Origin of the sequence: Streptomyces sp. JW3, assembly GCF_052216785.1 — a bacterium.
Classification (GTDB): Bacteria; Actinomycetota; Actinomycetes; order Streptomycetales; family Streptomycetaceae; genus Streptomyces.
The window spans coordinates 1-57,671 of record NZ_JBQOUX010000006.1 but is presented as its reverse complement, the minus strand read 5'-3'; the positions used below and the strand labels follow the sequence as shown (position 1 = coordinate 57,671).

Genomic DNA, 57,671 nt, shown 5'->3' with positions numbered 1-57,671 from the left:
GACGCCGCCCGCGGCCTCGACGGCATCGAGGCGATACGGCTCACCTGCCGGGGCGGCCTCGGCCTGGAGCGGTTCTACGCCTCCTGCGGCTACAAGGAGGTCGGCCGGGTCCCCGGCGCCATCCGGGTGGCCCCCGGCGACGACCGCGACGACGTCGTCATGCTGCTGTCGCTGGACTGATGCCCGTACCCCCGTTGCCGCGCGGGCGCCCCGGCGTGCTTCACTGGACGATGCCTCTTTGTGCCGGAAACGGAAGTGTGGATTGAGATGCTCCGCTACACGCTGATGCGCCTCGGGATCTTCGTGGGCTGCCTCGTGGTCGTCTGGGGCCTCGTCTACGCCGGGGTCTTCCCGAGCGGCCTCGGTGACTCCAACGGCATGTGGATCGTGCTGCTCTCGCTGCTGATCTCCGCCCCGATCAGTTTCGTGGTGCTGCGCGGCGAGCGGGACCGGGCCTCCGTGCAGGTGGTGAACAAGGTGGACCGCATGAAGGCCAACCTGGAGGCCAACCGCAGCCAGGAGGACACCCCCGACGACGCCACCCGCGCGCAGGGACAGACCTCCTGACCCCTCCCGCGTATCGCGTACCGCGTCCAGCGCCCCGGTGATCGCCGGGGCGCTTTGCGTTGTGGGGGAAAAGGTCGCCGATGACCTCCCAAAGAGAGGCTATGGGCGTCCCAAAGTATTGGTGTTAAAGTCGTGTGCATGAAGTCAGCAGTCGCGCCCCATCTCCCCGCGAGCGTTCCGCTCGTGGCGCGCCTGCATGTGGACCTCTGCCGGTGCGCGTCCTCCCACTGTCGCCCCTGACGTCCCCTTCCGCTATTCCCCTTCCGTGACGTCGGTTCAGCGCGTCCCGTCCCCCTTCAACGGAGCATGTCCGTGTCCTCACGCACGCAGTCCTTCAAGGTGCCCTTCTGGGCGCAGATAATCGCCGGTCTCGTCCTGGGCGTGCTGCTCGGCTGGCTCGCCCGCAGCCAGGACGTGTCCTGGCTGGTCACGACCCTGGAGAAGGTCGGCAGCATCTTCATCGGCCTGCTGAAGCTGGCCGTCGCCCCGCTGGTCTTCTTCGCGATCCTGGTCTCGATCACCAACCTGAGGAAGGTCAACAACGCGGCCCGGCTGGCGTCCCGCACCCTCCTCTGGTTCATGATCACGTCGCTGATCGCGGTGGCCATCGGCCTCGTCATCGGCCTGGTCACCAACCCCGGCGCCGGCACCGGTCTCACGCCGAAGGACGGCGCGGCCCCCGACCACACCGGCTCCTGGCTGGACTTCCTCACCGGCATCGTGCCCACCGACGTCATCACGCCGTTCACCGAGCTGAACGTGCTCCAGATCGTCTTCATGGCCGCCGTGGCCGGCATCGCCGCCCTCCAGCTCGGCGACAAGGCCAAGCCGATCCTCACCCTGAGCGAGTCCGTCCTCGAGCTCCTCCAGAAGGCCCTGTGGTGGGTCATCCGGCTCGCCCCGCTGGGCACCGTCGGCCTGATCGGCAACGCCATCGCCACCTACGGCTGGGACCTGATCGGCAAGTACGCGACCTTCACCGCCGACATCTACGTCGGTTGCGCGCTGGTCCTCTTCGTGGTCTACCCGACGCTGCTGGCGACCGTCGCCAAGGCCAGCCCGCTCCAGTTCTTCAAGGGCGCCTGGCCCGCGATCCAGCTCGCCTTCGTCTCCCGCTCCTCGGTCGGCACCATGCCGCTGACCCAGAAGGTCACCGAGCGGCTCGGCGTGCCGAAGGAGTACGCGTCCTTCGCGGTGCCGTTCGGCGCGACGACGAAGATGGACGGGTGCGCGGCCGTCTACCCGGCGATCGCCGCGATCTTCGTCGCGCAGATCTTCGACATCCAGCTGAACGTCGGCGACTACCTGCTGATCGCGTTCGTCTCGGTGGTCGGCTCGGCCGCCACGGCCGGCCTGACCGGCGCGACGGTCATGCTGACCCTCACCCTCTCCACACTGGGCCTGCCCATGGAGGGCGTCGGCCTGCTCCTCGCCATCGACCCGATCCTGGACATGATGCGAACGGCCACCAACGTGGCCGGACAGGCTCTGATCCCGGTCATCGTCTCGGCCCGGGAGGGGCTGCTCGACCGTACGGCGTACGACACGGCGCACAGCTCGCCGATCGACGAGCCGGAGCCGGTGCGCGACCGCGAGCCGGTGACGGCGGCGGCCGCGTAGGCGCGGGCGCGTACGGTCCGTCCGGATCAGTCCGGGCGGGCCGTACGCTGATGTGCATGGGTGTGGGTGCAGGCGTGGGTGCGGGTGCGGGTGTCGGCAGGGCCAAGCGGATGCCGCGGGCGGTTCGGGAGCGGCAGATGCTGGACGCCGCCGTGCGCACCTTCGGGCGGCGCGGTTACCGGGCCGCGTCGATGGACGAGATCGCCGAACTCGCGGGCGTTTCCAAGCCGCTGGTGTACCTGTACCTCAACTCCAAGGAAGATCTGTTCACCGCCTGCATCCGGCGCGAGGCGCGGGCGCTGACCGCGGCGGTGCGGGCCGGGGTGCGGTCCGGGCTGCCCGCCGACGGCCAGCTCTGGTCCGGGCTGCGGGCGTTCTTCGAGCACACCGCCCGGCATCCGGACGGCTGGGCGGTGCTGCATCTCCAGGCCCGCACGCACGGCGCCCCGTTCGCCGCCGAGGTGGCCGCGATGCGCGAGGAGATCGTCGCGTTCGTCACCGAGCTGATCGCGGCGGCGGCCCGTGAGGCGCACCGCGACCCGGATCTGCCCGGACACGAGGTCGCCGGGCTGGCCGAGGCGCTGGTCGGCGCCGCCGAGTCGCTCGCCGACTGGGCGAACGCCACCGAGGGCGTCACCGCCAAGCAGGCGGCGGCGACCCTGATGAACTTCGCCTGGGCGGGGCTGGGCAACCTGATGGCGGACCGGCCGTGGACCGCGCCGGAGGACCTCGACGAGGAGCGGCGGCCGGTCGCTCAGGCGGGGTAGCCGCCGCCCGGCAGGCGGAGCCGGTTCGTCAGGCGGTGGCCGGGGTGACGCTGCCCGACAGATGCAGCCGCCCGTCCGGACCCCGCAACTCGAACCGCTCGCCCCGTGCCCCGTACGCCACCGTCCCCGGCAGCAGCACCGGTGCCCGGAATGACGCCCGTACCGTGACCGCCTCCGGGGTGCCGTGTTCCGCGAGGCACCTGGCCACCGTCCACATGCCGTGCGCGATGGCCCGGGGGAAGCCGAACAGGCGGGCGGTGAGCGGGTGGAGGTGGATCGGGTTGCGGTCCCCGGACGCGGCGGCGTACCGCCGGCCGGTGTCCCCGGCCGGGCGCCACTCGGCGCGCACGGGGAGCGGTTCCGGCGGCTCGGCGCGGGGGGCGGTGGCGGGTTGGCCGGCCCGGGGGGCGGCGGCGGGCTGGTCGGTCGTCCGGTGGCGGGCCAAGTACGTACTGGACGACTCCCATACGACGTTCCCGCCGGCCCGTACCTCCGTCACCACCGTCGCCTCGGTGCCCCGCCGGTGCGGGGTCAGTCCGGCGACGTGCACGGCGACCTCGTGGGCCGCGTCGGCGGGCAGTGCGGCCCGGCGGGTGACGGTGAGGGACGTGTGGACCAGGCCGAGCAGCGGGAGCGGGAAGTCCCGCGCGCTCATCAGCCGCATGGCCAGCGGGAACCCCATGAGGTGCGGGTAGGTGACCGGGAGCGCCGGCGCCCCGGAGGGGAAGCCGCAGACCCGTTCGTAGGCCGCCAGCCGGGCCAGGTCGGCGCGCACGGCCGGCAGGACCAGGCGGGTGCGCGGGAACTCCGCGTCCGGGCGGGGGCGTTTGAAGGGGGAGAGCAGGGCGCCCCGGGCCAGCAGCGGCGGCAGCGCGGGGGCGCTGGTCAGCGTGCCGGTGCGCGCGGTGGTGGTCACTACGCCCCCAGCAGACTCTGGCCGCAGACCCGGACGACCTGGCCGTTGACCGCGCCGGAGGCCGGGTGGGCGAGCCAGGCGGTGGTCTCCGCGACGTCGACCGGCAGGCCGCCCTGGCCGAGGGAGGTCATCCGGCGGCCCGCCTCGCGGATGAGGAGTGGCACGGCCGCCGTCATCCTGGTCTCGATGAAGCCCGGCGCGACCGCGTTCACCGTCACCCCGTGCTCGGCCGGCGCGCGCGGCGCCAGCGACCGGACCAGGCCGGCGATCCCGGCCTTGCTGGCGCCGTAGTTGGTCTGGCCGGCGTTCCCGGCGAGGCCCGCGATGGACGCCGTGGCCACGATCCGGCCGCCGGAGCGCAGGGTGCCGGCGGCGAGCAGGGCGTCCGTGGTGCGCAGGACGGCCGCCAGGTTGACGTCGAGGACGGCACTCCAGCGGTCGGCCGGCATGTTGACCAGCCGGCGGTCCCGGGTGATGCCCGCGTTGTGGATCAGGACGTCCAGACCGTCCGGCAGCGCGGCGGCGATCCGGGCGCCCGCGTCGGCGGCGGTGATGTCGAGCGACAGGGCAGTGCCGCCGAGCCGGTCGGCGAGGCGCCGGGCGTCCGGCTCGGCCCCCGGCACGTCCAGTACGACGACCCGGGCGCCGTCCCGGGCGAGGGTCTCGGCGACCGCCGCGCCGATGCCGCGCGCGCCGCCGGTGACCAGGGCGGTGCGCCCGGCGAGCGGCCGGGCCGGGTCGTCCGGCGCGGTGACCGGGCCGCCGGTGGGACCGACGCCGATGACCTGGCCGCTGACGTAGGCCGACTTGGCGGAGAGCAGGAAACGGAGCGTGGACTCGGCGGCGCGGGCGTCGGTGAGCCGGACCAGGTTGACGGTCCGGCCCCGGCCGATCTCCTTGCCGAGCGAGCGGGTGAAGCCCTCCAGCGCCTGCTGGGCGGCGGCCTGGTGGTGGTCGTCGGCGGCGGGCGGGGCGCCGAGCACGACGACCCGGCCGCTCGCGGCGACCGACCGGACGACCGGGTGCAGGGCCGCGTGCACCTCGGCGAGATCCGGCACGTTCCGCACCCCGGTGGCGTCCAGGACGACGGCGGCGGGCCGGTCCGAGGCGTCCTTCACCGGCAGGAACGACAGCGGGGACGACAGCGGGGATGACGGGTCGAGGCCGGACCGGCCGGCCGTCAGCAGCAGGATCTCGCCGTCGAGTTCCGGCTGCCCGGGGGACCAGCGGCGCAGCGGCGCCGGCTGCGGCAGACCGAGCCGCCGGGTGAGGAAGCGGCCCGGCGCGGTGCCGGTGAAGCTCAGATAACGGTCGGCCATGCGGGACTCCCAGCGCTCCGGATCTGCTCTGCTCTGTTCTGCTCTGCTCTGCTCTGCTCTACTCTGCGACGCTCTGCTTACTCTAGAGTAAGGTTACCGATGGTAAGTCTAGTGGAGGAGCAGGTCGAGATGAGTCCCCTTGAGCCCCCCAGGGCCCGCCGGGTCGCGATCGTCGGCGGTACCCGCATCCCGTTCGCCCGCTCCGACGGCCCGTACGCCACCGCCGCCAACCAGGAGATGCTGACCGCCGCCCTGAACGGGCTGGTGGAGCGGTACGGGCTCCAGGCACCCGGCGCGGTAGGCGAGTTCGTGGCCGGCGCGGTCCTCAAGCACAGCCGCGACTTCAACCTGGCCCGCGAGACCGTCCTCGGCTCGGCACTGGACGCCCGTACCCCCGCCTACGACGTCCAGCAGGCGTGCGGCACCGGTCTCCAGGCGGTGATCGCCGCCGCCAACAAGATCGCCCTCGGTCAGACCGAGTCGGCGGTCGCGGGCGGCGCGGACACCGCGAGCGACGCGCCGCTCGGCGTCAACGACCGGCTGCGGCGCATCCTGCTGGAGGCCCGGCGAGCGAAGTCGACGGGCGCTCGCGTCAAGGCGCTCTCCCGCATCCGCCCCGGTCATCTCGTCCCCGACATCCCGCGCAACGCCGAGCCGCGCACCGGTCTGTCGATGGGGGAGCACGCCGCGATCACCGCGCGCGCGTGGGGCGTGAGCCGCCAGGCCCAGGACGAACTGGCGGCCACCAGTCACCAGCGGCTGGCGGCGGCGTACGAACGCGGCTTCTTCCAGGACCTGGTGGTCCCCTTCCGGGGCCTGGCGCGGGACCAGAACCTGCGGCCGGGCTCCACCCCGGAGAAACTGGCCGCGCTGAAGCCGGTGTTCGGCACCGACGGGCCCGAGCCGACCATGACGGCGGGCAACTCCACGCCGCTGACCGACGGCGCGGCGACCGTGCTGCTGGCCAGTGAGGAGTGGGCCGAGACGCGCGGGCTGGCACCGCTCGCGTACCTGACGGCGTACGAGACGGCCGCCGTGGACTTCCCGCACGGGGACGTGGCGGGCGGTGAGGACGGGCTGCTGATGGCCCCGGCGTACGCGGTGCCGCGGATGCTGGAGCGGGCGGGGCTGGGCATCGAGGACTTCGACCTGGTCGAGATCCACGAGGCGTTCGCCTCCCAGGTGCTGGCCACGCTGGCGGCCTGGGAGAAGCGCGGGCTGGCCCCGGTGGACCGGGCCCGGCTGAACGTGGCCGGCTCCTCGCTCGCCACCGGTCACCCGTTCGCGGCGACCGGCGCCCGGATCGTGGCGACCCTGGCCAAACTGCTGGCCGAACGGGACGGTCCGGGCCGCGGCCTGATCTCCGTCTGCGCGGCGGGCGGCCAGGGCGTGACGGCGGTACTGGAACGGGCCTGAGCCGCTGCCTGCCGACATGCTGCTACTTACCGGTAACTCGGGAGGTTGCACAACCCCGTCCCCGGACCGTCCCGGAACCCGCACCAACTCCCCACGAGGGCCCCGTACGATCCCCAAGCCGACCGCGGGCCGCCACCCGCGGTCCCACCGGCGCACCAACTGAAACACCGGCGCACCAACTGAAGCACCGGCGCAGCACTGCTGTACCGGTGCAAGCACCGGTACAGCACTGAAACACCGGTGCAGCCGGCACGTACGTCATGCAGCCGAGCCGAGCCGCCGCTGCACGTCCCAGGAGCCGCCCGTGTCCACTCCGCTTCCTTCCTTCGCCGCGTCCGCCGCCTACGGCGACGCGCCCGGACCCGTGCTCGTGGCGCCCGAGACGCGGCGGCTGGACGGTGCCGTACGGGAGGTGTACGTACCGCCGTTCGCCCCGTCGGTGCGGCACGGGTCGCTCGCCGACCTGCCGTTCGACAACGCGGCGGCGGCGCCGGACGCGGTGGTGCTCGGCCGCCGGACGGCGGACGGGCGGTGGGCCGATGTGACCGCCGCCGAGTTCGCCGCGCAGGTGCTGGCGCTGGCCAGGGGGCTCATAGCCGAGGGTCTGGCGCCGGGCGACCGGATCGCCGTCATGTCCCGCACGGTCTACGAGTGGACCCTCCTCGACTTCGCCGCCTGGGCCGCCGGCCTGGTGACCGTGCCGGTCTACCCGACCTCCTCGCTCTTCCAGACCCGCTGGATCCTGCACGACTCCGGCGCGGTCGCCCTGGTCACCGAGACCTCCGCGCAGGCCGCCGCGCTCGGTCCGGAGCTGGACCGGCTGCCCGACCTCAAGCACCTGTGGGTGGTCGAGAAGGACCATGTGGCGCGGGTCGCGGAGCTGGGCGACCGGGTGCCCGAGGCCGAGGTCGGCGTCCGGCGCGGCATGCTCGGCCCCAGCACGCTGGCCACCCTCATCTACACCTCCGGCACCACCGGCCGCCCCAAGGGCTGCGCGCTCACCCACGGCAACTTCTTCGCCGAGGTGGACAACGCCATCGAGCTGCTCTACCCGGTCTTCAAGGCCAAGGGCGAGGAACCATCCATCCTCCTCTTCCTGCCCATGTCGCACGTCTTCGGCCGGATGGTCGCCGTCGCCTGCGTCCGGGCCCGGGTCCGCCTCGGCCACGCCCCCAGCCTGAAACCGGCCGAGCTGCTCCCCGACCTGGCGGCCTTCCGGCCGACCTGCCTGCTCACCATCCCGTACATGCTGGAGAAGGTCTTCAACACCGCCCGCGCCAAGGCCGAGTCCGGCGGCCGGGCCACCGTCTTCGACCGCGCGACCAATGTGGCGGTGCGCTACGGGGAGGCGCTGGAGGGCCGCCAGACCGGTACCGGCGGCGGCCCCGGCCGCGGTCTGAAGACGTCCCGCGCTTTCTACGACCCGCTGGTCTACCGCAAGATCCGGGCCGCGATGGGCGGCCGGGTCAAGTACGCCATCTGCGGCGGCTCCCCGCTCGGCCGCCGCCTCGCCGCCTTCTACGCCGGCGCCGGCATCGAGATCTTCGAGGGGTACGGCCTCACCGAGACGACCGCGGCGGCGACCGTGACCCCGCCGCTCAAACCGCGCCTGGGCACGGTGGGCTGGCCGCTGCCCGGCACCCGGCTGCGGATCGCCGCCGACGGCGAGATCCTCGTCGCCGGCGAACAGGTCCTGCACGGCTACTGGGACCCGGCGGCCGGCGGGGTGGTGCCCGCCGCGCCGGACGGCTGGTTCGCCACCGGCGACCTCGGCAGCCTGGACGACGAGGGCTACCTGACCATCACCGGCCGCAAGAAGGAACTCCTCATCACGGCCGGCGGCAAGAGCGTGGCCCCGGCCCCGCTGGAGAACTGGCTGCGCTCGCACCCGCTGATCTCCCAGTGCCTGGTGCTCGGCGACCGCCGCCCCTACGTCTCCGCCCTGTTCACCCTCGACCCCGACGGCATCACCCACTGGCGCCGGATGAACGGCAAGCACCCGGTGCCGCCGGAACTGCTCGTCGACGACGAGGAACTGCGGACCGTCCTCCAGCGGGCGGTCGACGAGGCGAACAAGCTCGTCTCCCGCCCCGAGTCCATCCGCCGTTTCGCCGTCCTGCCGCACGACTTCACCGAGTACGCGGGCCATCTGACCCCCTCCATGAAGCTCCGCCGGGACGTGATCATGCGGGACTTCGCGGAGGTGGTGGAGTCCTTGTACGGGGGCTGAGGGCGCCGGGTACGGGGGCTGAGGGCGCCGGTCAGCGGCGGGCGATCAGATAGGCGTGCGCAGTCGGCTCGCCGAGTGCCTCGTCCGGCTCGCTGACCAACCGGTGCCGGACGTCGAAGCCGGCCCCCTGGAGCAGCTCCGCCATCAGCTCCGGGCGCCGGCGCTCGAAGTCCAGGGTGACGCGGTGCCCGAAGGGCCGGTCGTGCCGCCGGGGCACGTCACCGGCCTGGAAGGCGGTCAGCAGCGGGGCGCCGGGGGCCAGCACGCGCCGGATCTCGGCGAAGAGCGCCGGCAGCCGGTCCAGCGGCGTGTGGATGGTGGAGTACCAGGACACGGCGCCGCCCAGAGCCTCGTCGGCGACGGGCAGCTCCAGCATCGAGCCCTGCTCGAACGGCAGCTCGGGGTAGTGCCGCCGGGCGACCGCCAGCATCCCCTCCGACAGGTCCAGGCCGAAGACCGGCAGCCCGAGGGAGGCGAGGTGGGCGGTGATCCACCCGGGCCCGCAGCCCAGGTCGGCCACCGGTCCCCGGTCCTGCTCCACCAGCTCGGCGAACGCCGCCAGCACGGCCCGGTCCAGCGGCTTGGTGAGATGGACGCCGCGGAAGTGGTCGGCGTAGTCCTCGGCGATCGTGTCGTAGAAGGCGCGGGTGTCCTCTGTGGTGGTCATGGCGCCGGAGAGTAGTGGCCCCCACTGACATCCCCGTCCGTACCGACGCCGGGCGCCGGCGGCAAAGGCAGGAGCCCCACGCCGAGGCGCGGGGCTCCTTGGGTACTGCGCTCGATCCGGATCAGAGGATCAGATCAGACCGGGGTGACGTTCTCAGCCTGCGGACCCTTCGGGCCCTGCGTGACGTCGAAGGACACCTGCTGGTTCTCCTCAAGGGACCGGAAACCGGTCGCGTTGATCGCGGAGTAGTGGACGAAGACGTCGGGGCCGCCGCCTTCCTGGGCGATGAATCCAAAGCCCTTTTCGGCGTTGAACCACTTCACGGTTCCGGTAGCCATAAGCCCTCCTTGGGCCCAAAGGGTTGCCCTGCTCCAGAACCAGCAAGTGTGAAGATTTAATTCTGCACAACTGCATATGTCTGAGAACGACGAGAGCCCGCGGTCACATGCTCCGCAGGCTCTGTACTGCAAGGGAAACCAAACTGCAACTTGCGGCGAGCCTAGCATGCAGGCGCCGGAAAGCAACAGAGCTCAAGATCACTTCACCCGAATGTTTGAACGCGCGCGGCGTCCGGCTGACGCGGGGCACCGCCCGGGGGCGGCCGGGGGTCGGCGCCCGCCGGTCCGGGGGTGCGGGCTAGCCTCACGATGTGGACAATTCTCGCACCCGGCCGCGTGTCGGCCACATCCAGTTCCTGAACTGCCTGCCCCTCTACTGGGGGCTCGCGAGAACGGGCACGCTCCTCGACTTCGAGCTGACCAAGGACACCCCGGAGAAGCTCAGCGAGCAGCTGGTGCGGGGCGACCTCGACATCGGGCCCATCACCCTGGTCGAGTTCCTCAAGCACGCCGACCAACTGGTCGCCTTCCCCGACATCGCCGTCGGCTGCGACGGCCCGGTGATGAGCTGCGTGATCGTCTCGCAGAAGCCGCTGGAGCAGCTCGACGGGGCCCGGGTCGCCCTCGGCTCGACCTCCCGCACCTCCGTGCGGCTCGCCCAGTTGCTGCTCGCCGAGCGGTTCGGCGTCCAGCCGGACTACTACACCTGCCCGCCCGACCTGAGCCTGATGATGCAGGAGGCCGACGCGGCCGTCCTGATCGGCGACGCGGCGCTGCGCGCCAACATGCTCGACGGGCCCCGCTTCGGCCTGGCCGTGCACGACCTGGGCGCGCTGTGGAAGGAGTGGACCGGCCTGCCGTTCGTCTTCGCGGTCTGGGCCGCCCGGCGCGACTACGCCGAGCGCGAGCCGGTGATCACCCGCAAGGTGCACGAGGCGTTCCTCGCCTCCCGCAACCTCTCCCTGGAGGAGGTCGACAAGGTCGCCGAGCAGGCCGCCCGCTGGGAGGACTTCGACGAGGAGACCCTCGCCAAGTACTTCACCACCCTCGACTTCCGGTTCGGGGCCCCGCAGCTCGCGGCGGTCGCCGAGTTCGCCCGCCGGGTCGGACCGACCACCGGGTTCCCGGCGGACGTGACGGTGGATCTGCTCCAGCCCTGAGCGGAGCACTACCCTGCCTGGAGGTCACGTACCGGGGGAGGGGTGGACGCCATGCGCCCGCTGGAGGCCGACGAACCCACCGCCGTGGGGCCCTACCGGCTGCTCGGCCGACTGGGTTCCGGCGGGATGGGCCGCGTCTACCTGGGCCGCAGCGCCGGCGGCCGCACGGTCGCGGTGAAGATCGTGCACCCGCACTTCGCGCTGGACGAGGAGTTCCGCGCCCGGTTCCGGCGCGAGGTGGACGCCGCGCGCCGGGTGGGCGGCGCCTGGACCGCGCCGGTGCTGGACGCCGACCCGGCCGCCCGGGTGCCCTGGGTGGCCACGGCGTACGCGGCCGGACCGTCCCTGACGGCGGCGGTCGCGGACGGCGGCGGCCCGCTGCCCGCGCACACGGTACGGGCGCTGGGCGCGGGCCTGGCCGAGGCGCTCACGGCGGTGCACGCGCTCGGCCTCGTGCACCGGGACGTCAAGCCGTCCAACGTGCTGCTCACCCTTGACGGCCCGCTTCTCATCGACTTCGGGATCGCCCGCGCCACGGACAGCACCGCCTCCCTGACCTCGACCGGTGTGTCGGTCGGCTCGCCCGGCTACATGGCGCCCGAGCAGATCCTCGGCAAGGGCGTCACCGGCGCCGCCGACGTCTTCTCGCTCGGCGCCGTCCTGGTCGTCGCGGCGACCGGCCTGCCGCCCTTTCCCGGGGACTCCTCGGCCGCGCTGCTCTACCAGGTCGTCCACGAGGAACCCGAGCTGGACGGCCTCGCCGGTGACCTGCGCGAGCTGGCCGCGGCCTGCCTGGCGAAGGACCCCGCCGCCCGCCCGGCCCCCGCGGAACTCGCCCGGCGGCTGGCCCCCGAGGGCGCGGCCCGGCTGGTCACGGCCGGCTGGCTGCCGGGACCGCTGGTGGAGCGGGTCAGCCGGAGCGCCGTACAGCTGCTGAATCTGGAGGCGGGGGCGGCGAGGGGGGCACCTTCCGGGCCGGTCGGGTTCAGCAGTCCGGCGGTGGGGGCGGGGGAGACGGGTTCCGGTGGGTTCGGACCGCCGCCGCCGATGCCGCCGCCGGTCGGGCCGCTGCCCGGGGCAGCGTCGGTGCCCGTGCCCGCCCCCAGGGACGCCCCGCCGCATCCGCCGACCGCGCTGGCCGGGGGCGGCCCCGGCCGGGTCTCCGTCTCGGTGACGGCGGCGTCGGAGGGGGCGGGTCCCGGACGGGCGCGCAAGGTGAGCTGCACGGTGGCCCTGGCGGTCGCCGGGGCGCTGGCGGCGGTGACGGTCGGGTCGGTGTTCGTACTCGACCTGCTGCCGGGCGGCGGAAGCGGCGGCGGGGACGCCGGGAACGACACCGCGCGGCCACCCGCCGCCACCTCACCCACCTCACCCACCTCACCCACCTCACCCACTTCGCCGTCCGCGTCCGCGTCCGCGTCCGCCGGAGGTTCCGTCCCCGCCGCCTACCTGGGCACCTGGGAGGGCCAGGCCACCGCCCGGGACGGTGACCTGCCGCTGGGCACCTTCCGGCTGACCGTCGCCGAGGTGCGGGTCGGCCAGGAACTGGGCACCATGCGGCACACCGACATCCTCGGCGGCACCTGCGACGACGTACTGACCCTGACCGAGGTCACGGACGAGCGGATCGTCGCGGCGGCCGTGGGCGACCCGGCGAACCGGGGGGTGTGCGGTCAGGCCCGGCACACCGTCCGCCTCACCCCCGTCGGCGACGACCTGCGCTACGAGTCGGACAGCGCGGAGTCGGGCCGGCCCGAGGCCCGGCTGTCGAAGACCGGAGCCACCGGATGAGCGCCGAGTCGCTGGTCGTCGTCGTGGCGGCGCTGTGGGGCGCGGCGGCGGGCGCGCTGCTGCCCCGCGCGGCCTACCGCCTCTCCGTGCCGCCCGGGGAGAACTGGCGGGGCACCTGCCCGGCCGGGCACCCGGTCGGCGGCTGGCTCGGCCGGGCCCGGTGCGGGCGGGACGGGCAGCCGTACGCCCCCGGCGCCGCCGTCCCCGCCACCGTGACCGCGCTCGCCTGCACCGCCCTGGCCGCCGCCACCGGCACCCGGCCCGAACTGGCCGTCTGGCTGCTGCTCGCGCCGGTCGCCGTCCTGCTGACCGTGGTCGACGTCCGGGTACGGCGGCTGCCCGACCTGCTCACCCTGCCGCTGGCCGGTGCCGCCCTGGTCCTGCTCGGCCTGGCCGCCCTGGTGCCGGAGCACGTCGGCTCGTGGCCCACCGCGCTGCTCGGCACCCTCGCGCTCGGCGCCGGTTACTACGCCCTGTTCTTCCTCAACCCCTCCGGCATGGCCTTCGGCGACGTGAAACTGGCCCTCGGGGCGGGCGCCGTACTCGGCTGGTACGGCTGGCCGACGCTCCTGCTGGGCGCCTTCGCCGGCTTCCTGCTCGGCGCGCTGTACGGGCTCGGCCTCCTCGTCACCCGCCGGGCCGGCCGCGGCACACAGATCGCGTTCGGGCCGTTCCTGATCGGCGGGGCGTTCCTCGGTCTGCTGGTGGGGGCGTTCACCGCCTGACGTCCGGGGCGCGAAAGTGCTGGCGTACGCTGGACCGGTCCGTCCACAACCCTTGACGAAAGGGACGCCCGGTGACCGAGAAGGCCGACCTCCAGCCCGTCCTCGACCGCGCCGCCGCCGGTGGTCGGATCACCCCGGAAGAAGCCCTCGTCCTCTACCGTGACGCCCCGCTGCACGCGCTGGGCTCCGCCGCCGACGCGATCCGCCGGCGCCGGTACGCCGGGACCGAGCACATCGCGACGTACATCATCGAGCGGAACATCAACTACACCAACGTGTGCGTCACGGCGTGCAAGTTCTGCGCCTTCTACGCGGCCCCCAAGGACACGAAGAAGGGCTGGAGCCGCGACCTCGACGACATCCTGCGGCGCTGCGCGGAGACCGTCGAACTGGGCGGCACCCAGATCATGTTCCAGGGCGGGCACCACCCGGACTACGGTGTCGAGTACTACGAGCACCACTTCGCCGCCATCAAGAAGGAGTTCCCGCAGCTCGTCATCCACAGCCTGGGGGCGAGCGAGGTCGAGCACATGGCGCGGATCTCGGGCGTGAGCGCCGAGGAGGCGATCCGGCGGATCCACGCGGCCGGGCTCGACTCGTTCGCCGGAGCCGGCGCCGAGCTGCTGCCGGAGCGGCCGCGCAAGGCCATCGCGCCGCTGAAGGAGTCCGGCGAGCGCTGGCTGGAGATCATGGAGATCGCGCACGGGCTGGGCGTGGAGTCCACCACCACGATGCTGATGGGCACCGGCGAGACCAACGCCGAGCGCATCGAGCACCTGCGGATGATCCGCGACGTGCAGGACCGCACCGGCGGCTTCCGCGCCTTCATCCCGTACACCTACCAGCCCGAGAACAACCACCTGAAGGGCCGCACGCAGGCCACCCTCTTCGAGTACCTGCGGATGATCGCCATCGCGCGGATCTTCCTCGACAACGTGGCCCACATCCAGGGCTCCTGGCTGACCACCGGCAAGGAGGTCGGCCAGCTCTCCCTGCACTACGGCGCCGACGACCTCGGCTCGATCATGCTGGAGGAGAACGTGGTCTCGTCGGCCGGTGCCAAGCACCGGTCCAACCGGCTGGAGATCATCGACCTGATCCGCAAGGCGGGGCGGGTCCCGGCGCAGCGCGCCACGACGTACGAGCACCTGGTGATCCACGACGACCCGGCCAACGACCCGGTCGACGAGCGGGTGGTCTCGCACATCTCGTCCACGGCGATCGAGGGCGGCACGGCGCACCCCGAGCTGAAGCTGATCGCCAGCAACTGAGGCCGTCTTGCTGACCGTGCACGCCGCCGACGAGATCCGTACCGCCTGGGACGACGCCGAACCGCTGCCGGACGGCGCGGTGGCCGTCGAGGGCGGGCGGATCGCCGCCGTGGGTCGGCTCGCGGAGATCGAACGGCGCTTCCCGGGCGCCCGGGTGCGCCGCTGGCCCGGGGTGCTCGGCCCGGGGCGGGTGCACGAGGGGCCGCTGCCCGACGCGCCGAGTCCGCGCGAGCGCGTCCACGAGGTCCTCAAGTCCGGCGCGGTGGCGGTCGTCGAGCGGTACGTCGTCGCCGCCGGGCTGCGCTCCGCCGCCGAGCGCAACGGCCTGCTGGTCCTGCCCGCGCCGCGCCCGGCCGTCCTCGCCGTCGGCGCGCGGGCCGACCTCACGGTCCTCGGCGCCGACGGCGCGTGTCTCGCCACGGTGTGCGCCGGGCGACTGGTGCACCGGCGGCGCTGACTCCCGTACGTCCCGGGCGTTTCAGCCCGCGAACGCCTCGCCGAACGCCCCCGCGTCCTGGTCCACCCCGCTGCAGTCGGTCGCCGCGTCGTCCGAGTCGGAGTCGCTGTCGCACTGCTGGTCGCGGAAGGTCGACCACATCGACACCCAGGCGATCTCCTTCTCCTCGGCGAAGGTCCGCACCTCGGCCGCGTCGTCGAGCGTGAACGTCTCGCCGGCCACGTCGTTGACGCCGATCATCGAGGTCAGCGCCATGCCCCGCCAGGCGTTCGCGTCGGAGAGCCCGAACACCTCCTTGAGCTGGGTGTGCGCGGCCTTGGCCGAGGTGAGCGCGTAGTCGCCCATGTCGCCGCTGTAGGACTCGCCGTAGTTCATGGTCATCAGGTTGACCGTGGAGACCTGCACGGCGTGGTTGTTGGCGGAGTTCAGCAGCGCGATGCTGTCGTCGTCCAGGCCCGAGGGCATCACCGGGAGGGTGAAGGAGACCTTCAGGTCGGTGCGTTCCTCCTGGAGCAGCGCGATCGCCTCGGAGCGCAGGTCGACCGAGTCGGAGTCGGTCAGCTCGTCGCCCTCGATGTCGAAGTCGGCGAGGGTGGCGCCGCCGGCCGCGTCCAGTGCCTCGCCGTACGCCTTCGCCAGTTCCTCGGCGCTGTCGCAGGTGGCCGCCAGTTCCTTGCCGGAGGCGCCGCCGAAGGAGACCCGGACCGAGGCGCCGTCGGCGGTGAGGTCCGAGATGCGGGAGGCGACCGTCGAGTCGTCGATGGCGTGGCTGCCGTTCCACTCGGGGGTGCAGCCGCTGCCGGAGGAGATCACGAACGCCAGGTTGTACGTCCCCGGGGAGCCCGCCGAGTCCAGGTCGTTGGCGGTGGTGGCGCTGACGTACGGGGCGTAGCCGGTGGACGACGACGAGGGCGTGTCGGATGCCGAGGTCTCGGGTGCCGAGCTCTCGGGTGCCGCGTCGGTGCTGTCGTCATCTCCCGCCGAACAGCCCGCCGTTGCCAGGGCGAACAGGCATATCAGCCCTGCGGCGAACTTTCGTGGACCCTTCATCGCGTACGCTCCCGCTCTCAGATGTATGTCCCAGGACGGAAACAAAACGTGTCTCCGAACCGGAAAGGTGCCACACGGGACTGTGCCGTTCCTGGCAAAGATCCGCGTTTTCCTGGGGTTTCTCAGCAGACTGACAGGTCTGGCCAGTTCTCATGGACGCCTCACAAGAAAGCCAGAGATTCGGTCACATGAAGTACTCCTAATATCTGAGGAATGCATTCCGAGCCTGCCATCGAAAGCCGCGCCGCTGTGCGCGGTCGCCGCCGCAAACGCGGTAACGGGTCCGCCGCACCGGTCGACGGTCCTGTGTTCGTTGACAACTCCGGACGCCGGGCCAAGCTGCTGCGCCGGCTCGGCCTCCTCGTCGGTGTCGTCTGTATCGGGTACGCGATCGTGCTGGGCCTGGCCTTCATGGGCATCGGCACCTCGATCAACCCGTCCTCGCTGCTGCCCTTCGGGGGCGGCGGCAACGGTTCCGCGCCCGGTGGGGGCATGCAGCCGCAGGGCGGGGTCGCGCCGACCGGCGTCCCCAGCGGCGCGCCGTCCGGTGCCCCCACCGGCGTGCCGCCCACCGGAGCCGCGACCGGTTCCGCCTCCGCCACCGCCTCCGCCCCGGCCGCCTCCGCGACCGCCGACTGACCGGAATCGCAGCCAACTCCATGACCACGACACCTCCTTCGCGTGGCCGCCGCCGCGCCCCCACCCGGATGGAACGCGCCGCCGGCCGGGCCGCCGCGCTCCAGAAGCCGCGGGTCATCCTCGCGCTGCTGCTCCTGCTGGCGCTGACCTGCGTGATGCTGCTGGACGGCTATCTGCGCGCCGAGGTCGGCGGCGACGAACGCGTCCGTACCGGCGCCAGCGCCAGCGACGTACCCGACGACGTCCTGGACGGCGGGCCGATCCTGTCCTTCCGCGGCGGACAGGCCACCACCGTCTCGGTGCCGGACAAGACGATCGCGCTGACCTTCGACGACGGGCCGAACCCGACCTGGACCCCGCAGGTCCTGAAGATCCTGGAGGAGTACGACGTGCCGGGCACGTTCTTCCTGGTCGGGTCGATGGTTTCGCGCTACCCGGACATCGTCGACGACCTGGTCGACCAGGGCAACGAGGTGGGCATCCACACCTTCACGCACGTCGACCTGTCCTACCAGAGCGACGCCCGCATCACCCGGGAGATCGAGCAGACGCAGCTGGCGCTGGCGGGCGCGGCCGGGATCACGACGACCCTGTTCCGGGCGCCGTACTCCTCGGAGATGGACGCCATCGACAACTACAGCTGGCCGGTCTACAAGAAGCTCGGCGCGGACGGCTACACCAGCGTCTTCGTCGACACCGACAGCGACGACTGGAAGAAGCCCGGCGTCTCGAAGATCGTCAAGTGGGCGACGCCGGAGGACGGCGCGGGCGCTTCCGTGCTCTTCCACGACGCCGGTGGCGAGCGCTCGCAGACGATCAAGGCGCTGCCGAAGTACATCAAGAAGATGAAGGCGAAGGGGTACACCTTCACCACCATCAGCGGGGTCATGGCGGAGCAGGGCGCCACCGCCCCCGGGGCCGGGGCCGGGGCCGGTCAGCAGCAGGCGACCGGGGACCAGCAGGCGACGGACGGTGAGCAGCAGGCGACGGCCGGGGACCAGCAGACGGCCGGGAACCAGCCGACCGGTGCTCCCGCCGGGCAGAACGGCACCACCGACGCGGCCTCCCAGCTCACCGCCGCCCACCACAAGGCCACCGGCGCGACCCTCTACGAGGGCAAGGCGCTGATCGCCGCCGTCCGGGTCGCCGAGTGGACCGTGCCGGCCCTCTCGGTCGGGCTGATGGTCGTGGGCGTGGCCGTCATGGGCCGGTTCGGGATGATGCTGATCCTGGCCCGCCGGCACTACAGACAGCGCAACAAACGCCGGTTCAGCTGGGGGCCGACCGTCACCCGCCCGGTGAGCGTGATCGTCCCGGCGTACAACGAGAAGGAGTGCATCGCCAACACCCTGAAGTCGCTGGCACAGAGCACCCACCCGATCGAGGTCATCATCGTGGACGACGGGTCCTCGGACGGCACCTCCGAGATCTCCCGTGAGGCCGCCCGGGCGCTCGGCATGACCAACGTCCGCGTCATCCGGCAGGAGAACGCGGGCAAGCCGGCCGCCCTCAACAACGGCGTCCGGCACGCCAGCCACGACATCGTCGTGATGATGGACGGCGACACCGTCTTCGAGGCGGAGACCGTACGCCATCTCGTGCAGCCGTTCGCCGACCCCGAGGTCGGCGCGGTCGCGGGCAACGCCAAGGTCGGCAACCGCAACACCATCATCGGTGCCTGGCAGCACATCGAGTACGTGATGGGCTTCAACCTCGACCGGCGCATGTACGACCTGCTGCGCTGCATGCCGACCATCCCCGGCGCGATCGGCGCGTTCCGCCGCGAGGCGGTGCTGGAGGTCGGCGGGATGAGCGAGGACACCCTCGCCGAGGACACCGACATCACCATCGCCATGCACCGCGCGGGCTGGCGGGTCGTCTACCAGGAGCACGCCCGCGCCTGGACCGAGGCGCCCGGCTCGCTCAAGCAGCTCTGGTCGCAGCGCTACCGCTGGTCCTACGGCACGATGCAGGCGCTGTGGAAGCACCGCAAGTCCCTGACCGACAAGGGCCCCTCGGGCCGCTTCGGCCGGGTCGGCATGCCGCTGGTGGTGATCTTCCAGATCGTCACCCCGGTCTTCGCGCCGCTGATCGATGTCTTCACCGCGTACTCGATGATCTTCGTGGACTTCCAGGCGGCGCTGCTGGCCTGGCTGGCGGTACTGGGCATCCAGCTGTTCTGCGCGGCGTACGCCTTCCGGCTGGACAAGGAGAAGTACCGGTATCTGCTGATGATGCCGCTCCAGCAGCTCGCGTACCGGCAGATGATGTATCTCGTCCTGATCCACTCCTGCATCACCGCCCTCACCGGTGGCCGGCTGCGCTGGCAGAAGCTGAAGCGGACGGGCGAGGTCGGTACCCCGGCGGGGGCGGGCGGATGAGCTGGGAGCAGTACGGGCCGCCCGGACAGGGACAGGGACAGGGACAGGGACAGTACGGGCAGGGATACGGGCAGGGGTACGGGCACGGGTACGGGTACGGCGAGCAGGGGCAGGCGTATGTGCCGCCGCCGCAGCAGCAGTACGCGCCGCATCCCCAGCCGTACGTCCAGCCCCAGCAGTACCCCCAGAACTACGGCCCGAACGGGGTGTACGGCGGCTACCCGCAGGAGGTGCCGCCGGCCGAGTCCACGGCACCGCTGCCCCAGGTGGCACCGGAACCGGCTGCTCAGGCCCCGGCGGCTCCGGAGCCGGAGCAGCCGGCTCAGGCCCCGGCGGCCCGGTCCGGTGGCCGGGACCGGTACTTCGACACCCTGCGCGCGGTCGCCCTGGTCCGCGTCGTCACGTACCACACCTTCGGCTGGGCCTGGGCCGGGATGGTCTTCCCGTCCATGGGGATCATGTTCGGCCTGGCCGGCACCCTGATGGCCAAGTCGCTGGAACGTCCGGCGCCGAAGGTGGTCAAGAGCCGGATCCGCCGGCTGCTGCCGCCGTTCTGGTTCTGGGGCCTCTTCGTCGTCGTGGCGATGCTGATCCACGGCTGGATGCCGGGCTGGCAGATCGTCTACTGGGTCGTGCCGCTCGGCGACCCGCCGGGCAACGCGTGGGGCCAGCAGGCCTGGGAGATCCTCTGGTACCTGCGCACGTACCTGTGGTTCGTGCTGATCTCGCCGCTGCTGCTGAAGGTGTTCCGGCTGGCGCCGGTCCCGGTGCTGCTGGCGACCCTGGTCCCGATCGTGGTCTTCCAGTTCGGCTGGCAGCCGCCCGACAACCGCTTCGGCACCGGGCTCCTCGACCTGGCGACGTACCTCTTCTGCTGGGTCCTCGGCTTCGCGCACCGCGACGGGGTACTGGCCCGGCTGAAGCCGTTCGCGGTCGTGGCGCTGTCCCTGGCGGCGCTCGGCTACGGCGGCTGGTACGCCCTCGCCCACCAGGCCGAGTACGGCACCTACGACCTGGACGACATCCCGCTCGCCCAGGCGTTCTGGTCGGCCGGTTTCGTCACGCTGCTGATGTACTCCAAGGCGCGGCTGAACGTCGACTTCGCGGGTCTCGCCCGCTTCCGGCGGCTGGACCGGCTGGTCACCGTCTTCAACGCGCGGGCCGTGACGATCTACCTCTGGCACGAGCTGGCGCTGATCCTGGCGGTGCCGCTGATCGACCAGTTCTGGAAGGTGCCCGCGTTCGAGACGTACCTGCCGCTGGAGAGCCAGTGGTTCATGTTCGGCGTGGGCTGGGTGCTGATCGCGGTGTTCGTGCTGGCCTGCGGCTGGGTGGAGGACGTGGCGGGACGCAAACGGCCGCGGCTCCTGCCGTGAGTCCGGCCATCGGTCGGGCATCGGTCCGGCCGTGAGTCCGGCCATCGGTCGGGCATCGGTCCGGCCGTGAGTCCGGCCATCGGTCGGGCATCGGTCCGGCCGTGAGTCCGGCCGCGGGTCCGGCTCGGGCGGCCTGTAAGAATGGGCGGGTGACCCGCGCCTCCCTGAACAAGCAGCCGCACGAAGTCGCCTCGATGTTCGACCACGTGGCGGCCCGGTACGACCTCACCAACGATGTGCTGTCGCTCGGCCAGGACCGGGTGTGGCGCAAGGAGGTCGCGCGGGCCGTCGACGCCCGCCCCGCGCAGAAGGTCCTCGACCTGGCCGCGGGCACGGCGACCTCCTCGCTGCCCTTCGCCCGCACCGGCGCCTACGTCGTGCCCTGCGACTTCTCGCTCGGCATGCTCCAGGTCGGCAAGGCACGTCATGCCTGGCTGCCGTTCACCGCGGGCGACGCCACCCGGCTGCCGTTCGCGGACGACGTCTTCGACGCGGTGACCATCTCCTTCGGGTTGCGCAACGTCCAGGACACGGACGCGGCGCTGCGCGAGCTGTACCGGGTGACGAAGCCCGGCGGGCGGGTCGTCATCTGCGAGTTCTCACACCCGACCTGGGCGCCGTTCCGCACCGTCTACACCGAGTACCTGATGCGCGCCCTGCCGCCGGTCGCCCGCGCGGTCTCCTCCAACCCCGACGCGTACGTCTACCTCGCCGAGTCCATCCGCGACTGGCCCGACCAGCCCGCCCTGGCCGAGCGACTGCGGGCGGCCGGCTGGTCCAAGGTGGCCTGGCGCAACCTGACCGGCGGTATCGTGGCCCTGCACCGGGGCTTCAAGCAGAGCTGACCCTCACCGTCGAGGCGCGTCGGGGCCTGACGCGCCGGCGTCGTCGAGGCTCGTTGCGGCCCGGCATCCCGGCATCCCGGCATCCCGGCATCCCGGCATCGTGGCGGCTCGTCGTGGACGCACCCCCATCACCGAGGGGATCCTCGCGGCCCGCCGCCCCGGCACCACTACGAACAGCCGAGCGCCGCATACGGCATCCCCGGCCCACTAGGCCCGCTCGCCCCGCCCGCCTCCCTCGGTTCGTCCAGTTCCCGGCGCAGTCCGCCGCCGGGCGGCGCCGGCGTCCGGGGCTCGCGCACCCCGGCACCTCCGCCGCCCTCGCCCTCGCCCTCGCCGAAGTCGAACCACACGGTGACCGCGGCCCCGCGCGGCACCTCGGCGCCGGGCGGCGGGTACTGCCGTACCACGTACTCCACGACCACGCGGTGCAGGTCGGCCCGGTCGGGGGCGGCCAGCAGCACCCCGCGCGCCTCGGCCGCACGGCGCGCGTCCACGGCCATCAGGCCGACCAGACGCGGTACGCGGACCTCGGGTGTCTCGGGTGTGTCGCGCACGGAACCTCACCCCCAGCGAGTACGGGCAGAGTAACCCCCACCACGCACCCGCCGGAAGCTTTTTGTAGCGATAAGTAGTCGGAAACTGTCCGAATGGTTACTCTGAGTTACAATTCAAGGCGATAGCAGTGCCCCTGCCGCTGCGACTGCGGCGTCGTGAACACCTCCGCCAGCCGCATCCCCAGCCGCCGGGTCACCGCGATGGAGCGCTCGTTGTCCGCGTCGACCATCGCGACCACGCCCGGCAGCCCCGCCGCGCGCAGCCGCCGTACCGTCTCCCGGGCCGCCTCCGTCACATACCCCTTGCCCCAGTGCTCCCGGGCCAGCCGCCAGCCGATCTCGATCTCGCCCCTCGGCCCCCAGTCCCGGGGCCACGGCTGGGCGCCGGTGAACCCGATGACCTGGTCCCGCTCGTCGAGCACGGTCCACAGGCAGAACCCGTGCTCGGCGTCGTGCCGGCGCTGGCGGGCGGTCAGTTCCTCGTACACGGACAGCTCCGCCGGCCGGCCGCCGTGGAACTCCATGACGTCCGGGTCGGCGAAGGCCCGGTGCCAGGCGACGGCGTCCTCGTCGGTGGGAACCCGCAACCGTACAGCGGGGAGAGCTCGTTTCACGGGGCAGCCCTTCAGCCGGGTGATCGGTGACGCTGAATAGACTGCCCATGTCCGGTGCCCGTCGGCACACAGATTCTTGAACCCTGGGGAGATCCCGCCGTGACCGAGCCCCTCTCCGACAACACCGCCGATGTGATCGTCGTGGGCGCGGGGCCAGCCGGCTCCACCACCGCGTACTACCTGGCCAAGGCCGGACTCGACGTCCTCCTGCTGGAAAAGACCGCGTTCCCCCGGGAGAAGGTCTGCGGCGACGGACTCACCCCCCGCGCGACCAAGCAGCTCGTGGCGATGGGCATCGACATCTCCGAGGAGGCCGGCTGGCTGCGCAACAAGGGCCTGCGCATCATCGCCGGCGGCACCCGTCTCCAGCTCGACTGGCCGGACCTCGCCTCCTTCCCCGACTACGGGCTGGTCCGCAAACGCGACGACTTCGACGAACAACTGGCCCGGCAGGCCCAGAAGGCCGGCGCCCGGCTGTACGAGCGCTGCAACGTCGGCGCCCCGGTCGTCGACGACCGCACCGGCCGCATCACCGGCGTCACCGCCAAGCTCGGCGAGGAGAAGCGGGAGGTCACCTTCCGCGCCCCGCTGGTGGTGGCCGCCGACGGCAACTCCACCCGGCTCTCCCTGGCGATGGGTCTGCACCGCCGCGAGGACCGCCCGATGGGCGTCGCGGTCCGCACCTACTTCACCTCCCCCCGGCATGACGACGACTATCTGGAGTCCTGGCTCGAACTGTGGGACCGCCGCGGCCCCCAGGACCGTCTCCTTCCCGGCTACGGCTGGATCTTCGGCATGGGCGACGGCACCTCCAACGTCGGTCTCGGCGTCCTCAACACCTCCGCCTCCTTCAAGGACCTGGACTGGCGCGAGGTCCTCAAGGCATGGTGCGCCTCCATGCCCGAGGACTGGGGCTACACCCCGGACAACATGACCGGCCCGATCCGCGGCGCCGCCCTCCCGATGGCCTTCAACCGCCAGCCGCACTACACCCGCGGCCTGCTGCTCGTCGGTGACGCCGGCGGTCTGGTGAACCCCTTCAACGGCGAGGGCATCGCCTACGCCATGGAGTCCGGTCAGATCGCCGCCGACGTCATCGTCCAGGCGCACGCGCGGGCGACGCCGGCCCAGCGCGAGATCGCGCTCCAGCGCTATCCGCGCGTCCTGAAGGACACCTACGGCGGCTACTACAACCTCGGCCGCGCCTTCGTGAAGCTCATCGGCAACCCGAAGGTGATGCAGATCGCCGCCCAGCGCGGTCTGACCCACCCCGTACTGATGAAGTTCACCCTGAAGATGCTCGCCAACCTCACCGACCCGACCGGCGGCGACGCGATGGACCGCATCATCAACGGACTGACCAAGGTGGCCCCGAAGGCGTGACCGGGCGGATGCCTGGCCACTGAACTCGGCTGCCTAGCCACTGAACTCGGCGGCTCTGGCGGACCGGCGCGCGAACACCTCCTCGCGCCGGTCCGCCGACTGCCGCAGCGCCGCCTTCCGGTCCCGGGCGGAGAGCCGGTCCAGGTAGACCCGCCCGTCCAGGTGGTCGGCCTCATGGGCCAGGCACCGGGCGAAGTAACCGGTCCCCTCGACGAGCAGCGGGGCACCGTCCTTGTCGAACCCCCGCACCACCGCCCGGTCGGGCCGCGGCACGTCCATGACGGCCCCCGGCACCGACAGGCACCCCTCGCCCTCGTCGAGCAGCCGCCGTCCGTCCGGAACCAGGGGCTCCAGCACCGGATTGACGATGTGCCCGACATGTCGGACACCGTCGTCGTCCGGGCAGTCGTAGACGAACAGGCGCAGGCCGATTCCCACTTGGTTGGCCGCCAGTCCGGCTCCTTCGGCGACGTACATGGTCAGGAACATGTCGTCGATGAGCGCGGCGAGGTCGGGCCCGAACTCGGTGACGTCCCGGCACGGCTTGTGCAGGACCGCCTCGCCGACCTCGGTGACCCGCCGCACGCTGCCGTGCCGGGCCTCCGGCGCGAGCGGGGGATAGGTGGCGAGGGGGCGCCCCTGTACGAACACACTCGGCATGACTTCTCTCCCGATGCTGGTGAACGGACCGGTGGTGACCGGCCCGTTCACGAGCATGGCAGGAAAGGCGAAGGGCCGCTGCCCCTGTGGACAACGGCCCTTCGGCTGCCTTCTGGCTGTGGAAAACCTGGGTCAGAGTACGCGCACCGCGCCGCTCGGCGGATCGTAGGAGAGCGGCTTCTCGACGACGCCGGTGGACGAGTTCTGCGCGCCGACGAACATGCCGTCGCCGACGTAGATGCCCACGTGGTAGGCGCTGCCGGCGCCGCCCCAGTACAGGATGTCGCCCGGCTGGAGGCTGTCCAGCGAGACCTGGGTGCCGGCCACGGACTGGTCCTGGGAGACGCGCGGCAGGCTCACGCCCACCTGCTTGTAGGCGGCCTGGACCAGGCCGGAGCAGTCGTAGGCGGACGGTCCGGTGGCCCCGGACACGTAGGCCGCGCCCACCTGCGCCTTGACGAAGGAGACGATCGCGGCGGCGGAACCGGTGGCCGTGGACGTGCCGGTGCTCGCGGAGGAGCTGCCGGTGTCGCTGGAGCCGGTGTCCGACGTGGCGGTCAGGGTGGTGCGCTCGGCGTCGCGGGCGGCGCGCGCGGCGGCCTCCTTGCGGGCCTCCTCCGCGGCCTTCTTCTTGGCGGCGGCCTTGGCCTTGGCCTCCTTCAGGTCCGCCTTGGCTTCCTTGGCGGCCTTGGCCGCGGCGGCGTCACGCTCGGCCTGCAGCTCGTAGTTCGCGGCGGCCTGCTGGGTGGCGTCCGCGGACTGCGCGACCTGAGCGGCCATCTCGGCCGTCAGGGTGGGCAGCTCCAGGGTCTGCGTCACCGGCTCGGCCGCGCTGGCCGAACCCGACGCCCCGGCCACTGCCAGGGTGCTGAGGACGCCACCGGCAACTCCGGCTCGCATCGCGACGGTCGTCGACGCGCTGCGGCGGGGCTTCCGGTGGCTGCGTATGTGAGCGGTGTGGGACATGGGTACAACCGGTATCAGGAGCTCCTCCATACCTTCAAGAAACGTGTGCTGCGCCACAGTTGTTCAATCGGTGTCGCAAATCCCGGGCGTGTCGCCCTTTCTTGACGCGGTAACGGACATAGCGGACGGCTGTAACACGCCTGTGATCACGGACTTTGATCGTTACGTCCGAATTGCTCCCCGCTTACCACTGGTTGAGGCAGATGGCCAAGCCCGCTTCTCAGACGCCTCTCATGAATGTGGCGGAGGTCACGGAACGGTCACCCCGGCGCGTGCGTCCGCTCGTGAACGCGTGCACGCGTTCACACCGGACCCCGTCGTCGGCCCCGAGATGTGAACGCGGCGCACTATCAAGAGAAGGTGTCCACCACCAATTTGCATGCACGTGAAGCTTCTTGATATTGAGACGCCCGCGCTGAGCTGCGGTGACCGGGGAAAATGTCACCACTGGTGATCAGTCGGAAGCTTCCTGTGTGAAGATCACCGCTCATCCGACTTCATGATCCTTCGTCAGGTGGTGGAGATCACAAAGCTTGTGCAATACCCCGTGTCGCAGATCACAGAGCGGCAGGCATAAGATGCGGAGCAGTTGGGCTTGTGACCTGCTTCACATGTTCGCGATCTTCGCCGGGACCAGCGGGGCTCGTGGGGCTGCTGAGGCGGTTGTGGGCCCAGGCAAAACCGCCAGCAGTCAGTGCCGACTGAGAGGAGCGAGGAGCGGTGAACGCGTATGCGCCCATCCTCGTACTGGGAGCCCTCGGGGCAGGCTTTGCGATCTTTTCCGTGGTCATGGCCACGTTGATCGGTCCGAAGCGGTACAACCGGGCCAAGCTCGAGGCCTACGAGTGCGGGATCGAGCCGACCCCCACGCCGGCCGGCGGCGGGCGCTTCCCCATCAAGTACTACCTGACGGCGATGCTCTTCATCGTCTTCGACATCGAGATCGTCTTCCTCTACCCCTGGGCCGTCACCTTCGACGCCCTGGGGATCTTCGGGCTCGTGGAGATGCTGCTCTTCGTGCTCACCGTCTTCGTCGCGTACGCGTACGTATGGCGGCGCGGCGGCCTGGAATGGGACTGAGGGGCCTTACGTCATGGGACTCGAAGAAAAGCTGCCGAGCGGCTTCCTGCTGACCACCGTCGAGCAGGCCGCGGGCTGGGTGCGGAAGTCGTCGGTCTTCCCGGCCACCTTCGGCCTGGCCTGCTGCGCCATCGAGATGATGACCACCGGGGCCGGGCGCTACGACCTGGCCCGCTTCGGCATGGAGGTCTTCCGCGGCTCACCGCGCCAGGCGGACCTGATGATCGTGGCCGGCCGGGTCAGCCAGAAGATGGCGCCGGTGCTGCGGCAGGTCTACGACCAGATGCCGAACCCGAAGTGGGTGATCTCCATGGGGGTCTGCGCCTCCTCGGGCGGCATGTTCAACAACTACGCGATCGTCCAGGGCGTCGACCACGTCGTCCCGGTCGACATCTACCTCCCGGGCTGCCCGCCACGGCCCGAGATGCTGATGGACGCGATCATCAAGCTGCACCAGAAGATCCAGACCACCAAGCTCGGCGTCAACGCCGAGGAGGCGGCCCGCGAGGCGGAGGAGGCGGCGCTCAAGGCCCTGCCCACCATCGAGATGAAGGGGCTGCTGCGATGAGCGACGCGAACGGCACCTCGGGCCCGGCCGGGGCCGAGGACAGCGGCGGCGCGAACCCCGAGAAGGACCTCTCCGCCGAGAACCTCCCCGGCCAGCGCGGCCAGGGCGGCGAGGAGATCCGCGTCCAGCGCGGCATGTTCGGCGCCAACAACGGCGGCGACACCTCCGGCTACGGCGGCCTGGTCCGCTCGGTCCGGCTCCCGGGGCCGGCGAGCAGGCCCTACGGCGGGTGGTTCGACGAGGTCGCCGACGAACTGGAGGGCGCGCTGGAGGAACAGGGACTGCTCCCGGACAACGCCATCGGGAAGACGGTCGTCGACCGCGGCGAGCTGACCTTCCACATCGAGCGCGAGCACCTGGTCCGGGTCGCGAAGACGCTGCGCGACGACCCGGCGCTGCGCTTCGAGCTGTGCACCGGCGTCAGCGGCGTGCACTACCCGAGCGACAAGGGCCGCGAACTGCACGCCGTCTACCACCTGCGCTCGATCACCCACAACCGGCTGATCCGTCTGGAAGTCAGCGCGCCCGACAGCGACCCGCACATCCCGTCGCTGTTCTCCGTCTACCCGACCAACGACTGGCACGAGCGCGAGACGTACGACTTCTTCGGCATCGTCTTCGACGGCCACCCGGCACTGACGCGGATCATGATGCCGGACGACTGGCAGGGCTTCCCGCAGCGCAAGGACTATCCCCTCGGCGGCATCCCCGTCGAGTACAAGGGCGCCCAGATCCCGGCTCCGGACCAGCGGAGGTCGTACTCATGAGCACGTCGCACGCATCCCCGAGGGAGACCACCGAGGGCACCGTCTACACGGTCACCGGCGGCGACTGGGACGAGGTCGTCCAGTCCGCGGCCCGCGCCGACGACGAACGCCTGATCGTCAACATGGGCCCGCAGCACCCGTCCACGCACGGCGTGCTCCGGCTGATCCTGGAGATCGAGGGCGAGACCGTCACCGAGGCCCGCTGCGGCATCGGCTACCTGCACACCGGCATCGAGAAGAACCTCGAGTACCGGACCTGGACCCAGGGCACCACCTTCGTGACGCGCATGGACTACCTCACGCCGTTCTTCAACGAGACGGCGTACTGCCTGGGCGTCGAGCAGCTGCTCGGCATCGAGGACCAGATCCCGGACCGCGCCTCGATCATCCGGGTGCTCCTGATGGAGCTGAACCGGATGTCCTCCCACCTGGTGGCCATCGCCACCGGCGGCATGGAGCTCGGCGCCACCACGATCATGATCTACGGCTTCCGGGACCGCGAACTGATCCTGGACATCTACGAGCTGATCACCGGGCTGCGCATGAACCACGCGTACATCCGCCCCGGCGGCCTCGCCCAGGACCTGCCGCCCGGCTCGGTGGACCAGATCCGCGAGTTCGTGAAGAAGATGAAGAAGAACCTCCCGGAGTACGACAAGCTCGCCACCGGGAACCCCATCTTCAAGGCCCGCATGCAGGACGTCGGCTACCTCGACCTGGCCGGCTGCATGGCGCTGGGCGCCACCGGCCCGGTGCTGCGTTCCACCGGCCTCCCGCACGACCTGCGCAAGTCCCAGCCGTACTGCGGCTACGAGAACTACGACTTCGACATCCCGACCGCCGACACCTGCGACGCCTACGGCCGCTTCCTGATCCGGCTCGAGGAGATGCGGCAGTCGCTCCGGATCGTCGAGCAGTGCCTGGACCGGCTCAAGCCCGGACCGGTCATGGTGCCCGACAAGAAGATCGCCTGGCCCGCCCAGCTCGCCCTGGGACCGGACGGACTGGGCAACTCCCTCGACCACATCAAGAAGATCATGGGCACCTCCATGGAGGCCCTGATCCACCACTTCAAGCTGGTCACCGAGGGCTTCCGGGTGCCGCCGGGACAGACGTACACCGCGGTCGAGTCCCCCAAGGGCGAACTCGGGGTGCACGTCGTCTCCGACGGCGGCACCCGCCCCTACCGGGTGCACTTCCGCGACCCGTCCTTCACCAACCTTCAGGCCATGGCGGCGATGTGCGAGGGCGGCCAGGTCGCCGACGTCATCGTCGCGGTGGCGTCCATCGACCCCGTGATGGGAGGCGTCGACCGGTGACCACCGATTCCTCGGAGCGGGGCGTCGGACTCGGCATGCCCGAGCTGCCCGCGCCCGACTACCCGGACGACGTACGGGCCCGCCTGGAGCCCGACGCGCGCGAGGTGATCGCCCGCTACCCGGACTCCCGGTCCGCCCTGCTGCCGCTGCTGCATCTCGTGCAGTCGGAGGAAGGCCATGTCACGCGCACCGGGATGCGGTTCTGCGCGCAGATGCTCGGCCTGACCACGGCCGAGGTCACCGCGGTGGCGACCTTCTACAGCATGTACCGGCGCCGGCCCAGCGGCGACTACCAGGTGGGCGTCTGCACCAACACGCTGTGCGCGGTGATGGGCGGCGACGCCATCTTCGAAGAGCTCCAGGAGCACCTGGGCGTCGGCAACGGCGAGACCACCGACGACGGCCTGGTCACCCTGGAGCACATCGAGTGCAACGCGGCCTGCGACTACGCGCCGGTGGTGATGGTCAACTGGGAGTTCTTCGACAACCAGACTCCGGCCAGTGCCCGCCGCATGGTCGACGACCTGCGGGCCGGCCGGCCGGTCAGCCCGACGCGCGGCGCGCCGCTGTGCACGTTCAAGGAGACCGCCCGGATCCTGGCGGGCTTCCCCGACGAGCGGGAGGGCGCCGTCGAGGCCGGGGGCAGCGCGGGACCCGCCTCCCTGGTCGGCCTGAAGCTGGCCAAGGGCGAGCACTCCGCCGCGCGCGTGGTGCACCCGCGCGGCGCGGCGCCCCATGGTGAACCGTCGCACGAGCCGCCGCACGAGCCGTCGCCGACCGAGCACCTCAGCTCGCACGACGCGCCGCAGGACACATCGGCCTCCGACCCCTCCCACCCGGCGGGGCCCACTGCCGAGGAGGGGGAGTGATGACCTTGGCCGCCGAGATCAAGGACCACAGCCCGGAGAAGCTGCTCGCACCCGTGCTGTCGGCCTTCTGGGACGAGGACGCGTCCTGGACGCTGGACGTGTACCGCAGGCACGACGGGTACGAGGGGCTCCGCAAGGCGCTGGCCATGTCGCCGGACGACCTCATCGCCTACGTCAAGGAAGCCGGTCTGCGCGGCCGCGGCGGCGCCGGATTCCCCACCGGGATGAAATGGCAGTTCATTCCCCAGGGGGACGGCAAGCCGCACTATCTAGTTGTCAACGCCGACGAGTCGGAGCCGGGGACCTGCAAGGACATCCCGCTCCTCTTCGCGAACCCGCACAGCCTCATCGAGGGCATCGTCATCGCGTGTTACGCCATCAGGTCGTCGCATGCCTTCATCTATCTGCGGGGTGAAGTCGTCCCCGTGCTGCGGCGGTTGCACTCAGCCGTCGCTGAGGCGTACGCGGCGGGCTTCCTCGGCGAGAACATCCTGGGCAGCGGACTCGACCTGAACCTCACCGTGCACGCGGGCGCGGGCGCGTACATCTGCGGTGAGGAGACCGCACTGCTCGACTCGCTCGAAGGCCGCCGCGGTCAACCGCGGCTCCGTCCCCCCTTCCCTGCGGTGGCCGGCCTCTATGCCTGCCCGACTGTGGTGAATAACGTCGAATCGATCGCATCCGTTCCCGCGATCCTGAACAAAGGCAAGGACTGGTTCAGGTCGATGGGCAGTGAGAAGTCCCCGGGCTTCACGCTGTACTCCCTCTCCGGTCACGTCACCAGCCCCGGCCAGTACGAGGCGCCGCTCGGCATCACGCTGCGCCAGCTCCTCGACATGAGCGGGGGCATGCGTCCCGGCCACCGGCTGAAGTTCTGGACCCCCGGCGGCTCCTCGACGCCGATGTTCACCGAAGAGCACCTCGATGTCCCTCTTGACTACGAAGGAGTGGGCGCCGCGGGTTCCATGCTCGGCACCAAAGCCCTCCAGTGCTTCGACGAGACGACCTGCGTGGTCCGCGCCGTCACCCGCTGGACCGAGTTCTACGCCCACGAGTCCTGCGGCAAGTGCACGCCGTGCCGGGAGGGGACGTACTGGCTGGTGCAGTTGCTGCGCGACATCGAGGCGGGCAAGGGCCGCATGGCGGACCTCGACAAGCTGAACGACATCGCCGACAACATCAACGGCAAGTCCTTCTGCGCCCTCGGCGACGGCGCCGCCTCGCCGATCTTCTCCTCGCTGAAGTACTTCCGCGAGGAGTACGAGCAGCACATCACCGGCCGCGGCTGCCCCTTCGACCCCGCGAAGTCGACGGCCTGGGCCGATCACCGTACGGAGGTGACCGCATGACTGTGACCACGAGCGCTCCCTCCGGTGGGGGAGAGGCGGCCGTTCCGCCCGCGGACCTGGTGTCGCTCACCATCGACGGCGCCGAGATCAGGGTGCCCAAGGGCACCCTGGTCATCCGGGCCGCCGAGCAGCTCGGCATCGAGATCCCCCGGTTCTGCGACCATCCGCTGCTCGACCCGGCCGGCGCCTGCCGGCAGTGCATCGTCGAGGTCGAGGGCCAGCGCAAGCCGATGGCGTCCTGCACCATCACCTGCACCGACGGGATGGTGGTCAAGACCCACCTGACCTCGCCGGTCGCGGAGAAGGCGCAGAAGGGGGTGATGGAGCTGCTGCTCATCAACCACCCGCTGGACTGCCCGGTCTGCGACAAGGGCGGCGAGTGCCCGCTGCAGAACCAGGCGATGTCGCACGGCGGCGCCGACTCCCGCTTCGAGGGCAAGAAGCGCACCTACGAGAAGCCGGTGCCGATCTCCACCCAGGTGCTGCTCGACCGGGAGCGGTGCGTGCTGTGCGCCCGCTGCACCCGGTTCTCCAACCAGGTGGCCGGCGACCCGATGATCGAGCTGATCGAGCGCGGCGCGCTCCAGCAGGTCGGCACCGGCGAGGGCGACCCCTTCGAGTCGTACTTCTCCGGGAACACCATCCAGATCTGCCCGGTCGGCGCGCTCACCTCGGCGGCGTACCGGTTCCGGTCCCGCCCGTTCGACCTGGTCTCCTCGCCGTCGGTGTGCGAGCACTGCGCCGGCGGCTGCGCGACCCGTACCGATCACCGGCGCGGCAAGGTCATGCGCCGCCTGGCGGCCAACGACCCCGAGGTCAACGAGGAGTGGATCTGCGACAAGGGGCGGTTCGGGTTCCGCTACGCGCAGCAGCGCGACCGGCTCACCACGCCCCTGGTGCGCAACGCCGAGGGCGAGCTGGAGCCCGCGTCCTGGCCGGAGGCGCTGCAGATCGCCGCCCAGGGGCTGCTGGCCTCGCGGGGCCGGACCGGGGTGCTGACCGGCGGCCGGCTCACCATGGAGGACGCCTACGCGTACAGCAAGTTCGCGCGGGTGGCGCTCGACACCAACGACATCGACTTCCGCGCGCGCGTGCACAGCGCCGAGGAGGCCGACTTCCTGGCGGCCCGGGTGGCCGGCCGGGGCCGCGACCTGGACGGTACGGGGGTGACGTACGCGGCGCTGGAGAAGGCGCCCGCGGTGCTCCTGGTCGGGTTCGAGGCCGAGGAGGAGGCGCCCGGCGTCTTCCTCAGGCTGCGCAAGGCGTGGCGCCGGCACGGGCAGCGGGTGTTCGCCCTGGCGACGCATGCCACGCGCGGCCTCGCGAAGGCCGGCGGCACGCTGCTGCCCGCCGCGCCCGGCACCGAGACCGAGTGGCTGGACGCGCTGGCCGGCGGGGTCGGTCTGGAGGGCGACGGCAGCCGGGCCGCCGAGGCACTGCGCACCGAGGGCGCGGTCATCGTCGTCGGCGAGCGGCTGGCGGCCGTCGCCGGGGGCCTGACCGCCGCCGTACGGACCGCGCGGGCGACCGGCGCCCGGCTGGCGTGGATCCCGCGCCGGGCCGGGGAGCGGGCCGCGATCGAGGCGGGCGCGCTGCCGACGCTGCTGCCGGGCGGCCGTCCGGCGACCGACCCGCGCGCGCGGGACGAGGTCGCCGCCGTCTGGGGCGTGGCCACGCTGCCGCACCGCTACGGCCGGGACACCGGCCGGATCATCGAGGCCGCCACCGACGGGGAACTGCAGGCGCTGCTGGTGGCCGGCGTGGAGGTCGCCGACCTGCCCGATCCGGCACGCGCGCGTGCCGCGCTGGCCGAGGCCGGGTTCGTGGTCTCCCTGGAGCTGCGGCCCGGCGAGGTCACCGAGCTGGCCGATGTGGTGCTGCCGGTCGCGGCGGTCGCCGAGAAGGGCGGCGCCTTCCTCAACTGGGAGGGCCGGGTCCGCTTCTTCGAGGCCGCGCTCAAGCCCGACCAGATGACCGGGCGGCCGGCGCCCACCGACGCGCGGGTGCTCCAGATGCTGGCCGACGCCATGGACGTACACCTGGGGCTGCCGGACCTGCGGACGGTCCGCGCGGAGATCGACCGGCTCGGGCCCTGGGACGGGCCGGCGGCCACCGAGCCCCTGGAGAGCGCCGCCGCGCTGCCCCGGCCGGCCGCCGGGGAGGCGGTGCTCGCCGGGCACCGGCTGCTGCTCGACCAGGGCCGCCTCCAGGAGGGCGACGAGGCGCTCACCGGCACCCGGCACGCGCCGCGCGCGCGCGTGTCGGCCGCTACCGCCGCCGAGGCGGGCGTCAAGGACGGCGACCTCCTGGCGGTGACCGGCCCGGCGGGCGTCGTCGAACTTCCGCTCCAGGTCACCGAGATGCCCGACCGGGTGGTGTGGCTGCCGCTGAACTCCGCCGGCGCCGGCGTCGCCGCCGACGCCGGGGCGCTGCCCGGCTCACTCGTCCGCATCGGCCCGGCGACCACCGTCGGCGCGGCCCCCAAGGAGGTGGAGGCATGAGCCCGTACCTCGCCGCTGAAGACCTCTCGATGTTCGGCCAGGACCCCTGGTGGCTGGTCGTCGTCAAGGCGGTGTTCTGCTTCGCGTTCCTCATGGTGACGGTACTGATCGCCATCGTCATGGAACGCAAGATCGTCGCCTGGATGCAGTTGCGCGTCGGACCGAACCGGCACGGCCCCTGGGGCATGCTCCAGTCGCTCGCCGACGGCGTGAAACTGATGCTCAAGGAAGACCTCGTCGTCAAACGCGCCGACAAGGCGGTCTACGTCCTGGCGCCGGTCGTCGCGGCCGTCCCGGCCTTCATGGCGTTCGCCGTGATCCCGTTCGGCCCGGCCGGCAACGAGGTCTCGATCTTCGGGCAGCGCACCACCATGCAGCTCACCGACCTGCCGATCGCCATGCTGTACATCCTGGCGGTCGCCTCGGTCGGCATCTACGGCATCGTGCTGGCGGGCTGGTCCTCCGGCTCGACCTACCCGCTCCTTGGCGGACTGCGCTCCTGCGCGCAGATGATCTCCTACGAGATCGCCATGGGCGCCGCGTTCGCCTCGGTGTTCCTCTACTCCGGGACGATGTCGACCTCCGCGATCGTCGAGCAGCAGGCCGACCGCTGGTACATCCTGCTGCTGCCGGTCTCCTTCCTGCTGTACATCGTCACGATGGTCGGCGAGACCAACCGCGCGCCGTTCGACATGCCGGAGTCAGAGGGCGACCTGGTGGGCGGTTTCAACACCGAGTACTCGTCGATCAAGTTCGCGATGTTCATGCTCGCCGAGTACGTGAACATGGTGACCGTCTCGGCGGTGACCACCACCCTCTTCCTCGGCGGCTGGCGGGCCCCCTGGCCGGTCTCCACCTTCTGGGAGGGCGCGAACCACGGCTGGTGGCCGATGCTCTGGTTCGTCGTCAAGGTGCAGGTGCTGCTGTTCGTCTTCGTCTGGCTGCGCGGCACCCTGCCCCGGGTCCGCTACGACCAGCTGATGAAGCTGGGGTGGAAGGTCCTCATCCCGGTCTCGCTGGTCTGGCTGATGCTGGTCGCCACCGTGCGGGCGCTGCGCAACGAGAACTACGACTTCGCCGACATCGCGCTGTACGTCTGCGGCGCGGTGATCGTCGTACTGCTGCTCTCCTTCCTCTTCGACCTCTTCCACGACAAGGGGAAACGGGCCGAGCGGCCCGCCGAGGAACCGGCCGCGTTCGATCCGATGGCCGGCGGATTCCCCGTGCCGCCGCTGCCCGGACAGGAGTTGCCGCCGGTACCGCGCCGCGGTCCGCGCCGGGAGCGGGAGCTGATTGTCAGTGGTGGGCCCGATACTCACAGTGACGGACCTCTGGGCGGATCTACGGATGGAAAGGAGGCGTCCGATGGCTGAGGAACCGAAGGAGACCAAGCCAGGTTTCCAGAACCCCGTGGCCGGCTTCGGCGTGACCTTCAAGGCCATGTTCAAGAAGCGGCTGACCGAGCAGTACCCGGAGCAGGAGAAGACCACCGCTCCGCGTTTCCACGGACGGCACCAGCTCAACCGCCATCCGGACGGCCTGGAGAAGTGCGTCGGCTGCGAGCTGTGCGCTTGGGCCTGTCCCGCCGACGCGATCTACGTGGAGGGCGCGGACAACACGGACGAGGAGCGGTACTCGCCCGGTGAGCGGTACGGCCGCGTCTACCAGATCAACTACGCCCGCTGCATTCTGTGCGGGCTGTGCATCGAGGCGTGCCCCACCCGCGCGCTGACCATGACCAACGAGTTCGAGCTGGCCGACTCCAGCCGCGCCAACCTCATTTACACCAAGGAGCAGTTGCTCGCCGGGCTGGACGACAACATGGTGGACACGCCGCACGCGATCTACCCGGGGACCGACGAGCAGGACTACTATCGGGGGCTGGTCACCGAGGCCGCGCCCGGTACCGAGCGGCAGGTCGCCCACTCCAAGGGCGAGGTCGTGCAGGAGGCGGCCTCGACCTTCGGCGAGGAGGAACCGGCGTCGGAGAAGGTGATCCGCCGATGACCGCGCAGCTCGCCGCCTACTCCACCCATATCGCCGCTTACTCCACCTCCACCGGAGAGGCCGTCCAGTTCTGGATCCTCGGCACGGTCGCGGTGATCGGCGCCCTGTGCACGGTGTTCATGAAGCGCGCCGTGCACAGTGCCCTCTGCCTGGCCGGGACCATGATCATCCTGGCGGTGTTCTACCTGGCCAACGGCGCCTACTTCCTCGGCGTCGTCCAGGTGGTCGTCTACACCGGCGCGATCATGATGCTGTTCCTGTTCGTGGTGATGCTGGTCGGCGTCACGGCGGCGGACTCCCTGAAGGAGACCATCCAGGGGCAGCGCTGGCTGGCCCTGCTGTGCGGGCTCGGCTTCGGCATCCTGCTGATCGCGGGCATCGGCAACGCCTCGCTCACCGAGTTCAGCGGCGTCGGCCAGGCCAACGCGGGCGGCAACGTGGAGGGTCTGGCGGCCCTGATCTTCACCAAGTACGTCTTCGCCTTCGAGATCACCGGCGCGCTGCTGATCACGGCCGCGGTCGGCGCGATGGTGCTCACCCACCGGGAGCGCACCGAGCGGGCCAAGACCCAGCGGGAGCTGGCCGAGGAGCGGGTGCGGGACGGCAAGTACCTGCCGCCGCTGCCCGCGCCCGGGGTGTACGCGCGGCACAACGCGGTGGACATCGCGGGCCTGCTGCCCGACGGCACCCCCTCCGAGCTGACCGTCATGAAGACGCTGCGCGAACGCGGCCAGGTCCGGGACGTGTCGACGGACGCCCTGGGCGACCTGAAGGCCCTGGAGCAGCGGGCCGAGGAGCGCCTGGAGCGCACGAACAGCGGGGAGGCGGCCAAGTGAACCCGGTCAACTACCTCTATCTCGCGGCCCTGCTGTTCACCATCGGCGCCTCCGGGGTGCTGATCCGGCGCAACGCCATCGTGGTGTTCATGTGCGTGGAGCTGATGCTCAACGCCTGCAATCTGGCGTTCGTCGCCTTCTCCCGGATGCACGGCAATCTGGACGGCCAGGTCATCGCCTTCTTCACGATGGTCGTCGCCGCCGCGGAGGTCGTGGTCGGGCTCGCGATCATCGTGTCCCTGTTCCGTTCCCGCCACTCGGCCTCGGTCGACGACGCCAGCCTGATGAAGCTGTGAGGGGTCGCTGAATCGTGGAATCTCTCATCGCGCTGCTGGTGGCAGCGCCTCTGCTCGGAGCGGCGGTACTGCTGTGCGGCGGACGCCGGCTGGACGCCGTCGGCCACTGGCTCGGCACGCTGCTGGCCGCCGCGTCCTTCGTGATCGGCGCTGTCCTGTTCACTGACATGCTGGGCAAGGGCGGTGAGGAACGCACCCTGACCCAGCACCTGTTCAGCTGGGTCCCGGTCGAGGGCTTCCAAGCCGACGTCGCCTTCCGGCTCGACCAGCTGTCCATGACGTTCGTGCTGCTGATCACCGGCGTCGGCTCGCTGATCCACCTGTACTCGGTGGCGTACATGGAGCACGACGAGCGCCGCCGGCGCTTCTTCGGCTACCTCAACCTGTTCCTCGCGGCGATGCTGATCCTGGTCCTCGCCGACAACTACCTGCTGCTGTACGTCGGCTGGGAGGGTGTCGGTCTCGCCTCCTACCTGCTGATCGGCTTCTGGCAGCACAAGCCCAGCGCCGCCACGGCCGCCAAGAAGGCGTTCCTGGTCAACCGGGTCGGCGACATGGGCCTGTCGATCGCGATCATGCTGATGTTCCTCTGGTTCGGCACCTTCGCCTTCGGTCCGGTGCTCGGCACGGTGGCGGAGCCGGGGCTGGCCGGGGAGGCCGGCGAGGGCAAGCTCACCGCGATCGCGCTGATGCTGCTGCTGGCCGCGTGCGGCAAGTCCGCCCAGGTGCCGCTGCAGTCCTGGCTCGGGGACGCGATGGAGGGCCCGACCCCGGTCTCGGCCCTCATCCACGCCGCGACCATGGTGACGGCGGGCGTGTACCTGATCGTCCGGTCGGCCGCGATCTTCAACGGCGCGCCGGACGCGCAACTGGTCGTCACCATCGTCGGCGCGGTCACGCTGCTGTTCGGTGCGATCGTCGGTTGCGCCAAGGACGACATCAAGAAGGCGCTGGCCGGGTCGACCATGTCGCAGATCGGCTACATGGTGCTCGCCGCGGGCCTCGGCCCGATCGGCTACGTCTTCGCGATCATGCACCTGGTGACGCACGGCTTCTTCAAGGCCGGGCTGTTCCTGGGCGCGGGTTCGGTCATGCACGGCATGAACGACGAGGTCGACATGCGCCGCTACGGCGGCCTCAGGAAGTACATGCCGGTCACCTTCGTCACCTTCGGCCTCGGCTATCTCGCCATCATCGGCTTCCCGGGCCTGTCCGGCTTCTTCTCCAAGGACAAGATCATCGAGGCGGCGTTCGCCAAGGGCGGCACCGAGGGCTGGATCCTGGGCGCCTGCGCCCTGCTGGGCGCGGCGATCACGGCGTACTACATGACGCGCGTGATGCTGATGACGTTCTTCGGCGAGGAGCGCTGGCGCACGGCGCCGACGCCGTCCCCGGCCGAGCCGGACGTGGAGCCCGCCGCCGAGACGCGCGGCGAGGATCATTCCGGGAAAGCCGCTGCCGCGGCGGGCCCGCCGCACCCGCACGAGTCGCCGAAGGCCATGACGGTCCCGATGATCGTGCTGGCTGTCGGATCGGTGGCCGGTGGCGCGTTCTTCAGCGTCGGCGACCGGTTCCTGCACTGGCTGGAGCCGATCACCGCGCACGAGCACGGCCACCCGCCGGTCGGCGCCCTGACGGTCACTCTGTCCACGGTCGCCGTGATGGTGATCGGCGTCGCCCTCGCCTGGGCGCAGTACGGCCGCCGTCCGGTGCCGGCCGTCGCCCCGCGCGGGTCGCTGCTCACCCGGGCCGCCCGGCGCGACCTGCTCCAGGACGACTTCAACCACGTCGTCCTGGTGCGCGGCGGCGAGCACCTCACGCGCTCCCTGGTCTACGTCGACCACAGCCTGGTCGACGGCGTCGTCAACGGCACGGCGGCCTCGGTCGGCGGTCTGTCGGGGCGGCTGCGCAAGGTGCAGAACGGGTTCGCGCGCTCTTACGCGGTCTCGATGTTCGGCGGTGCGGCGGTCCTCGTCGCCGCGACCCTGCTGATGAGGGCGGTCTGATACCGATGTCCTTTCCTTTGCTGACAGCGACAGCGGTGCTGCCGGCCGTCGGGGCGATCGCGACGGCCGCCGTGCCGGCCGCGCGGCGCACCGCGGCCAAGTGGCTCGCGCTGCTGTTCTCGCTGGCCACGCTGGTCCTCGCGATCGTCGTCCTGGTCCGCTTCGACCCGGACGGCGACCGCTACCAGCTCACCGAGTCGCACTCCTGGATCGCCGACTTCGGGGTCCGCTACGAGCTGGGTGTGGACGGCATCGCGGTGGCGCTGATCGCGCTGACCGCGCTGCTGATCCCGTTCATCGTCCTGGCGGGCTGGCACGACGCCGACCCGCTCGAGACCGGCAGCAGCCGGTGGCGGCCGACGCAGGGTTTCTTCGCGCTGATCCTGGCCGTCGAGGCGATGGTGATCATCTCCTTCGAGGCCACCGACGTCTTCCTCTTCTACATCTTCTTCGAAGCCATGCTCATCCCGATGTACTTCCTCATCGGCGGCTTCGGGGACCGGGCCCACCAGCACGGCGAGAAGACGGCGGCCACCCAGCGGTCGTACGCGGCGGTGAAGTTCCTCCTCTACAACCTGGCCGGCGGTCTGATCATGCTGGCCGCGGTGATCGGGCTGTACGTGGTCGCCGGGAACTTCTCGCTCCAGGAGATCGCCGCGGCGCGGGCGAGCGGCTCGCTCGACATGGCGACCAACACCGAACGCTGGCTGTTTCTCGGTTTCTTCTTCGCCTTCGCGGTGAAGGCGCCGCTGTGGCCGCTGCACACCTGGCTGCCCAACGCCATGCAGGAGTCCACCGCCCCGGTCGCCGTGCTGATCACGGCGGTCGTCGACAAGGTCGGCACCTTCGCGATGCTCCGCTTCTGCCTCCAGCTCTTCCCGGAGGCCAGCAAGTGGGCGACGCCGGTCATCCTCGTGCTGGCGCTGATCAGCATCATCTACGGGGCGCTGCTCGCGGTCGGCCAGCGGGACATCAAGCGGCTGGTGGCGTACGCGTCGATCTCGCACTTCGGCTTCATCGTCATGGGCATCTTCGCGATGACCAGCCAGGGCCAGTCCGGCGCGACGCTGTACATGGTCAACCACGGCATCTCGACCGCCGCGCTGATGCTGGTGGCCGGCTTCCTGATCTCCCGGCGCGGTTCGCGGCTCATCGCCGACTACGGCGGGGTGCAGAAGGTCGCTCCGGTGCTCGCGGGCACCTTCCTGATCGGCAGCCTGGCCACCTTGTCGCTGCCGGGCCTGGCGCCCTTCGTCAGCGAGTTCCTGGTCCTGGTGGGCACGTTCACGCGCTATCCGGTGATCGGCATCATCGCGACCTTCGGCATCGTGCTCGCCGCGCTCTACACCCTCGTCCTCTACCAGCGGACGATGACCGGTCCGGTGAAACCCGAGGTCGCCGCCATGCCCGACCTGCGGGTGCGCGAAGTACTGGTCGTCGCGCCGCTGGTGGTGCTGCTGATCTTCCTGGGCGTCTACCCGAAGCCCGTCACGGACATCGTCGACCCGGCGGTCAAGCAAACCATGTCCGACGTACAGAAGAAGGACCCCCAGCCCGAGGTGGAGGCGGCCAAGTGAGCGCAACAGCCGTCCACAGCCTGTGGACAACGGCGGCCGACCCGATCTCCAAGATCGACGCGCCGAAGATCGAATACGGGCAGCTGTCGCCCGTCCTGATCGTCGTCGCAGCGGCGATCATCGGAGTACTCGTCGAGGCGTTCGTACCGCGCAGGTCGCGCTACTACGTCCAGATGTTCGTCGCCGCCGTCGCGCTCGTCGCCGCCTTCGCCGCGGTCGTCGCGCTCGCGGCGGGCGGCTACGGCACGACCAAGGCGCACATCGCGGCGATGGGCGCGATCGCCGTCGACGGACCGGCCCTGTTCCTCCAAGGCACCATTCTGCTGGCGGGCCTGGTCGGTCTGTTCACCTTCGCCGAACGGCGGCTCGACCCGGCGGCGCACGGCAACCGGGTGGACTCCTTCGCCGCCCAGGCCGCGTCCGTGCCGGGCAGCGAGAGCGAGCAGAAGGCGGTGAAGGCCGGGTTCGCCACCACCGAGGTCTTCCCGCTGCTGCTCTTCGCGGTCACCGGCATGCTGGTCTTCCCCGCGGCCAACGACCTGCTGACGCTGTTCGTCGCCCTGGAGGTGTTCTCCCTCCCGCTGTACCTGATGTGCGCGCTGGCCCGCCGCAAGCGGCTGATGTCGCAGGAGGCCGCGGTCAAGTACTTCCTGCTCGGCGCGTTCGCCTCCGCGTTCACCCTGTTCGGCATCGCCCTGCTCTACGGCTACTCCGGTTCCATGTCCTACGGCACGATCGCGCGGGTCGTCGACGGGTCGATCACGGAGGTCACCCCGGCGCTCGCCGACACCATGGGCAACGACGCGCTGCTGCTGGTCGGCGCCGCGCTGATCGTCATGGGCCTGCTGTTCAAGGTGGGCGCGGTGCCGTTCCACATGTGGACACCGGACGTGTACCAGGGCGCGCCGACGCCGGTGACCGGTTTCATGGCGGCGGCCACCAAGGTGGCGGCCTTCGGCGCGCTGCTGCGCATCCTCTACGTCGTCCTGCCCGGTCTGCGCTGGGACTGGCGGCCGGTGATGTGGGGCGTGGCGATCGTCACCATGCTGGGCGGCGCGATCGTCGCGATCACCCAGACCGACATCAAGCGGCTGCTGGCGTACTCGTCGATCGCGCACGCCGGGTTCATCCTGGCGGGCGTCATCGCGACCACCCCGGACGGCGTCTCGTCCGTCCTCTTCTACCTGGCGGCGTACTCCTTCGTCACGATCGGCGCGTTCGCGGTGGTGACGCTGGTGCGCGACCCGGGCGGCGAGGCGACGCACCTGTCCCAGTGGGCGGGGCTCGGCCGCCGGTCGCCGCTGGTGGCGGCGGTCTTCGCGGTGTTCCTGCTGGCCTTCGCGGGCATTCCGCTGACCTCGGGATTCGCCGGGAAGTTCGCCGTGTTCAAGGCGGCGGCGGAGGGCGGCGCGGCCCCGCTGGTGGTGATCGGCGTGATCTCCTCGGCGATCGCGGCGTTCTTCTACATCCGGGTGATCGTGCTGATGTTCTTCAGCGAACCCCGGCCCGAGGGTCCGACCGTCGCGGTGCCGTCGCCGCTGACGACGACGGCGATCGGGGTAGGCGTGGCGGTCACCCTGGTGCTGGGTGTGGCACCCCAGTACTTCCTGGATCTGGCGGGGCAGGCGGGGGTGTTCGTGCGCTGACGCGCCCTTGGTCACGGCAGTGGCCCGGCGCCCACGGGGGGTGCCGGGCCACTGCCGGTACGTCTGGGCGTGGCTTGCTGCCGGCGAGGTCGTCGGCGGTCCAGCCGCCCTCCGGCGGGGTCGGCCAGACCGGCTCGGACGCCTTCGGTGCGACGCTCATCAGTGCTCCCATGCGACGGGGTGCCGCGGGCGCAGACAGGCTGTCCGCCGGAAACGGGCAGATCTCCGCGCACGTGTGAACGACCTTCGTGTCCTGGACGGCGGTGACGGGTGGGAGCCTGTGGATAACTCCGTGGCTGTCGGTGCGGACCCCTATCGTGGAGGCAGTGGTCGGGGCAGGACGGACCGGACAGACGGGGCAGGACGTACGGGGGACAGGACGATGGGCGGGACGAGCGTGATCGACGAGATGTCGGGGACCGTGGCGGACAGCGAGGCGCTGGCCGCGCTGCGCCGGGTCTTCGGGTACGAGGCCTTCCGCGGCGAGCAGGAAGCGGTCATCGAGCATGTGGTCGCGGGCGGCGACGCCGTCGTGCTCATGCCGACCGGCGGCGGCAAGTCGCTGTGCTACCAGGTCCCGTCCCTGGTCCGCCCCGGCACCGGCATAGTGGTCTCCCCGCTGATCGCGCTGATGCAGGACCAGGTGGACGCGCTGCGGGCGCTCGGGGTGCGCGCCGGGTTCATGAACTCGACGCAGGACTTCGACGAGCGGCGCACGGTGGAGGCCGAGTTCCTCGCCGGCGAGCTGGACCTGCTCTACCTGGCGCCCGAGCGGCTGCGGCTGGAGAGCACCCTCGACCTGCTCTCCCGGGGCAAGATCGCGGTCTTCGCGATCGACGAGGCGCACTGCGTCGCCCAGTGGGGGCACGACTTCCGGCCCGACTACCTCGCGCTGTCCCTGCTGGGCGAGCGCTGGCCGGACGTCCCCCGGATCGCGCTCACGGCGACGGCCACCCACGCCACCCACCGGGAGATCACCGAGCGGCTGAACATGCCGGCCGCCCGGCACTTCGAGGCCAGCTTCGACCGGCCCAACATCCAGTACCGGATCGTGCCGAAGACCGACCCCAAGAAGCAGCTGCTGGCCTTCCTGCGCGAGGAGCATCCGGGAGACGCGGGCATCGTCTACTGCCTGTCCCGGAACTCGGTGGAGAAGACGGCCGAGTTCCTCTCCCGCAACGGCGTCGAGGCGGTGCCGTACCACGCGGGTCTGGACGCGGGCACCCGCGCGGCGCACCAGTCGAGGTTCCTGCGGGAGGACGGCCTGGTGGTGGTGGCGACCATCGCCTTCGGCATGGGCATCGACAAGCCGGACGTGCGGTTCGTCGCCCACCTCGACCTGCCCAAGTCGGTCGAGGGCTACTACCAGGAGACGGGCCGGGCCGGCCGGGACGGACTGCCGTCGACGGCCTGGATGGCCTACGGGCTCAACGACGTGGTGCAGCAGCGCAAGCTGATCCAGTCCGGCGAGGGCGACGAGGCGTTCCGCCGCCGGGCCCAGTCCCACCTGGACGCCATGCTCGCCCTGTGCGAGACCGTCCAGTGCCGGCGCAGCCAGCTCCTCGCCTACTTCGGACAGGACCCGGCAGCGGCCGGCTGCGGCAACTGCGACACCTGCCTCACCCCGCCGGAGACCTGGGACGGCACGGTCGCGGCGCAGAAGGCGCTGTCGACGGTGGTGCGGCTGAAGCGGGAGCGCGGGCAGAAGTTCGGCGCCGGGCAGATCATCGACATTCTGCTGGGCAAGCGGACCGCCAAGGTCATCCAGTTCGACCACGACCAGCTCTCGGTGTTCGGCATCGGTGAGGAGCTGTCCGAGGGCGAGTGGCGGGGCGTCGTCCGGCAACTGCTCGCGCAGGGACTGCTGGCGGTCGAGGGGGAGTACGGCACGCTGGTGCTGACCGACGACAGCGCGGCCGTGCTGCGGCGGGAGCGTGAGGTCCCGCTGCGCAAGGAGCCGAAGAAGCCGACGGTCGCGAAGGCGTCCGGCGGGGGACGCGGCGAGCGCAAGGCCAAGGCCGCGGCGGCGGAGCTGCCCCAGGCGCTGCTGCCCGCCTTCGAGGCACTGCGGGCCTGGCGCGCCGAGCAGGCCAGGGAGCAGGGCGTCCCGGCCTACGTCATCTTCCACGACGCCACGCTGCGGGAGATCGCCACCGTGTGGCCCACGTCGATCGGACAGCTCGGTTCCATCAGTGGCATCGGCGAGAAGAAGCTGACGACGTACGGGGAGGGTGTGCTGGAGGTGCTCGCGGGGCTGGGCGGACCGGCTGGACAGGCGCCGTCGCCGTCGCCGTCGTCGCCGGCCGCCGGTTCCGGCACCGGGTCGGACCCGGCCCCGGACGACTGGCCCGAGCACGAACCCGAGCCGGAGCCCGACGACTGGATATGACGGGTACGCCGGCCGCCTCGTAGGCCCCCGCGCACGCCCCGGGCGCGCCAGGCCCCGGGCCCGGGCGCGCCGCGAGGCGTCCGGACCGGGCGTGCCGACGGGGTGCGCCGCCCGTGTCGGCTGTGCTGCGCCGGGCTGGGCGGATCGGAAGACAGGCGGGCTGTGCCACCTGACGCCTTCAGGACAGTGCGGTGAGACCCGGGGCGAAGGTGATCAGCAGGGGGAGGAGCGGGACCAGGGCGGCCGTCGCCGTGGTCATGGCGCGGTGGCGACGGCCCAGCCGGGGCTGGGGCTCCAGGAGCCGGTCGACGCGTTCGCCGAGGAGGCGGTGGCTGGAGGCGCAGGACAGGACGCCCCGGTGCTGGTTCAGCTCGATCAGGGCGAGGGCCGTGGTCAGGTGGCCGCAGCGCCGGGAGGCGGTGTCGTCGGCGGCGAGTTCCACCAGGCGGTGGGTCTGGTCGCAGAAGTGGGCGAAGAGCGGGATACGGGGGAAGCCGGTGGCCAGTGCGGTGGAGAGGTGCAGCAGCCAGTCGTGGCGGGCGCGGGCGTGGCCGCGCTCGTGGGTGAGGACCGCGTCGATCTGGTGGTCGGTGAGGCGCTGGAGGGCGCCGGTGGTGACGATCAGCTGGGGCGGGCTGCCGGGCATCCACCAGGCGTCCGGATACTCGTCCTCCAGCACGAGGAGCGGGCCGCGCGCGGCCGGCAGCCCGGCGGGCAGGTCGGGGGCGCGTTCACGCAGGTGCGAGCGGGCCCTGCTGCGGCGCCGGCGTGCCTCGACCAGCTCGCGGGCGAGCATGGCCGTCGTCCAGGCGGCTCCGCAGGCCAGCACCACGGTGAGGGCGGCCGTCCAGGGCGGGCCGGCGGAGAGGTTGTACGCCGCGGTCACCGCGGGCGGCGCCGGGGCGAAGAGCTGGGCGCGGACCGTGCCGAAGACGGCGGCGGCACCGAGCGCCAGGGCGGTCAGACAGCACAGCAGAACCGTGGCGACCAGGCACTGCCACACCCACAGCGCGACCACCGGGTCCCGTTCCGGCCAACTGGCCCGGGTCAGCGCGCGGGGCGCCGGCACGGCGGCGGTCAGGGCGACGACGCTCAGCAGAAGCAGGCTGACGGTCATGCCACGGGCTCCGGATCCTGGTCGGGAAGGCGGCTCGGCTCTGGATCGTGCGGGGAGTGGAGAGGATGCGGGGAGTGGAGGGGATGCGGGGAGTACAGGACAGGGGGAGCGGCGAGTGCGGGAAGTACGGAGGGCGCGGGGCAGTACGGAGAGCGTGGAAGGCTCTCGCGCACCACCCGCCGCCAGTATGACGGTGCGGGGCGCTGCGAGTCAGGTCCGAGGACCGTCAAGTGCTCGGCATCTCACCGGGCTCTCACCGGCCGCCTTCGCGCACCACCGCTCAGCCCGCGACCACCCGCCCCGTCACCTCGCCCAGGCCGACCCGGGTACCGGCCGGGCCGGGGGCCCACGCCGACAGGGTGACCTGGTCGCCGTTGTCCAGGAACGTCCGCTTGCCGTCGGGGAGTTCCAGCGGGTCGCGGCCGTTCCAGGTCAGTTCCAGCAGGGAGCCGCGTTCCCGTTCGGACGGGCCGCTGACGGTGCCCGAGCCGTACAGGTCGCCGGTGCGCAGCGAGGCGCCGTTGACGGTCAGGTGGGCCAACTGCTGGGCGGCCGTCCAGTACATGGTGGAGAAGGGCGGCTCCGAGACGACATGGCCGTTGACGGCGACGGAGATCCGCAGGTCGTAGCCGCTCGGTTCGTCGTCGGTGTCGTCCAGGTAGGGCAGTAGCCGGTGGGTCCGCCGCGGCGGGGCGCACCGGGCGTCCTCCAGGGCGTCGAGCGGGGTGATCCACGCCGAGACCGACGTGGCGAAGGACTTGCCGAGGAACGGGCCGAGGGGGACGTACTCCCAGGCCTGGATGTCCCGGGCCGACCAGTCGTTCAGGAGGCACAGTCCGAACACGTGCTCGCGCCAGTCGTGCAGTGGGACCGGGCGGCCGGGTTCGCTCGGCGTGCCGACCACGAAGCCGACCTCGGCCTCGATGTCCAGGCGTACCGACGGGCCGAAGACGGGTTCCGGGTCGGTGGGGGACTTGCGCTGGCCCGCGGGGCGTACGACGTCCGTGCCCGAGACCACCACGGTGCCGGAGCGGCCGTGATAGCCGATCGGCAGGTGTTTCCAGTTCGGGGTCAGGGCGTCCGCGGCGTCCGGGCGGAAGATCCGGCCGACGTTCCGGGCGTGGTTCTCGGAGGCGTAGAAGTCGACGTAGTCGGCCACCTCGAAGGGCAGGTGCAGGGTGACCGAGGAGAGCGGATGGAACAGCGGGGCGAGGGTCTCGCGGTGGGCGGGGACCGTCACCCAGGCGGTCAGCGCGCGCCGTACGTCGGACCAGGCGGTGCGGCCCGCCGCCAGCAGCGGGTTGAGGGTGGGCCGGGCGAGGAGGGAGGCGTACGGCGAGCCGAGCGCACGGGCCGCCGCGCCGGCGTCGAGGACGTGGTCGCCCAGCCGGACGCCCACCGTCCGGTCCTGTCCGCCCGGGATCGAGAACACGCCGTACGGGAGGTTGTGCGGGCCGAAGGGATCGCCTTCGGGGACGTCGAAGAGGGGCATGGGTGTCGCCTCGCTTTCGTGCTCGTGGCCGGGCCACACGTTACGGCCGCCGGGGCGCGTCCGGGCAGAGCGTGGCCGGACGGGGTGGGTGGACCGGGTGGCCGGGCGGGCGGCGGCGGATGGCGGCGGATGGCTGGTGGGTAGCTCTCCGCTTCCGTTCATGTGCGGGAAGTTGTCCACAGGCCGATCCGCAATCTTGACGGAGCGGTGCGAACGGGGAGACTCTGGACGGGTGCCGGAAGGCCTCGGGGAGGGGGCGTTCGCAAGGCACACCAGGGGGAGCGGATGGCCATTGGGGAGGCCGGTCCGGGTTCGGTGTCGTCGCATGCCGGGCGGAAACGCCCGGCGCGGACCATGCGGGACAGACTCGGCCGGGAATGCGTGTACGTACCGTCGTGCCGGTTCGGCCTGTACGCGGCGCTGCGGCACTGGTGCCCGCCGGGCGGCCGGGTGCTGATGTCGCCGGTCAACGACGACGTGATCTTCTTCGTCGTCCTGGCGGCCGGACTGCGGCCGGTGCAGGCGCCGCTGAAGCCGTGGGACGGGTCCATCGACATCGATGCCGTACCCGCCGAGACGTGGGGCGGCCTGTCCGCCGTGCTGACGACGAACCTGTACGGGAACCCGGACCCGGCGCCCGAACTGCGCCGACGCTGCGACGCGTTGGGGATTGCGCTGTTCGAGGACGCGGCGCACGCCATCGGCAGCGAGGTGGGCGGCCGGCCGGTCGGTACGTGGGGCGACGCCTCCGTCTTCAGCCTGTCCAAGCACGTCGGAGCACACGCCGGGGGGATCCTCTCGGTCGCCGATCCGGGGGTGCGGGACGTGCTGGAGAAGGCGTGCGAGGAACTGCTGGCGCCGCGCCGGGCGACGGCCGAACTCGCCTACGCGATCCGGCCGTACGCGGAGGCGGCCGTGCGGGCGCTGCGGCTGCGCCGGGCCGCCTGGGCGACGCTGCGGCTGCTGGGCATGGCCGAGCGTGAGGGGATCCGGATGCCGCTGCGGCCCGAGGCGCTGGCCCGCGCGGTCGCCGGCGCGCCGGATCTGGACGCGCACGACCCGTGGGTCCGCGTCGACATGCACGACTACCGGCTGAGATCCGGCCGGTTCCGGCTCGCCCGCGTCGGCCGCAAGCTCGCCCGGCTGGACGACGTGCTCGCCGACTGCCGCGCGGGGACGGAACTGCTGCTGGCCACGCGGTGGGCCGGTGCCGGGTATGGCGGGCGGCGGCTGCCGGGCGCGGGTTCTGCCGGGGCGGACGGGGCGGACGGGGCGACCGGGGCGACCGGGACGAGCGGAGTAGCCGGGGTGGCCGGGGCTGTTGGGGCGGGCAGGGGTTTCGGGGGCGTCGGGGCGGTGGGCAGGGGGCTGGTCGCGGGGGAGGTTCGGGCGGGGGGAGGCGTTGCGGTGCAGCCGTTGTTCCGGGTGCCGTTGCTGGTCGCGGACCGGGACGCGGCGGTGGCGGCTCTCGCGCGGCGGGGTGTCGTCGTCGGGTACCTCTACGATCCGCCCCTGGACGACTACGCCGGGGCGGAGTTCACCGACCCCTCGCCCGCGCCCGCGGCCGCACGCTGGTTCGCCCGGCACGCGCTGCCGGTGGACCCGCTGCGGGCCCAGGAGGTCATCGGGATCCTGGCGGAGTCCGGCGTCCGGCCGGCCGAGCTGCCCGCGGACCTGAGCGGGCCGGGTCCGTTACCGGAAGGGCCGGGGCCGCTCCGTGGCTGAGGCGCAGGTGCGGGAGACCGCCGAGACCCGGGCGGCAGGCGACGGCAGGCCGTCCGAGGGGTCGTACGGCTCGGACTCGCTGTTCAAGAACGCCTACTTCCTGATGCTCAGCACCGGCGTCTCCGCCGTGCTCGGACTCGGCTTCTGGCTGGTGTCCGCGCGGTACTACACCGAGGAGGCCGTCGGCCAGGGCTCCGCGGCCATCGCGGCGATGCGGCTGCTGGCCAGCATCACGGCGACGACCATGATCGGCGCCGTCGTCCGCTTCGTGCCGCGCGCCGGACGAGGGACGGGGCCGCTGGTCTGGCGGGCCTACGCGGCCAGTTCGGTGGTCGTCACGCTGGCCGCCGGCGTCTTCCTGCTCACCCTCGACCGGTGGGGCGACTCGTACGCGCCGCTGGGCACGCCGGTGGCGGGCACGCTGTTCGTCGCGGCCTGCGTGGCCTGGGCGCTGCTCACCCTCCAGGACGGGGTGCTGACCGGGCTGCGCAAGGCCGAGTGGGTGCCGGCCGGCAACGCGGTGTTCTCGGTCGGCAAGCTGATCCTCCTCGCCGTCTTCGCCACCACCCTGCCGGTGCTCGGCATCTTCGTCTCCTGGGCCGTGGCGATCGCCTTCTCCACCCTGCCGATCGGCTGGCTGATCTTCCGCAGACTGATCCCGCGCCAGGTGGCCGCCGACCGCAACCTGGAACCGCCCGCCTACCGCGAGATGGGCCGGTTCCTCGCGGGTGACTCGCTGGGCGCGCTGTTCAGCCTGGCCATGATCAACCTGCTGCCGGTGATGGTCGCCGTCCGCTTCACCGCCGCCGAGAACGGCTACTTCTACGTGGCCTACACCGTCGGCGGCACGATGGAGTTCATGGCCATCAACATGGCCTCCTCGCTCACCGCGCACGCCTCGCACGACCCCCGGGCGCTCGCCGACGGCGTCCGCGGGGCGCTGCGCCGGATGACGTTGCTGCTGGTGCCGGTGGTGGCGTTCCTGGTGGCGTTCGCGCCGTACATCCTCGCCCCGTTCGACGAGGACTACGCCCAGCACGGCTCCACGGTGCTGCGGCTGCTCGCCCTCGGCGCGCTGCCGCGGATCGTGGTGGAGCTGTACATAGGGGTGCTGCGGGTGCAGGGCCGGACCGGTGTGCTCGCCGCCGTCCAGGGCACCATGTGCGTCCTGGTGCTGGGCAGCGCGACCGTGCTGTTCACCCCGGCCGGGATCGCGGGCGCCGGCTGGGCGGTGCTGCTGGGGATGACGCTGGTCGCCGCCGGTTGCGTGCCCGGGCTGCGCGCGGCGCTGCGCGGAGCCGGAGCCGGCGGCGCCGGGCGGGGGTCGGGCGGTGGGCCCGGCGACGCCAAGGTGACCGGGGGTGCCCGGAAACCGGCGCCCGGCACCCCGGCGTACGGCACCCGTTGGGCGCGGTTGAACGCCACCGCCGGGTACGGCACGGGCTGGGCCCGCAGAGCCGCCTACGAGCACGATCCTCCCGATGGGACACGGACGGAGGGGTGGGAGGACACCGTCACCCTCTTCATCGGGCGGCCCGGTTTCGAGCGGGAGGCGTTGGAGGCGGACCCGCTCGCCGTGATCGTCCGGGCGCCGGACGGGCCGGGCGACGGGTCGGGCGACGGGTCGGCTGACGGGCCGGGCGGGGTCATCCACGAGGGTGAGCGCGGGGAGCACGGTGGGTATGGCGAGCACGGTGCGGACGGCGCCGGCCCGGCGACCGAGCCCGCAGGCGCAGCCGACCCCGCCCCGTCCGGTACGGAGGAGCCCTGGGAACGGTGGTTGGGGATCGGTCTCTGGGCGGTGCTCGGTGTCGCCACCGCGGTCTTCTGGACGGCACTGCGTGGACTGCCCTGGCTGGACGGGGTCTCCCGGACAGCGCTGACCGGCCGTGAGCTGCTGGAGGGACTGCCGCTCGCCGCCCTCGTCGCGGGTGGGGTCCTGCTGGTCGTGTTCGCGGCCTCCGTGACGCTGAGCGCCCGCGTCGACTGGCGGCTGCCCGGTGCCGCGTTGGGCGCCGCGATGATCGCCCTGTACGCGGCACCTGTCGCCCTCGGTCGGGAACCACAGCCGGTGGGTGGGACGTTCTATACCAAGACGGCCGGATTCCTCGCGGACGCGGTGGGGCTCGACGGCCCCGAGCCGCTGCTGCGCTGGGCGCCGCCCGTGCTGCAACTGCTGTGTCTCGTGCCGCTGTGGCTGCTGCTCGCGTACGCGGGCGACCGGCTGCCGTGGCCGGGACGCTGGGGGGTTCTGTATCTCGCCGCAGTGGGCGGCTGGGTGTGGCGACAGGCACTCGCGCCGGTCGCGCCGCCCCTTCTCCTGCTGCTCGTCCTGCTGGTTCTGCTCGTCCGGATCCTGCCACCGCACCGACCGGCACCGACGCCGCCACCGGCATCGACACCAACACCAACACCGACATCCGAGCCCCCGCACCGCTCCAGACCGAACAACAGATTCAGGGACTGATCGCGCACAGATCGAGCACAGAGCCGAACCGCCAGGGGGGAACGTCGTGCGTCCGCCAACCACTCCACGGGAGAGATCCGGACCGGAACCCGTGCCCGGACCGGAGGTCCCGGACGCGTCGTCCCCGGAAGGGCCGGACGCGTCCGGGACACCGGCGCCGGTCGTCTCGGAGCCGACGTCACCGGAGCCCGAAAAGAGCGGGGCGGCCGAGAAGCCCGACGTCCCTGCCGCCGAGGTGGCCGAGGTGGCCGAGGTGGCCGGGACGGTCGTAACACCCGCCACACCCGCCACACCCGCCTCCCAAGAACCGGCGGATCGCAACGCCGAAGCCATGTCCGACCGCCCCCCAGGAGCCTGGCCGCCGGGAGAACCGAAGCGGCAGGCGGGCGGGTGGTTTCGTGGTGCCCTGCGGGGGGTGCGCCGTCGTCCGCCCCTCACTCAGTTCACTCAGGGGTCACCGGGCTTCGCCGCCGGCCCCCTCCCCATGACGGACCTCTCCGATCTCGCGCCACTCTGGACCGCCCGGCAGCGCGGCGCCCGGGTCTGGCCGGCGCTGCCCCTGCTCGTGGCGCTCGCCTTGTGGGGGTACGGGATCGCCCGCACCGACGTTTCCCACCTCGACGACTTCGGCCTGGTCAGCGCGTTGCACCCGGCCTTCTGGACCGGCCTCGCGGTGCTCACGGCCGGCTTCTGGTGCACCGTCCGCGACCCGAAGCGGGCACAGGGCTGGTCGTTCGCGTACGTTCTAGGGCTGCTGCTGATGGAGCGGGCCACCCAGGCCCTGGTCTATCCGACCCCGCTGTACGCCTGGGCGTGGAAGCACGACGCGGTCGTCGACCACCTGCTGACCGCTGGCGGTCTCGGGACCGAGGAACAGCTCGGCGACATGGCCGTCTACGACCAGTGGCCGGGCTTCTTCGCCGCCCAGGCCGCGCTGGTGCGGCTGCTCGGCGTGGACAACACCGCGATGTACATGGCGTGGTGGCCCCTGGTCTCCAGTCTGATGCTGCTGCTCCCGCTGCTGCTGATCTACCGCACCTTCACCACCGACCGGCGGCTGATCTGGACCTCGGTCTGGCTGTTCTACGTCGCCAACTGGGTGGGCCAGGACTACTTCTCCCCGCAGTCCGTCGCCTTCGCGCTGCACGTGGGCGTGCTGGCCGTGGTCCTGCGCCGGTACGGCGGCCGGCGCGGCCACCGCGGCCGGCCGCGGCCAGCGGTCTGGACGGTGCTGCTGACCGTGCTGGTCACCACCATCGTCGTCTCGCACCAGCTGACCCCGGGCATGCTGGTCGTCTGCCTGCTGGCCCTGTGCCTGACCCGCCGTTACCGGCACTGGGTGCCCGTGGTCACCGCGGTCGTCATCTTCCTGGCCTGGTGCCTCACGGCGGCGCTGCCCTTCCTGTCCGCCGCGATGCCGGACATGATCCGCTCGGTGGGTGACGTCGGCGCCAACGTGGAGACCGGGTACGAGGCCACCCCGACCGGCGCCGGGGCGATCGCCACTTCCTGGGCGGCCCGGCTGCTCTCCGGTTCCGTACTGCTGCTCGCGGCGTTCGGCGTGCTGCGCCAGCCGGTGCTGCGCTACCGGGCGCTGCCGCTGCTGCTGGTCGCGGCGGCCCCGCTGCCGATGTTCGTGGCCAGCAGCTACGGCAGCGAGATGATCTTCCGGGTGCTGATGTTCATGCTGCCCGGCGCGGCCTTCTTCGCCGGCGCGGCACTGCTGCCCAAGGTGCGCACGCTGGCCGCCGACCTGGCCGCGCGGGAGGCGGCCGGACGGGGGCCGGTCCCCGCCGCCCGGCGTCGCCGGTTCCGGTTGCCGGATCTCAGGTACGGCGCCTGGGTGCCGCTGGTCGCGCTGCTCGCCGGGACGCTCGCCTTCGTGCCGGCCTACTCCGGCAAGGACCGGATCAACTACTTCCCGCCCGCGGAGGTCGCCCTGGTCCGGAACCTGTTCGGCCAGGCACCGGAAGGGTCGCTCGTGGTCGCCGCCAACCGGAACTACCCGCTCGCCTACGACTCGTACTGGAGCGTGGACCACTACTGGTTCCTCGACGACGGCCGCAGCCACGTCGACGCGATCGTGCGCAGCCCGGCCGCCACCCTGGCCCGGGACATGAGCGCCGTGGCACCGCCCGCCCGCGCCTATCTCCTGCTGTCCCAGGGGCAGATCGCCAACTCCGAGATGGACGGCCAGCTCAACGGCGCGAAACTGGAGCGCATCCGCCGGTCGGTGGCCGCGTCACCGCGGTTCCGGCTGGTGGCCGAGAACAGCGCCGGCACGGTCTACGTCCTCGAACCGGCCGCCGAACCAGCCGTCGAACCGGCCGCCGAGGCGGGAGGCACGGTCCGATGACCCCGCAGGACCTAGTGATCCGTATGCTGCCCGCGTTCGGCGGCTGGCTGGCGCTGGCCGCCCTCGCCCTGCCGGGCGGTTCGCCGCCACGCGGCGCCGCGGTGGCGATCTTCCTGTCCGCCGGTCCGGGCGCTGCCCTGGTCCGGATCTGCGGCCCGGCGCTGCGGTCCCGGCCCGCCGAGGGCCCCGTCGACCGCCGCGACGCCGACTTCGACCGCCACTCCGACCTGCTGGAACGGATGATGCTGGCCGTGCTGCTGAGCGTCTGCGCGGTCATGCTCGTCGCGACGGTGCTGATCGCCACGCACGCCTTCAGCGGGGAGCGGGTGCTGCTGATCCTCACCCTGCTGACCACGCTCGCCGCGTTCTGTCCGCGCCTGCGCGCCTCCCCGGTGCCGAAGCCGGGGACGCCACCGAGGACACGGAAGGGTTCCGCGCCGTGAACGTGCCCCGCCCGCCCCGTCCCTTTCGCCGCACCTCTCCCCGGAAACCGACCGCGCGGCATCGCAGACCACCGCACCACGAATCACCGCACCACGAATCACCGCACCACGAATCACCGCACCGCGAACCACCCGACCGGCGCGTCCGTCGCCGTCTGCTGCTGACCTCCGCCGTCGTGGCGTGCGCGGTGCTGCTGGCGGTGCTCGCCCTGCGCGACACCGCCGGCCCCGACGACGGCTCCGGGACCAGCCCCTCCGGCCAGGGCGAGCGGTGCCGCCCGACCGCGCTGCTCGAACCGCCCTGCGGTGCCTGGTTCGGCGCCTTCGTGCAGCACGACAAGTCGAACCTCGCCGAGAAGGTGCGTGCCTACGAGGAGAAGGCCGGCCGCAAGCTCGACATCGTGTACACGTACCACGACATGTCCGCCGTCACCGGCAGCCGCCTCGAGGGCCAGTTGCTGACCGAGCAGGAGCAGCGGGTCGGCGAGGACCGGATGCTGCTGCTGTCCTGGGAGAGCAAGTGGTGGGGCGGCACCAAGCGGCAGCAGCCGACCTGGCGGCAGATCTACGAGGGAGAGCTGGACGATTCCGTCATCGACGTCCAGGCGGAGCGGATCAAGGAGTACGGGGAGCGCACCGGCAAGAAGGTGTTCCTCTCCTTCGACCTGGAGATGGACACCCGCACCCCGGCCAGCGGCAGTCCCGAGGACTACGTCCGGGCCTACCGGCACATCCACGACCGCTTCCGCGACCTCGGCGTGGACAACGTGGTGTGGACATGGGTGATCACCGGTTACCTGAACCACGCCGACCTGTTCGAGCGGCTGTATCCCGGGGACGACTACGTCGACTGGATCGGCTACAACCAGTACAACTACTACCGCTGCCACCAGACGAAGTGGCTGAGCTTCGCCCGGACGCAGTACGCCACGCACGACTGGATCCGGGCGCACATATCCGACGACAAGCCGCTGATGCTGTCGGAGTTCGGCAGCGCGTCCGACCCGGACCGGCCGGACCGGCAGGCCCAGTGGTACGCGCGGGTGCCCGAGGTGCTCAAGGACCTGGACGGGGTCAAGGCCGCGCTCCAGTGGAACTACCGGGACCCGGGGCCGCACTGCGACCTGTCGGTGGCCGGCGACGCGGCCTGGCGCAGTCTGCGCACGGCGGTCGCCGACCCGTATCTCAACCAGCCGCTGAAGTGACCGGGCCGGTACGGCCGTTCAGCCCGCGAACTCGGGGCCGCGCAGCACCGCGCGGCCTCGCCGGTACCACCGCCAGGCGACCGTCTTCGGGCGGTCCCGGTAGGGCGCGATCCGCGCGCCCCGCCCGGCCAGCCAGTCCGTCACGTCGGCGACGGTGTGGGTGCGCCGGACGATGAGGCGGGCGATGCGGTACCGCTGGTCCCGGTCGGAGCTGAGCGCGTGCCGCACCGCCGTCGCCGTCTCGTAGCCGGCCCGGGCCGACATGGACCGCACCCGGGCGCTGTTGTAGCCGTGCGGGTAGGCGAGGTGGCGGACCGGATGGCCGAGGGCGTCCTCCAGTACCGCCTTGGAGGAGCGGAGTTCGACCGCCAGCGCCTTGGCGGGCAGGGTGTCGAGCTGGGCGTGGGTGACGGTGTGGCTGCCGATCTCCATGCCGTGCTGCTCCAGGCCGGCCGCCTGGGCCAGGGTCATCATCGGGGCGGGCGGCAGCAGACTGCGGCCGCCGGGCGCGATGGCCCCGGTGGTGAGGTAGGCGGTGGCGGCCAGGCCCCGCCCGGCCAGCGTCTGGGCGGTCGGCCCCGGCAGGTCGGCGAAGCCGTCGTCGAAGGTCAGCAGCACCGGCCGGGGCGGCAGCGGGGCCCGGCCGGCGAGATGGTCGGCGAGCGCGCTGATGGTCAGCGGCGTACGGCCGCTGCCGGCGATCGCGTCCAGGTGTGCGGCGAACTGCTTCGGCGTGACGGTGAACTCCGCGATCCAGCCGGGCGGGTCGTCCATCACGGCGTGGTAGAGGAAGACGGGGATGTGCGCAGAACCTCCCGCGGCCCGAACACCCGGAGAGCCCTGAGCACCCCCGCTCAACCCGCCCCCGCTCAACCCGCCCCCGCCCATCACCGCTCCGCTCCGACGGCCCGCAGCGCCCGCCGGGCCCGCAGATAGCCGAGCGGGCCGTACAGCATCCCCCGGCGCTGGAGCCGCGACAGCCGCCGTGGCCAGGGATGGGTACGGTCGTCGTGGCCCCCCGGGGCCGCACCGGCGGACCGGGACCGGTCCGTGTCCCGTACGGTGGTCAGGGTGCGGGCGTGTGCCAGTCCGCCCGGCAGCCGGGCGAGGAAGGCGGGCAGCAGGGCCGGGCGGTTGACCAGGACCGCCGTCAGATAGGCGGTGAGTCCCGCCCCGTAGCCGAACGCCTGGGTCTCCAGGTCCCGCCAGGTCTCCCGGTGGTGGTGCCAGACCAGGGCCGCCGGGGTGTAGCGCAGCCGGTACCCGTGGGCGAGCACCTGGACGAAGCCGTAAAGGTCGTCGCCGCCCCGGGCGGGCGTGCCCGCGCCGGTGGCCGGGTCGAAGCCGCCGACCTCGCGCAGCACCGAGGTCCGGAAGGCCATGCCGGCGCCGGAGCCGAACCGTCCGGCGGTGAACGGGAACAGCGGTTCGTCGGCGGGCGGGTCGGCGGGGTCGTAGGTCCGTGCGGTGAAGCCCTTGGCGAAGCCGCCGTGGCTCTCCAGGAGGACCTGGGCGGGGGTGCGCAGCCGGGCGGGCAGGATCAGGCCGGTGGCGCAGCCGAGCCCGGAGTCGGCGGCGAACGGCGTGCTCAGTTCGGTCAGCCAGCGCGGGTCGGCGACCACGTCGTCGTCGGTGAAGGCGGTCACCTCGCCGCGTACGACGCCGAGCCCGCGGTTGTGCGCGACGGCCAGGCCGGGCACCGGTTCGCGCACGTACCGCACCTGTTCGCCGTACTTCCGCGTCACCAGGTCCCGGGTCTCGTCGGTCACCGGGGCGTTGTCCACGACGACGATCTCGAAGTCCGGGTGGTCCTGGGCGAGCAGCGAGTCCAGGGCGCGGGCCAGCTGACCGGCGCGTTCCCGGGTGGCGACGACGACACTGGCGGCCGGGGGCTGCCCGTCGTCCGGGCGGGGGGGGGGGGGGGGGGGGGGGGGGGGGGGGGGG

General features: G+C 71.8%; 49 protein-coding genes (1 of these 49 running past the window's edge). 36 read left to right on the top strand and 13 right to left on the bottom strand.

Annotated elements, in window-relative coordinates:
• From ACTT8P_RS04475 to ACTT8P_RS04460, 4 genes are all read left to right on the top strand, one after another.
• Positions 1–180, top strand: partial view of a GNAT family N-acetyltransferase gene (locus ACTT8P_RS04475; RefSeq protein WP_442830193.1) — the final stretch only. Its footprint begins 345 nt before the window's first position; the window shows 180 of its 525 coding nt (coding positions 346–525); the start codon falls outside the window, past its left edge; the stop codon is at positions 178–180.
• Positions 181–267: 87 nt separating this feature from the next.
• Complete coding sequence (locus ACTT8P_RS04470) at positions 268–567, top strand: DUF4229 domain-containing protein (protein WP_442830192.1); 300 nt, start codon at positions 268–270, stop codon at positions 565–567.
• A gap of 306 nt (positions 568–873) precedes the next feature.
• Entirely contained in the window at positions 874–2,187 is a 1,314-nt protein-coding gene (locus ACTT8P_RS04465) for a dicarboxylate/amino acid:cation symporter (protein ID WP_442830191.1), read from the top strand.
• A 56-nt stretch (positions 2,188–2,243) separates the two neighbouring features.
• Entirely contained in the window at positions 2,244–2,954 is a 711-nt protein-coding gene (locus ACTT8P_RS04460) for a TetR/AcrR family transcriptional regulator (RefSeq protein ID WP_442830190.1), read from the top strand.
• 28 nt (positions 2,955–2,982) lie between these two features.
• Here the strand turns inward: ACTT8P_RS04460 and ACTT8P_RS04455 are convergent, their stop codons facing one another.
• Positions 2,983–3,870: a MaoC family dehydratase gene (locus tag ACTT8P_RS04455; protein ID WP_442830189.1), complete on the bottom strand. Its 888-nt coding sequence runs from the start codon at positions 3,868–3,870 to the stop codon at positions 2,983–2,985.
• A complete protein-coding gene (locus tag ACTT8P_RS04450; RefSeq protein WP_442830188.1) occupies positions 3,870–5,189 on the bottom strand; it encodes a 3-oxoacyl-ACP reductase in 1,320 nt (439 codons plus the stop codon). Before ACTT8P_RS04450 ends, ACTT8P_RS04455 begins: the two co-directional genes overlap by 1 nt.
• Before the next feature lie 129 nt (positions 5,190–5,318).
• Here ACTT8P_RS04450 and ACTT8P_RS04445 point away from each other — a divergent pair, with 129 nt between their 5' ends.
• Together ACTT8P_RS04445 and ACTT8P_RS04440 are read left to right on the top strand one after the other, a co-directional pair.
• Positions 5,319–6,605 carry an acetyl-CoA C-acetyltransferase gene (locus tag ACTT8P_RS04445; RefSeq protein ID WP_442830187.1) on the top strand — a complete coding sequence of 429 codons (1,287 nt, stop codon included), beginning with the start codon at positions 5,319–5,321 and terminating at the stop codon, positions 6,603–6,605.
• Positions 6,606–6,909: 304 nt separating this feature from the next.
• On the top strand, positions 6,910–8,835 hold the full coding sequence (locus ACTT8P_RS04440) for an AMP-dependent synthetase/ligase (protein ID WP_442830186.1): 1,926 nt from the start codon (positions 6,910–6,912) through the stop codon (positions 8,833–8,835).
• A 31-nt stretch (positions 8,836–8,866) separates the two neighbouring features.
• Here ACTT8P_RS04440 and ACTT8P_RS04435 read toward each other — a convergent pair whose 3' ends face one another.
• The gene (locus tag ACTT8P_RS04435) at positions 8,867–9,502 is read right to left on the bottom strand and encodes a class I SAM-dependent DNA methyltransferase (protein ID WP_442830185.1); all 636 of its coding nucleotides are present in this window, start codon (positions 9,500–9,502) and stop codon (positions 8,867–8,869) included.
• A 134-nt stretch (positions 9,503–9,636) separates the two neighbouring features.
• The gene (locus ACTT8P_RS04430) at positions 9,637–9,840 is read right to left on the bottom strand and encodes a cold-shock protein (protein WP_004984723.1); all 204 of its coding nucleotides are present in this window, start codon (positions 9,838–9,840) and stop codon (positions 9,637–9,639) included.
• Between the two features lie 311 nt (positions 9,841–10,151).
• Here ACTT8P_RS04430 and ACTT8P_RS04425 point away from each other — a divergent pair, with 311 nt between their 5' ends.
• From ACTT8P_RS04425 to ACTT8P_RS04405, 5 genes are all read left to right on the top strand, one after another.
• Complete coding sequence (locus ACTT8P_RS04425; RefSeq protein WP_442830184.1) at positions 10,152–11,000, top strand: menaquinone biosynthetic enzyme MqnA/MqnD family protein; 849 nt, start codon at positions 10,152–10,154, stop codon at positions 10,998–11,000.
• 51 nt (positions 11,001–11,051) lie between these two features.
• The gene (locus ACTT8P_RS04420) at positions 11,052–12,791 is read left to right on the top strand and encodes a serine/threonine-protein kinase (protein ID WP_442830183.1); all 1,740 of its coding nucleotides are present in this window, start codon (positions 11,052–11,054) and stop codon (positions 12,789–12,791) included.
• Positions 12,788–13,516, top strand: coding sequence for a prepilin peptidase (locus ACTT8P_RS04415; RefSeq protein ID WP_442830182.1), 729 nt, complete (start codon positions 12,788–12,790; stop codon positions 13,514–13,516). The genes ACTT8P_RS04420 and ACTT8P_RS04415 overlap by 4 nt, the downstream gene beginning before the upstream one ends.
• 71 nt (positions 13,517–13,587) lie before the next feature.
• Positions 13,588–14,787, top strand: a complete 1,200-nt coding sequence (mqnC, locus tag ACTT8P_RS04410) for a cyclic dehypoxanthinyl futalosine synthase (RefSeq protein ID WP_442830181.1) — start codon at positions 13,588–13,590, stop codon at positions 14,785–14,787.
• Between the two features lie 7 nt (positions 14,788–14,794).
• Positions 14,795–15,244: an imidazolonepropionase-like domain-containing protein gene (locus ACTT8P_RS04405; RefSeq protein WP_442830180.1), complete on the top strand. Its 450-nt coding sequence runs from the start codon at positions 14,795–14,797 to the stop codon at positions 15,242–15,244.
• Between the two features lie 21 nt (positions 15,245–15,265).
• Here ACTT8P_RS04405 and ACTT8P_RS04400 read toward each other — a convergent pair whose 3' ends face one another.
• Positions 15,266–16,294 carry a chitinase gene (locus ACTT8P_RS04400; RefSeq protein WP_442830179.1) on the bottom strand — a complete coding sequence of 343 codons (1,029 nt, stop codon included), beginning with the start codon at positions 16,292–16,294 and terminating at the stop codon, positions 15,266–15,268.
• Between the two features lie 306 nt (positions 16,295–16,600).
• On the opposite strand from ACTT8P_RS04400, the gene ACTT8P_RS04395 reads away from it, so the two are divergent.
• The 4 genes from ACTT8P_RS04395 to ACTT8P_RS04380 all read left to right on the top strand — a co-directional run bounded on the left by ACTT8P_RS04395 (position 16,601) and on the right by ACTT8P_RS04380 (position 21,535).
• Entirely contained in the window at positions 16,601–16,933 is a 333-nt protein-coding gene (locus ACTT8P_RS04395) for a hypothetical protein (protein WP_442830178.1), read from the top strand.
• A 20-nt stretch (positions 16,934–16,953) separates the two neighbouring features.
• Complete coding sequence (locus ACTT8P_RS04390; protein ID WP_442830177.1) at positions 16,954–19,314, top strand: bifunctional polysaccharide deacetylase/glycosyltransferase family 2 protein; 2,361 nt, start codon at positions 16,954–16,956, stop codon at positions 19,312–19,314.
• Positions 19,311–20,690 carry an acyltransferase family protein gene (locus tag ACTT8P_RS04385; RefSeq protein ID WP_442830176.1) on the top strand — a complete coding sequence of 460 codons (1,380 nt, stop codon included), beginning with the start codon at positions 19,311–19,313 and terminating at the stop codon, positions 20,688–20,690. Before ACTT8P_RS04390 ends, ACTT8P_RS04385 begins: the two co-directional genes overlap by 4 nt.
• Positions 20,691–20,839: 149 nt before the next feature.
• Entirely contained in the window at positions 20,840–21,535 is a 696-nt protein-coding gene (locus ACTT8P_RS04380; RefSeq protein ID WP_361157938.1) for a demethylmenaquinone methyltransferase, read from the top strand.
• Between the two features lie 167 nt (positions 21,536–21,702).
• Here ACTT8P_RS04380 and ACTT8P_RS04375 read toward each other — a convergent pair whose 3' ends face one another.
• On the bottom strand, positions 21,703–22,089 hold the full coding sequence (locus tag ACTT8P_RS04375) for a PASTA domain-containing protein (protein ID WP_442830175.1): 387 nt from the start codon (positions 22,087–22,089) through the stop codon (positions 21,703–21,705).
• Positions 22,090–22,196: 107 nt separating this feature from the next.
• Positions 22,197–22,703: a GNAT family N-acetyltransferase gene (locus ACTT8P_RS04370; RefSeq protein ID WP_442830174.1), complete on the bottom strand. Its 507-nt coding sequence runs from the start codon at positions 22,701–22,703 to the stop codon at positions 22,197–22,199.
• Between the two features lie 99 nt (positions 22,704–22,802).
• Here ACTT8P_RS04370 and ACTT8P_RS04365 point away from each other — a divergent pair, with 99 nt between their 5' ends.
• Positions 22,803–24,086, top strand: a complete 1,284-nt coding sequence (locus ACTT8P_RS04365; protein ID WP_442830173.1) for a geranylgeranyl reductase family protein — start codon at positions 22,803–22,805, stop codon at positions 24,084–24,086.
• 33 nt (positions 24,087–24,119) lie between these two features.
• On the opposite strand, the gene def is transcribed toward ACTT8P_RS04365, so the two are convergent.
• Together def and ACTT8P_RS04355 are read right to left on the bottom strand one after the other, a co-directional pair.
• Positions 24,120–24,746, bottom strand: a complete 627-nt coding sequence (gene def / locus ACTT8P_RS04360) for a peptide deformylase (protein WP_442830172.1) — start codon at positions 24,744–24,746, stop codon at positions 24,120–24,122.
• A 132-nt stretch (positions 24,747–24,878) separates the two neighbouring features.
• Complete coding sequence (locus tag ACTT8P_RS04355; protein ID WP_442830171.1) at positions 24,879–25,712, bottom strand: C40 family peptidase; 834 nt, start codon at positions 25,710–25,712, stop codon at positions 24,879–24,881.
• A gap of 720 nt (positions 25,713–26,432) precedes the next feature.
• Between ACTT8P_RS04355 and ACTT8P_RS04350 the strand changes: the two genes are divergently transcribed.
• The 15 genes from ACTT8P_RS04350 (at position 26,433) to recQ (ending at position 44,922) form a co-directional block, all read left to right on the top strand.
• Positions 26,433–26,792 carry an NADH-quinone oxidoreductase subunit A gene (locus ACTT8P_RS04350; RefSeq protein WP_003992243.1) on the top strand — a complete coding sequence of 120 codons (360 nt, stop codon included), beginning with the start codon at positions 26,433–26,435 and terminating at the stop codon, positions 26,790–26,792.
• Positions 26,793–26,805: 13 nt separating this feature from the next.
• On the top strand, positions 26,806–27,360 hold the full coding sequence (locus ACTT8P_RS04345) for a NuoB/complex I 20 kDa subunit family protein (RefSeq protein ID WP_442830170.1): 555 nt from the start codon (positions 26,806–26,808) through the stop codon (positions 27,358–27,360).
• The gene (locus ACTT8P_RS04340; RefSeq protein WP_442830169.1) at positions 27,357–28,127 is read left to right on the top strand and encodes an NADH-quinone oxidoreductase subunit C; all 771 of its coding nucleotides are present in this window, start codon (positions 27,357–27,359) and stop codon (positions 28,125–28,127) included. The genes ACTT8P_RS04345 and ACTT8P_RS04340 overlap by 4 nt, the downstream gene beginning before the upstream one ends.
• Positions 28,124–29,446 carry an NADH-quinone oxidoreductase subunit D gene (locus ACTT8P_RS04335; RefSeq protein WP_442830168.1) on the top strand — a complete coding sequence of 441 codons (1,323 nt, stop codon included), beginning with the start codon at positions 28,124–28,126 and terminating at the stop codon, positions 29,444–29,446. The genes ACTT8P_RS04340 and ACTT8P_RS04335 overlap by 4 nt, the downstream gene beginning before the upstream one ends.
• Positions 29,443–30,315: an NADH-quinone oxidoreductase subunit NuoE gene (gene nuoE, locus ACTT8P_RS04330; RefSeq protein WP_442830167.1), complete on the top strand. Its 873-nt coding sequence runs from the start codon at positions 29,443–29,445 to the stop codon at positions 30,313–30,315. The genes ACTT8P_RS04335 and nuoE overlap by 4 nt, the downstream gene beginning before the upstream one ends.
• Entirely contained in the window at positions 30,312–31,664 is a 1,353-nt protein-coding gene (gene nuoF / locus ACTT8P_RS04325; RefSeq protein WP_442830166.1) for an NADH-quinone oxidoreductase subunit NuoF, read from the top strand. Before nuoE ends, nuoF begins: the two co-directional genes overlap by 4 nt.
• A complete protein-coding gene (locus tag ACTT8P_RS04320; RefSeq protein WP_442830165.1) occupies positions 31,661–34,165 on the top strand; it encodes an NADH-quinone oxidoreductase subunit G in 2,505 nt (834 codons plus the stop codon). Before nuoF ends, ACTT8P_RS04320 begins: the two co-directional genes overlap by 4 nt.
• Positions 34,162–35,538, top strand: a complete 1,377-nt coding sequence (gene nuoH, locus ACTT8P_RS04315; RefSeq protein WP_442830164.1) for an NADH-quinone oxidoreductase subunit NuoH — start codon at positions 34,162–34,164, stop codon at positions 35,536–35,538. Before ACTT8P_RS04320 ends, nuoH begins: the two co-directional genes overlap by 4 nt.
• Positions 35,531–36,172: an NADH-quinone oxidoreductase subunit NuoI gene (gene nuoI / locus ACTT8P_RS04310; protein WP_442830163.1), complete on the top strand. Its 642-nt coding sequence runs from the start codon at positions 35,531–35,533 to the stop codon at positions 36,170–36,172. The genes nuoH and nuoI overlap by 8 nt, the downstream gene beginning before the upstream one ends.
• Positions 36,169–37,008 carry an NADH-quinone oxidoreductase subunit J gene (locus ACTT8P_RS04305; RefSeq protein WP_442830162.1) on the top strand — a complete coding sequence of 280 codons (840 nt, stop codon included), beginning with the start codon at positions 36,169–36,171 and terminating at the stop codon, positions 37,006–37,008. The genes nuoI and ACTT8P_RS04305 overlap by 4 nt, the downstream gene beginning before the upstream one ends.
• Positions 37,005–37,304 carry an NADH-quinone oxidoreductase subunit NuoK gene (gene nuoK, locus ACTT8P_RS04300; protein ID WP_361157898.1) on the top strand — a complete coding sequence of 100 codons (300 nt, stop codon included), beginning with the start codon at positions 37,005–37,007 and terminating at the stop codon, positions 37,302–37,304. The genes ACTT8P_RS04305 and nuoK overlap by 4 nt, the downstream gene beginning before the upstream one ends.
• Positions 37,305–37,318: 14 nt before the next feature.
• The gene (gene nuoL, locus ACTT8P_RS04295; RefSeq protein ID WP_442830161.1) at positions 37,319–39,310 is read left to right on the top strand and encodes an NADH-quinone oxidoreductase subunit L; all 1,992 of its coding nucleotides are present in this window, start codon (positions 37,319–37,321) and stop codon (positions 39,308–39,310) included.
• A 5-nt stretch (positions 39,311–39,315) separates the two neighbouring features.
• Entirely contained in the window at positions 39,316–40,887 is a 1,572-nt protein-coding gene (locus ACTT8P_RS04290; protein ID WP_442830160.1) for an NADH-quinone oxidoreductase subunit M, read from the top strand.
• Complete coding sequence (gene nuoN / locus ACTT8P_RS04285; RefSeq protein ID WP_442830159.1) at positions 40,884–42,533, top strand: NADH-quinone oxidoreductase subunit NuoN; 1,650 nt, start codon at positions 40,884–40,886, stop codon at positions 42,531–42,533. The genes ACTT8P_RS04290 and nuoN overlap by 4 nt, the downstream gene beginning before the upstream one ends.
• 382 nt (positions 42,534–42,915) lie before the next feature.
• A complete protein-coding gene (recQ, locus tag ACTT8P_RS04280; RefSeq protein WP_442830158.1) occupies positions 42,916–44,922 on the top strand; it encodes a DNA helicase RecQ in 2,007 nt (668 codons plus the stop codon).
• 178 nt (positions 44,923–45,100) lie between these two features.
• On the opposite strand, the gene ACTT8P_RS04275 is transcribed toward recQ, so the two are convergent.
• Entirely contained in the window at positions 45,101–46,039 is a 939-nt protein-coding gene (locus tag ACTT8P_RS04275) for a M56 family metallopeptidase (protein ID WP_442830157.1), read from the bottom strand.
• A 280-nt stretch (positions 46,040–46,319) separates the two neighbouring features.
• Positions 46,320–47,531 carry a fumarylacetoacetase gene (gene fahA, locus ACTT8P_RS04270; protein WP_442830156.1) on the bottom strand — a complete coding sequence of 404 codons (1,212 nt, stop codon included), beginning with the start codon at positions 47,529–47,531 and terminating at the stop codon, positions 46,320–46,322.
• Positions 47,532–47,885: 354 nt separating this feature from the next.
• On the opposite strand from fahA, the gene ACTT8P_RS04265 reads away from it, so the two are divergent.
• The 5 genes from ACTT8P_RS04265 to ACTT8P_RS04245 all read left to right on the top strand — a co-directional run bounded on the left by ACTT8P_RS04265 (position 47,886) and on the right by ACTT8P_RS04245 (position 55,727).
• The gene (locus ACTT8P_RS04265) at positions 47,886–49,256 is read left to right on the top strand and encodes a DegT/DnrJ/EryC1/StrS family aminotransferase (protein WP_442830155.1); all 1,371 of its coding nucleotides are present in this window, start codon (positions 47,886–47,888) and stop codon (positions 49,254–49,256) included.
• Positions 49,249–51,723: a lipopolysaccharide biosynthesis protein gene (locus ACTT8P_RS04260; RefSeq protein WP_442830154.1), complete on the top strand. Its 2,475-nt coding sequence runs from the start codon at positions 49,249–49,251 to the stop codon at positions 51,721–51,723. The genes ACTT8P_RS04265 and ACTT8P_RS04260 overlap by 8 nt, the downstream gene beginning before the upstream one ends.
• Before the next feature lie 484 nt (positions 51,724–52,207).
• On the top strand, positions 52,208–54,079 hold the full coding sequence (locus ACTT8P_RS04255; protein ID WP_442830153.1) for a glycosyltransferase: 1,872 nt from the start codon (positions 52,208–52,210) through the stop codon (positions 54,077–54,079).
• Positions 54,076–54,522, top strand: coding sequence for a hypothetical protein (locus ACTT8P_RS04250; protein ID WP_442830152.1), 447 nt, complete (start codon positions 54,076–54,078; stop codon positions 54,520–54,522). Before ACTT8P_RS04255 ends, ACTT8P_RS04250 begins: the two co-directional genes overlap by 4 nt.
• Positions 54,523–54,698: 176 nt before the next feature.
• The gene (locus tag ACTT8P_RS04245; RefSeq protein ID WP_442830151.1) at positions 54,699–55,727 is read left to right on the top strand and encodes a glycoside hydrolase family 26 protein; all 1,029 of its coding nucleotides are present in this window, start codon (positions 54,699–54,701) and stop codon (positions 55,725–55,727) included.
• An 18-nt stretch (positions 55,728–55,745) separates the two neighbouring features.
• Here the strand turns inward: ACTT8P_RS04245 and ACTT8P_RS04240 are convergent, their stop codons facing one another.
• Both ACTT8P_RS04240 and ACTT8P_RS04235 read right to left on the bottom strand, forming a co-directional pair.
• Entirely contained in the window at positions 55,746–56,501 is a 756-nt protein-coding gene (locus tag ACTT8P_RS04240) for a polysaccharide deacetylase family protein (protein ID WP_442830150.1), read from the bottom strand.
• Positions 56,502–56,614: 113 nt separating this feature from the next.
• The coding region (locus ACTT8P_RS04235) for a glycosyltransferase (RefSeq protein ID WP_442830149.1) at positions 56,615–57,671 on the bottom strand (1,057 nt) is incomplete at its 5' end.

Excerpts from the sequence above, each read along its gene's own strand:
- ACTT8P_RS04290 (WP_442830160.1), top strand. The coding sequence starts at position 39,316 with ATGTCCTTTCCTTTGCTGACAGCGACAGCGGTGCTGCCGGCCGTCGGG.
- ACTT8P_RS04460 (WP_442830190.1), top strand. The coding sequence starts at position 2,244 with ATGGGTGTGGGTGCAGGCGTGGGTGCGGGTGCGGGTGTCGGCAGGGCC.
- recQ (WP_442830158.1), top strand. The coding sequence starts at position 42,916 with ATGGGCGGGACGAGCGTGATCGACGAGATGTCGGGGACCGTGGCGGAC.
- ACTT8P_RS04320 (WP_442830165.1), top strand. The coding sequence starts at position 31,661 with ATGACTGTGACCACGAGCGCTCCCTCCGGTGGGGGAGAGGCGGCCGTT.
- nuoH (WP_442830164.1), top strand. The coding sequence starts at position 34,162 with ATGAGCCCGTACCTCGCCGCTGAAGACCTCTCGATGTTCGGCCAGGAC.
- ACTT8P_RS04435 (WP_442830185.1), bottom strand. The coding sequence starts at position 9,502 with ATGACCACCACAGAGGACACCCGCGCCTTCTACGACACGATCGCCGAG.
- ACTT8P_RS04390 (WP_442830177.1), top strand. The coding sequence starts at position 16,954 with ATGACCACGACACCTCCTTCGCGTGGCCGCCGCCGCGCCCCCACCCGG.
- ACTT8P_RS04305 (WP_442830162.1), top strand. The coding sequence starts at position 36,169 with ATGACCGCGCAGCTCGCCGCCTACTCCACCCATATCGCCGCTTACTCC.
- ACTT8P_RS04465 (WP_442830191.1), top strand. The coding sequence starts at position 874 with ATGTCCGTGTCCTCACGCACGCAGTCCTTCAAGGTGCCCTTCTGGGCG.
- ACTT8P_RS04400 (WP_442830179.1), bottom strand. The coding sequence starts at position 16,294 with ATGAAGGGTCCACGAAAGTTCGCCGCAGGGCTGATATGCCTGTTCGCC.
- nuoI (WP_442830163.1), top strand. The coding sequence starts at position 35,531 with ATGGCTGAGGAACCGAAGGAGACCAAGCCAGGTTTCCAGAACCCCGTG.
- def (WP_442830172.1), bottom strand. The coding sequence starts at position 24,746 with ATGCCGAGTGTGTTCGTACAGGGGCGCCCCCTCGCCACCTATCCCCCG.
- fahA (WP_442830156.1), bottom strand. The coding sequence starts at position 47,531 with ATGCCCCTCTTCGACGTCCCCGAAGGCGATCCCTTCGGCCCGCACAAC.
- ACTT8P_RS04445 (WP_442830187.1), top strand. The coding sequence starts at position 5,319 with ATGAGTCCCCTTGAGCCCCCCAGGGCCCGCCGGGTCGCGATCGTCGGC.
- ACTT8P_RS04420 (WP_442830183.1), top strand. The coding sequence starts at position 11,052 with ATGCGCCCGCTGGAGGCCGACGAACCCACCGCCGTGGGGCCCTACCGG.
- ACTT8P_RS04275 (WP_442830157.1), bottom strand. The coding sequence starts at position 46,039 with ATGACCGTCAGCCTGCTTCTGCTGAGCGTCGTCGCCCTGACCGCCGCC.
- ACTT8P_RS04345 (WP_442830170.1), top strand. The coding sequence starts at position 26,806 with ATGGGACTCGAAGAAAAGCTGCCGAGCGGCTTCCTGCTGACCACCGTC.
- ACTT8P_RS04250 (WP_442830152.1), top strand. The coding sequence starts at position 54,076 with ATGACCCCGCAGGACCTAGTGATCCGTATGCTGCCCGCGTTCGGCGGC.
- ACTT8P_RS04385 (WP_442830176.1), top strand. The coding sequence starts at position 19,311 with ATGAGCTGGGAGCAGTACGGGCCGCCCGGACAGGGACAGGGACAGGGA.
- ACTT8P_RS04340 (WP_442830169.1), top strand. The coding sequence starts at position 27,357 with ATGAGCGACGCGAACGGCACCTCGGGCCCGGCCGGGGCCGAGGACAGC.
- ACTT8P_RS04415 (WP_442830182.1), top strand. The coding sequence starts at position 12,788 with ATGAGCGCCGAGTCGCTGGTCGTCGTCGTGGCGGCGCTGTGGGGCGCG.
- ACTT8P_RS04355 (WP_442830171.1), bottom strand. The coding sequence starts at position 25,712 with ATGTCCCACACCGCTCACATACGCAGCCACCGGAAGCCCCGCCGCAGC.
- ACTT8P_RS04255 (WP_442830153.1), top strand. The coding sequence starts at position 52,208 with ATGACGGACCTCTCCGATCTCGCGCCACTCTGGACCGCCCGGCAGCGC.
- ACTT8P_RS04335 (WP_442830168.1), top strand. The coding sequence starts at position 28,124 with ATGAGCACGTCGCACGCATCCCCGAGGGAGACCACCGAGGGCACCGTC.
- ACTT8P_RS04265 (WP_442830155.1), top strand. The coding sequence starts at position 47,886 with ATGCGGGACAGACTCGGCCGGGAATGCGTGTACGTACCGTCGTGCCGG.
- ACTT8P_RS04240 (WP_442830150.1), bottom strand. The coding sequence starts at position 56,501 with ATGGACGACCCGCCCGGCTGGATCGCGGAGTTCACCGTCACGCCGAAG.
- ACTT8P_RS04450 (WP_442830188.1), bottom strand. The coding sequence starts at position 5,189 with ATGGCCGACCGTTATCTGAGCTTCACCGGCACCGCGCCGGGCCGCTTC.
- ACTT8P_RS04430 (WP_004984723.1), bottom strand. The coding sequence starts at position 9,840 with ATGGCTACCGGAACCGTGAAGTGGTTCAACGCCGAAAAGGGCTTTGGA.
- ACTT8P_RS04470 (WP_442830192.1), top strand. The coding sequence starts at position 268 with ATGCTCCGCTACACGCTGATGCGCCTCGGGATCTTCGTGGGCTGCCTC.